At 73.1% G+C, this 57671-nt stretch carries 41 protein-coding genes and 4 pseudogenes; 25 read left to right on the plus strand and 20 right to left on the minus strand.

Features of this window, described 5'->3' with window-relative positions; genetic code table 11:
• Positions 1 to 100 precede the first annotated feature (100 nt).
• Positions 101 to 1150 (minus strand): NAD(P)-dependent alcohol dehydrogenase, encoded by a 1050-nt coding sequence (locus FF36_RS01220; protein ID WP_044883081.1) that lies wholly within the window; start codon positions 1148 to 1150, stop codon positions 101 to 103.
• Between the two features lie 196 nt (positions 1151 to 1346).
• Here FF36_RS01220 and FF36_RS01225 point away from each other — a divergent pair, with 196 nt between their 5' ends.
• Together FF36_RS01225 and FF36_RS01230 are read left to right on the plus strand one after the other, a co-directional pair.
• Positions 1347 to 1964, plus strand: a complete 618-nt coding sequence (locus FF36_RS01225) for a TetR/AcrR family transcriptional regulator (RefSeq protein ID WP_044883082.1) — start codon at positions 1347 to 1349, stop codon at positions 1962 to 1964.
• Positions 1965 to 2522: 558 nt separating this feature from the next.
• A complete protein-coding gene (locus tag FF36_RS01230; protein WP_044883253.1) occupies positions 2523 to 5042 on the plus strand; it encodes a serine/threonine-protein kinase in 2520 nt (839 codons plus the stop codon).
• A 93-nt stretch (positions 5043 to 5135) separates the two neighbouring features.
• Here FF36_RS01230 and FF36_RS01235 read toward each other — a convergent pair whose 3' ends face one another.
• Positions 5136 to 6086, minus strand: coding sequence for an SDR family NAD(P)-dependent oxidoreductase (locus FF36_RS01235; RefSeq protein WP_173667281.1), 951 nt, complete (start codon positions 6084 to 6086; stop codon positions 5136 to 5138).
• A 258-nt stretch (positions 6087 to 6344) separates the two neighbouring features.
• On the opposite strand from FF36_RS01235, the gene FF36_RS01240 reads away from it, so the two are divergent.
• On the plus strand, positions 6345 to 6944 hold the full coding sequence (locus FF36_RS01240) for a TetR/AcrR family transcriptional regulator (protein WP_044883083.1): 600 nt from the start codon (positions 6345 to 6347) through the stop codon (positions 6942 to 6944).
• Positions 6945 to 6968: 24 nt separating this feature from the next.
• Here the strand turns inward: FF36_RS01240 and FF36_RS01245 are convergent, their stop codons facing one another.
• Both FF36_RS01245 and FF36_RS01250 read right to left on the minus strand, forming a co-directional pair.
• Positions 6969 to 8168, minus strand: a complete 1200-nt coding sequence (locus FF36_RS01245) for a thiolase family protein (protein ID WP_044883084.1) — start codon at positions 8166 to 8168, stop codon at positions 6969 to 6971.
• A 50-nt stretch (positions 8169 to 8218) separates the two neighbouring features.
• Positions 8219 to 8614 (minus strand): Zn-ribbon domain-containing OB-fold protein, encoded by a 396-nt coding sequence (locus FF36_RS01250; protein WP_044883085.1) that lies wholly within the window; start codon positions 8612 to 8614, stop codon positions 8219 to 8221.
• A 507-nt stretch (positions 8615 to 9121) separates the two neighbouring features.
• Here FF36_RS01250 and FF36_RS01255 point away from each other — a divergent pair.
• A complete protein-coding gene (locus FF36_RS01255; protein ID WP_044883086.1) occupies positions 9122 to 9595 on the plus strand; it encodes an Lrp/AsnC family transcriptional regulator in 474 nt (157 codons plus the stop codon).
• 94 nt (positions 9596 to 9689) lie between these two features.
• Positions 9690 to 10712, plus strand: a complete 1023-nt coding sequence (locus FF36_RS01260; RefSeq protein ID WP_052680883.1) for a small ribosomal subunit Rsm22 family protein — start codon at positions 9690 to 9692, stop codon at positions 10710 to 10712.
• Between the two features lie 29 nt (positions 10713 to 10741).
• Here FF36_RS01260 and FF36_RS01265 read toward each other — a convergent pair whose 3' ends face one another.
• Entirely contained in the window at positions 10742 to 11422 is a 681-nt protein-coding gene (locus FF36_RS01265; protein WP_044883087.1) for a HEAT repeat domain-containing protein, read from the minus strand.
• Positions 11423 to 12274: 852 nt separating this feature from the next.
• On the opposite strand from FF36_RS01265, the gene FF36_RS01275 reads away from it, so the two are divergent.
• Positions 12275 to 14362 (plus strand): DUF7846 domain-containing protein, encoded by a 2088-nt coding sequence (locus tag FF36_RS01275; protein ID WP_339325585.1) that lies wholly within the window; start codon positions 12275 to 12277, stop codon positions 14360 to 14362.
• A 159-nt stretch (positions 14363 to 14521) separates the two neighbouring features.
• Here the strand turns inward: FF36_RS01275 and FF36_RS01280 are convergent, their stop codons facing one another.
• Positions 14522 to 15673, minus strand: a complete 1152-nt coding sequence (locus FF36_RS01280; RefSeq protein ID WP_110431403.1) for an NAD(P)/FAD-dependent oxidoreductase — start codon at positions 15671 to 15673, stop codon at positions 14522 to 14524.
• A 5-nt stretch (positions 15674 to 15678) separates the two neighbouring features.
• Positions 15679 to 18657 (minus strand): LodA/GoxA family CTQ-dependent oxidase, encoded by a 2979-nt coding sequence (locus tag FF36_RS01285; RefSeq protein ID WP_044883090.1) that lies wholly within the window; start codon positions 18655 to 18657, stop codon positions 15679 to 15681.
• Between the two features lie 1445 nt (positions 18658 to 20102).
• Here FF36_RS01285 and FF36_RS36735 point away from each other — a divergent pair.
• Positions 20103 to 20388 (plus strand): annotated as a pseudogene (locus FF36_RS36735) (neutral zinc metallopeptidase); the annotation flags it as partial.
• 87 nt (positions 20389 to 20475) lie between these two features.
• On the plus strand, positions 20476 to 21321 hold the full coding sequence (locus tag FF36_RS01295) for an SAM-dependent methyltransferase (RefSeq protein WP_044883092.1): 846 nt from the start codon (positions 20476 to 20478) through the stop codon (positions 21319 to 21321).
• A gap of 223 nt (positions 21322 to 21544) precedes the next feature.
• Here the strand turns inward: FF36_RS01295 and FF36_RS36740 are convergent.
• The 4 genes and pseudogenes from FF36_RS36740 to FF36_RS01305 form a co-directional block, all read right to left on the minus strand.
• Positions 21545 to 21692, minus strand: a pseudogene (locus FF36_RS36740) (molybdate ABC transporter substrate-binding protein); the annotation flags it as partial.
• 1 nt (position 21693) lies between these two features.
• A pseudogene (gene modA, locus FF36_RS36745) lies at positions 21694 to 22360 on the minus strand (molybdate ABC transporter substrate-binding protein); the annotation flags it as partial.
• Between the two features lie 401 nt (positions 22361 to 22761).
• On the minus strand, positions 22762 to 22989 hold the full coding sequence (locus FF36_RS35295) for a hypothetical protein (protein WP_206778438.1): 228 nt from the start codon (positions 22987 to 22989) through the stop codon (positions 22762 to 22764).
• Between the two features lie 186 nt (positions 22990 to 23175).
• A complete protein-coding gene (locus FF36_RS01305; RefSeq protein ID WP_044883094.1) occupies positions 23176 to 23694 on the minus strand; it encodes a flavin reductase family protein in 519 nt (172 codons plus the stop codon).
• Positions 23695 to 25066: 1372 nt separating this feature from the next.
• Here FF36_RS01305 and FF36_RS01310 point away from each other — a divergent pair.
• From FF36_RS01310 to FF36_RS01340, 7 genes are all read left to right on the plus strand, one after another.
• Complete coding sequence (locus FF36_RS01310) at positions 25067 to 26290, plus strand: ABC transporter substrate-binding protein (protein WP_044883095.1); 1224 nt, start codon at positions 25067 to 25069, stop codon at positions 26288 to 26290.
• A 1097-nt stretch (positions 26291 to 27387) separates the two neighbouring features.
• A complete protein-coding gene (locus tag FF36_RS01315; protein WP_052680884.1) occupies positions 27388 to 28491 on the plus strand; it encodes an ABC transporter substrate-binding protein in 1104 nt (367 codons plus the stop codon).
• Between the two features lie 202 nt (positions 28492 to 28693).
• Entirely contained in the window at positions 28694 to 32410 is a 3717-nt protein-coding gene (locus FF36_RS01320) for an ABC transporter permease subunit (RefSeq protein WP_044883096.1), read from the plus strand.
• Positions 32407 to 33084, plus strand: coding sequence for an ABC transporter ATP-binding protein (locus FF36_RS01325; RefSeq protein WP_044883097.1), 678 nt, complete (start codon positions 32407 to 32409; stop codon positions 33082 to 33084). Before FF36_RS01320 ends, FF36_RS01325 begins: the two co-directional genes overlap by 4 nt.
• Before the next feature lie 64 nt (positions 33085 to 33148).
• On the plus strand, positions 33149 to 34396 hold the full coding sequence (locus FF36_RS01330) for a cytochrome P450 (RefSeq protein ID WP_044883098.1): 1248 nt from the start codon (positions 33149 to 33151) through the stop codon (positions 34394 to 34396).
• Positions 34393 to 34587, plus strand: a complete 195-nt coding sequence (locus tag FF36_RS01335; protein WP_011604962.1) for a ferredoxin — start codon at positions 34393 to 34395, stop codon at positions 34585 to 34587. Before FF36_RS01330 ends, FF36_RS01335 begins: the two co-directional genes overlap by 4 nt.
• 142 nt (positions 34588 to 34729) lie before the next feature.
• The gene (locus FF36_RS01340; protein WP_082121612.1) at positions 34730 to 35977 is read left to right on the plus strand and encodes an ABC transporter substrate-binding protein; all 1248 of its coding nucleotides are present in this window, start codon (positions 34730 to 34732) and stop codon (positions 35975 to 35977) included.
• A 631-nt stretch (positions 35978 to 36608) separates the two neighbouring features.
• Here the strand turns inward: FF36_RS01340 and FF36_RS01345 are convergent.
• The gene (locus FF36_RS01345) at positions 36609 to 37262 is read right to left on the minus strand and encodes a TetR/AcrR family transcriptional regulator (protein WP_044883099.1); all 654 of its coding nucleotides are present in this window, start codon (positions 37260 to 37262) and stop codon (positions 36609 to 36611) included.
• Between the two features lie 89 nt (positions 37263 to 37351).
• Here FF36_RS01345 and FF36_RS01350 point away from each other — a divergent pair, with 89 nt between their 5' ends.
• The 4 genes from FF36_RS01350 (at position 37352) to FF36_RS01365 (ending at position 42077) form a co-directional block, all read left to right on the plus strand.
• Positions 37352 to 38788: an MFS transporter gene (locus tag FF36_RS01350; protein WP_236705901.1), complete on the plus strand. Its 1437-nt coding sequence runs from the start codon at positions 37352 to 37354 to the stop codon at positions 38786 to 38788.
• Positions 38789 to 38875: 87 nt separating this feature from the next.
• A complete protein-coding gene (locus tag FF36_RS01355) occupies positions 38876 to 39628 on the plus strand; it encodes a response regulator transcription factor (RefSeq protein ID WP_236705902.1) in 753 nt (250 codons plus the stop codon).
• Positions 39629 to 39634: 6 nt separating this feature from the next.
• On the plus strand, positions 39635 to 41107 hold the full coding sequence (locus FF36_RS01360; protein ID WP_044883101.1) for a sensor histidine kinase: 1473 nt from the start codon (positions 39635 to 39637) through the stop codon (positions 41105 to 41107).
• Positions 41108 to 41315: 208 nt separating this feature from the next.
• A complete protein-coding gene (locus tag FF36_RS01365) occupies positions 41316 to 42077 on the plus strand; it encodes an SDR family oxidoreductase (RefSeq protein WP_044883102.1) in 762 nt (253 codons plus the stop codon).
• An 804-nt stretch (positions 42078 to 42881) separates the two neighbouring features.
• Here the strand turns inward: FF36_RS01365 and FF36_RS01375 are convergent.
• From FF36_RS01375 to FF36_RS01400, 6 genes are all read right to left on the minus strand, one after another.
• A complete protein-coding gene (locus tag FF36_RS01375; protein ID WP_044883103.1) occupies positions 42882 to 43295 on the minus strand; it encodes a VOC family protein in 414 nt (137 codons plus the stop codon).
• 91 nt (positions 43296 to 43386) lie between these two features.
• Positions 43387 to 43776 carry a RidA family protein gene (locus FF36_RS31330; RefSeq protein ID WP_052680886.1) on the minus strand — a complete coding sequence of 130 codons (390 nt, stop codon included), beginning with the start codon at positions 43774 to 43776 and terminating at the stop codon, positions 43387 to 43389.
• Positions 43773 to 45002 carry an alpha-hydroxy acid oxidase gene (locus tag FF36_RS01385; RefSeq protein ID WP_052680887.1) on the minus strand — a complete coding sequence of 410 codons (1230 nt, stop codon included), beginning with the start codon at positions 45000 to 45002 and terminating at the stop codon, positions 43773 to 43775. The genes FF36_RS31330 and FF36_RS01385 overlap by 4 nt, the downstream gene beginning before the upstream one ends.
• Entirely contained in the window at positions 44999 to 45802 is an 804-nt protein-coding gene (locus FF36_RS01390) for an ABC transporter ATP-binding protein (RefSeq protein ID WP_044883104.1), read from the minus strand. The genes FF36_RS01385 and FF36_RS01390 overlap by 4 nt, the downstream gene beginning before the upstream one ends.
• Entirely contained in the window at positions 45802 to 46740 is a 939-nt protein-coding gene (locus FF36_RS01395; protein WP_044883105.1) for an ABC transporter permease, read from the minus strand. Before FF36_RS01395 ends, FF36_RS01390 begins: the two co-directional genes overlap by 1 nt.
• Positions 46740 to 47804: an ABC transporter substrate-binding protein gene (locus tag FF36_RS01400; RefSeq protein ID WP_242417954.1), complete on the minus strand. Its 1065-nt coding sequence runs from the start codon at positions 47802 to 47804 to the stop codon at positions 46740 to 46742. Before FF36_RS01400 ends, FF36_RS01395 begins: the two co-directional genes overlap by 1 nt.
• 210 nt (positions 47805 to 48014) lie before the next feature.
• On the opposite strand from FF36_RS01400, the gene FF36_RS01405 reads away from it, so the two are divergent.
• From FF36_RS01405 to FF36_RS01415, 3 genes are all read left to right on the plus strand, one after another.
• Positions 48015 to 48614 (plus strand): TetR/AcrR family transcriptional regulator, encoded by a 600-nt coding sequence (locus FF36_RS01405; RefSeq protein ID WP_044883264.1) that lies wholly within the window; start codon positions 48015 to 48017, stop codon positions 48612 to 48614.
• 163 nt (positions 48615 to 48777) lie between these two features.
• A complete protein-coding gene (locus FF36_RS01410; protein WP_044883265.1) occupies positions 48778 to 50745 on the plus strand; it encodes an APC family permease in 1968 nt (655 codons plus the stop codon).
• Positions 50746 to 50762: 17 nt separating this feature from the next.
• The gene (locus FF36_RS01415; RefSeq protein ID WP_095211951.1) at positions 50763 to 51578 is read left to right on the plus strand and encodes a TetR/AcrR family transcriptional regulator; all 816 of its coding nucleotides are present in this window, start codon (positions 50763 to 50765) and stop codon (positions 51576 to 51578) included.
• A 16-nt stretch (positions 51579 to 51594) separates the two neighbouring features.
• Here FF36_RS01415 and FF36_RS01420 read toward each other — a convergent pair whose 3' ends face one another.
• Complete coding sequence (locus FF36_RS01420) at positions 51595 to 52446, minus strand: acetoacetate decarboxylase family protein (protein WP_044883106.1); 852 nt, start codon at positions 52444 to 52446, stop codon at positions 51595 to 51597.
• 284 nt (positions 52447 to 52730) lie between these two features.
• On the opposite strand from FF36_RS01420, the gene FF36_RS01425 reads away from it, so the two are divergent.
• Positions 52731 to 55112: a HelD family protein gene (locus FF36_RS01425; RefSeq protein ID WP_242422229.1), complete on the plus strand. Its 2382-nt coding sequence runs from the start codon at positions 52731 to 52733 to the stop codon at positions 55110 to 55112.
• A 241-nt stretch (positions 55113 to 55353) separates the two neighbouring features.
• On the opposite strand, the pseudogene FF36_RS01430 reads toward FF36_RS01425, so the two are convergent.
• A pseudogene (locus FF36_RS01430) lies at positions 55354 to 55467 on the minus strand (transposase); the annotation flags it as partial.
• Positions 55468 to 56152: 685 nt separating this feature from the next.
• Between FF36_RS01430 and FF36_RS31335 the strand changes: the two are divergent.
• Together FF36_RS31335 and FF36_RS01440 are read left to right on the plus strand one after the other, a co-directional pair.
• Entirely contained in the window at positions 56153 to 56989 is an 837-nt protein-coding gene (locus FF36_RS31335) for a hypothetical protein (RefSeq protein WP_052680888.1), read from the plus strand.
• Between the two features lie 189 nt (positions 56990 to 57178).
• Positions 57179 to 57571: a DUF2237 family protein gene (locus FF36_RS01440; RefSeq protein ID WP_044883107.1), complete on the plus strand. Its 393-nt coding sequence runs from the start codon at positions 57179 to 57181 to the stop codon at positions 57569 to 57571.
• Positions 57572 to 57671: the final 100 nt, after the last annotated feature.

A 57671-nucleotide genomic window follows, 5' to 3' on the forward strand; every position in this document is an offset into this window, starting at 1 on the left:
CAGCGCCAAGTCCACTGGCACTTCACCACCGCCGACGCCCGCACCAAACTCCGCCACCTATACCCCAAACATTAGTGGCGACGGTCTACTAGGGCCGGTGCTACTCCTGGGCCAGGGTGGCGATGTCGATGACGAACCGGTAGCGCACGTCGCTGCGCAGCACCCGCTCGTAGGCCTCGTCGACCTCGTCGGCGCCGATGAGCTCGATCTCCGAGGCGATCCCGTGCTCGGCGCAGAAGTCGAGCATCTCCTGGGTCTCGCGGATGCCTCCGACGCTGGAACCGGCGAGACTGCGCCGCCCGCCCAGCAGCGAGAACACGCTGAAGGAGCTCGCCTGGGGCGGCGCCCCCAGGTTGACCATCGTGCCGTTGAGGCGCAGCAGGCCGAGGTAGGCGTCCAGCGGCAGGTTCGCCGACACGGTGTTGATGATCAGGTCGAACGAGCGGCGCAGCGTCTTGAACGTCGCCTTGTCGCCGGTGGCGTAGTAGTGGTCGGCGCCGAGGCGCAGGCCGTCGGACTCCTTGCTCAGCGTCTGGCTGAGCACGGTCACCTCGGCGCCGAGCGCATGGGCGATCTTGACGGCCATGTGGCCGAGCCCGCCCAGGCCGACGACGGCGACCTTCGTGCCAGGACCGGCGTTCCAGTGCCGCAGCGGCGAGTAGACGGTGATCCCGGCGCACAGCAGCGGGGCCGCCGCGTCGAAGGGCAGCGACTCGGGGATGCGCACGACGAAGTGCTCGGTGACGACGACGCTCTGGCTGTAGCCGCCGTAGGTGGTCTCGCCGTCGTAGCCCTTGCCGTTGTACGTCGGCACCGCGCCCTTGAGGCAGTACTGCTCCTCGTCGGCCTCGCAGGCCTCGCACTCACCGCACGAGTCGACGAAGCAGCCCACGCCGACCCGGTCGCCGACGGCGTACTTCGTCACCGCCGGGCCGACCGCGGCGACCACACCGGCGATCTCGTGGCCGGGGACGAGCGGGTAGGTGCCCCGGCCCCACTCCTCCTTGGCCTGGTGGATGTCGCTGTGACAGATGCCGGCGTACTTGATGTCGATGAGGACATCACGCTCGCGCAGCTCGCGGCGCTCGACCGTCGAGCGCTCGAACTTGGCGCCCGCGGCGGGGACGACCAGCGCTGCGGTGGTGGCCATGGAACTCCCTCGCGCCCTCGCCGCCCCCGGGCGGGTGCGCCGCGGGAACGCGGCGAGGGCCGTAGTGATCATGGTGTGACGCGGACGAAAGCGTGCGAACGCCCCCGGGACCGGCACCCCGGTCCCACAATGTAAGAGCGCACTCACTTCGATTGTATGGTGCACAGACGTCCAGGCGTCGGGACCGGAGGCGGCAATGATGGAGCCGGGCCGGACCTCGTACCACCACGGTGATCTGGCGGCCGCGCTGGTGGACGCCGCCCTCGACCTGATCGCCGAAGGCGGCCTGGTGGCGTTCTCGGTCGCCGCGGTCGCCCGCCGCGTCGGGGTGAGCTCGGCGGCGCCGTACCGGCACTTCCCCGACCGCGACAGCCTGCTCGCGGCCGCCGCCGCGGCGGCGGCACGCCAGCTCACCGGCCAGGTGCGCGCGGCCGCGGACTCCGCCGGCGCCGATCCGGTGGAACGCCTGGCCGCCACCGCCGGCGCTTACACCAGGTTCGTCGTCGAGCGCCGCGCCGGGATGGACGTCCTGTTCGCCCCGGGGCTGGCGGGCAGCCGCCACCCGCAGCTCGGCGCGCAGACCCGTGCCCTGCTCGACACGCTGCTCCCGCTGGTGCTGGCCCTGCCCGGGGTGCCGAGCTACCGCGACGCGCTCATCCTCGTCGAGCAGCACCTCGCCCAGGCCCACGGGCACGCCGTGTTCCACCTCGACGGAGTCTTCGCCCAGCACCGCCGCAGCGTCGACCAGGCCGCCGCCGCGTCCGTCGCCACGACCCGGATGCTGGTCGCCGGCCACGCCGCCGAGCGCCGCTGAACGCCGCTGAACGCGGCTGACCGGGCGGCGGGGGTACCCGAGGGCGGGTTGCCCGGCCACCCCTTCGGGGGACGTGCGGGCCATTGCCGGTCCGGGCTCGCCGGTTCGGTGACGGCGGACGGTCTCCCCGTGATTCCCATCAAAATGTCCGCCGATTGACCGAGTCCTGAGGTATCAGGCCGGTAATGCGCCGTGTCGGCGTCGGTATGGGCTCGGGCAATGACAACCGGTGTGCCATCGGCGGGAGGAGAGCGCCCGGCGCCGCGGCCGGTGGCCCGTTGCGCCACCCCCGGTGCCGCAGGCGTCATCATGACCGCCGCGCCAGCCTCCGTGGGCGCGCCGCACCGACAGCTCGGCTGGCCGTTTCGGGCCAGGTCGGGGCCCCTGCGGGGGAGTTGCGTCGGTGACATCGGCCCCGCCTCGGCGGCCTGCCGAAGCGGGGGGACCGCGCCGCCGGCGGTGTCGAGTAGGCGATAGGTACGGCCGGGAGGACGCGCGGTCACCGACAATTCAGCAGGCGCCCTGTGCCCGATTTTCGCTCGGCCGTAGGGAGAAATGGTGGATACGCGCGAGAACGTCGACGAGGTGACCGAGCCGCGGGAAAAGACGAACGGGCTCTCCACCCGCCCGGACCCGCTGCGCCCCGGCGATCCGCGCGAACTCGGCGATTACCGGATTCTCGGCCGGCTCGGCGAGGGTGGCATGGGCACCGTCTTTCTCGGCCGGGGCCGCGACACCGGCCTGGTCGCGGTGAAGGTCATCCGCGCGGACGTCGCCCGCATCCCCCGCTACCGTGACCGGTTCCGGCGGGAGGCCGCGGTGGCCCGCCGCGTCGCCCGCTTCTGCACCGCGGAGGTCCTCGACGTCGTCGACCCTCCGGACGGGCAGCCCTACCTCGTCACGGAGTTCGTCGACGGCCCGACCCTGGCCCGCGCCATCGCCACCCACGGCCCGCTGGGCTCGGCCGACCTGGAACGTGTCGCGGTCAGCGTCGCCGCGGCGCTGACCGCCATCCACGGCGCGGGCCTGGTGCACCGCGACCTCACCCCGACGAACGTGCTGCTGTCCCCGCTGGGCGCGCGGGTGATCGACTTCGGGCTGGCCCGGGTCACCGACGAGGCGCCCAGCGGGCCGTCGGGCCGGGTCGCGGGAACGCCGGCGTTCATGTCGCCCGAGCAGGCCCGCGGCGAGACCGTGACGAGCGCCGCCGACATCTTCTCGTGGGGCGGCCTGGTGATCTTCGCGGGCAGCGGGCGCAAGCCGTTCGGTGACGGCCCGACGTCGGCCCAGCTACGCCGGGTCCAGCACGCCGATCCCACGCTCGGCGACCTCGATCCGGCGCTGGCCGCCGTGGTGCGCGCGGCGATGCGCCGGGAGCCGGGCCGCCGGCCCACCGCCGAGGAGCTGCTGCGCCGCCTCGTGCGCCCCGGCGACGCCGCGGAGACCATCGTCACCAGCCCGCTGGACATCCTGCCGCCCCGGCTGGGCCCGAGCACCGCACCGCCCACCTCGCCCGCCGCCTCGCGAACGTCGCCCAGGCCGGAGTCGGGATCCGGCTCCGGCCCGGCGGGGACGGGATCGGCCCGCGGACCCGCGGTGGCAGGGCCCGGCCTTGCCCCGGCGGTGGCGGGGCCTGGCTCCGCGCCGGCGGGGGTGGGGTCCGGGTCCGCGCCGGCGGGGGTGGGGTCCGGGTCGGTGCCGGCGGGTTCGAAGTCCGAGTCGGCGGTGAGGTCGGGTCCCGGCTCCGCGGCGGCGGGGGTGGGGGCGGGAAGAAGGCCGGGCTTTGCGACGGGACTGGCGTTGGCACGGTCCGAGCCAGGGCCCGACGGGGGAGTCCGTGTCGCGTCCGATCGAGCACCGGCCACCCCGGGCGGATCCGTGCCTCCGGGCGGAGCCGTGTCCTCGGATGGATCTGTGCCCTCGGGCAGACCGATGCTCGCGGGCGGACCCAGGTCCGGAATCGGTGCGACGGCGCCGGATCTGACGCCGGTCGCCGTGCCCGGCCCGGCGACCGGTCCGCTGGACCTGGTGCTGGTGGGCGCGGCCGGTCCCGCCGGCGATCCGGGGTCGGCCGGCCGGCGGCGGGTGCGGCTGATGACCGCCGCGGCCGGTGCCGTGATCGCGGCCGCGCTGATGGTCATCGGACTGCTCGTGCACGCCCACGGCGGATCCGCCCGTGCCACCGCGACGGCGGCCGGGCAGGTCGCCGTGCCCGGCGGGCATGGCGGCGTGACCGTCGCATCGGCCGCGGGCGGCAACACCGCCCCCGCCACCCGACCGGCCACCCGACCGGCCGGCGGCCACGGCGACGCCGGCACCGGCGCGCCGACGAGCGCGGCCGATCCCGCCGCCCACACCGATCCCGCCGACGCCTCGCCGGGCACGGACGGGGTCACCATCCCGGACGTGGTCGGCCAGGACGCCGCCGCGGCCGAGACCGCCCTGCGTGCGGCCGGCTTCGACACGGTCGAGCGCGCCTACCGGGCCGGCAGCGGCGCCCGCGGCACCGTCGTCGCGACCGACCCGTCGGCCGGGACGACGCCCACCCGCGACGCCACCGTCACCCTGACCGTGTCGACGGGGCCAAGCACCGTCACGGTGCCCGAGGTCGTCGGGCAGGACGCCGCGGACGCCCGCGCAGCGTTGCGCGCCGCCGGCCTCACCGTCGTGCAGCGGCTCAACTCCGGCCCGTCCACCGCCGACGCCGGGCAGGTGGACGCCGTCACGCCGAGCGCGGGCACCCGGGTGGCGGCCCGCAGCACCGTCACCATCACCGTGGCCAGCGACACGGTGACGGTGCCCGATCTGCACGGCCGTCCGGCGGGAGAGGCGCAGCGCACCCTGACCGACCTCGGTCTCACCGTCGTCCAGCACCCCCGGCCCGAGGACGATCCGCCCGGCACGGTCATCGGGCAGACCCCGGCGTCGGGTGGCGTGCCGCGGGGGTCGACCGTCACCCTCGACGTCGCCCGCCCCACCGCGACCGGCTCGCCGAGCCCCCCCGCCGCGACCGGGGGACCGGGCCCGTCGACCACCTCCCCGCCGCCGTCCCGGCCGGCCCCGCCGCTCGCGCCCTGACCGCCGGCCGCCGGCCGCTGACCGCTGGCGGTCGGCCGCCGGCCAGGCTGACCCCTGGCGGTCGGCCGGTGGCGCGGTGGCGCGGCGGCGCGGTCAGCCGGCCAGGGTGGCGAGGCTGACGTCCCACAGCCGCGCGGCCGAACGCGGGTCGAGGGCGTAGTCCGCCACCCCGGTGCGGGTGCCCGGCTGGTTCGGGCCGGCCTCGTTGCAGTCCTCGAAGTACCGGCCGCTGACCCCGTCGACCAGCGGCGACGCGGCGAGCAGCACCGAGGTCGACGCCCCCTGCTCGGGCGTCTTCCAGGAGATGCCCCCGCCACCGGCGCCGGCGGCGCTCTGGGCCCGCAGCCGGTCGAGCTCGGCGTCGGTGACGTGGCGCTGCAGCTTCGTGCGGATGCCGCCGGGCATGAGCGCGTTGACGGCGATGCCGTCGTCCGCCCACCGCCGGGTCGCCTCGACGGCGAACAGCACGTTGGCCGTCTTCGACTGCCCGTAGGCCGACCACGGCTCGTACGGCCGCGCGAGGAAGTGGATGTCGTCGAAGACGACGTCGGAGCGCAGGTGCGCACTCGAGCTCACCGACACCACCCGGGCGCCGCCGGCCGCGGCCAGCGCCGGGCGCAGGCCCGTCGTCAGCGCGAAGTGCCCGAGGTGGTTGGTGGCGAACTGCAGCTCCCAGCCCTGCGACGTGCGGGTCTCCGGCGCGGCCATCACCCCGGCGTTGTTGACCAGGATGTGCAGCGGGCCCTGCCAGCCGTTGACGAACGCGGCGACGGAGGCGGGCTGCGCGAGGTCCAGCGGGGCGACGGTGACGTGGTCGTTCCCGGTCGACGCGGTGATGTCGGCGGCCACGCGGGCACCGGCGTCAAGGTCACGGACCGTGATCGTCACCTGGGCGCCCGCGTCGGCGAGTGCCCGTGCCGTCTCGACGCCGATGCCCGAGGACGCGCCGGTCACGACGGCGTGCCGGCCGGACAGGTCGACCTCCGCCAGCACCTCGGCCGCGGTCGAGGTCGCGGAGAACGGTGTGGTGATTAGAGTGCTCACAGTAATGATCTTCCTGTGTGCTCGGCGGATCCGGGCGGAAGCCCGGCCGATATGATGGCGGCGGCGGGACGGCCGCGGCGGCGGCCCGTCCGGGCCGGGGCGCGCGGGCCTGCGGAACACTCGGTCGGTTCCGGTGGGGGCGAAGCTCCCGGCCGCGAAGCCCAGCCTAAGTGGAGTCGCCTCCACTTAGCAACGTGGTCACCGAGCGTTCGCTGGCCGCGCAACGGTCCGCCCCACCTGGCCGCGGGGAGGAGAGCGATGCCGGCGCACGGCAGGACCAGGCCGTTGCGGGCCGACGCCCGCCGCAACCGCGACCAGGTCCTCGACGCGGCCCTGCGGGCCTTCTCCGCGGGCGGTCCGGGCGTGCCGCTGGAGGCCGTCGCGCGGGACGCCGGGGTCGGCATCGCCACCCTCTACCGGCACTTCCCGACCCGCGAGGCGCTCGTCGAGGCGGTCTACCGCGCCGAGCTCGGCCGGCTGTGCGACGCGGCGCCGGCGCTGCTGGGCCGCCTGCCGCCGGCCGCGGCCGTCCGCGCCTGGATGGACGCCTTCCTCGACTACACCACCGCCAAGCGGGGGATGGCCGACGCGCTGCGGGCCGTCATCGCCTCCGGCAGCGATCCGTTCGCCCACACCCGCGAGCGGATGGTCGCCGCCGTCACCTCCCTGCTCGCCGCCGGGGCCGCCGCCGGGACCGTCCGCGCCGACGTCGACCCGGTCGACGTGCTCACCGGGCTCGCCGGCGTCACCCTCGCCGCCGGCGAACCCGCCCAGCGCGCGCAGGCGGGGCGCCTGCTCGACCTGTTCATGGACGGCCTGCGCCCCCGGACCGCCCCGCCGCCCGCCGCGGCGCGGTAGGCGGGGCGGCCCGGACGCGGCGGCTCAGGCGGCGCGTTCGAGGATGTGCACCCCGCAGGCCGAACCCAGCCCGATCACGTGGGCCAGGCCGACGCGGGCCCCGGGGATCTGCCGGTCGCCGGCCTCGCCGCGCAGGTGGGTCGCCACCTCCCAGATGTTCGCGATGCCGGTCGCCGAGATCGGATGCCCCTTGGACTCCAGCCCGCCGGAGACGTTCACCGGCGTCGACCCGTCCCGCCAGGTCGCACCCGAGTTGAAGAAGTCCACCGCGCCGCCCTCCGGGCACAGCATCAGGTTGTCGTAGTGGACCAGCTCGGCGGTGGCGAAGCAGTCGTGCAGCTCGACGAGGTCGAGGTCCTCCGGGTCGACGCCGGCGGTGTCGTAGGCGCGTCGCGCGGCGTTGCGGGTCAGCGTGTTGACGTTCGGCAGCACCTGGCAGGCCTCCTCCCACGGGTCGGTGGTCAGCACCGAGGCGGAGATCTTCACCGCCCGACGGCGCTGCTCGGGCGCCAGGGTCTTCAGCGCGGCGCCGGTGACGAGCACCGCCGCGGCCGCCCCGTCGCAGTTCGCCGAGCACATCGGCCGGGTGTTCGGGTAGGAGATCATGACGTCGTTCATGATCTCATCCAGGGTGAACCGGCGTTGGTAGGAGGCCAGCGGATTCAGCGTCGAGTGGGCGTGGTTCTTCTCGGAGATCCGGGCGAACAGCTCGAAGCTCGTGCCGCCGTAGCGGTGGCCGTACTCCATGCCGATCTGGGCGAAGACCCCGGGCATCGTCTCGGTGCCGATGCGCCCGTCGAGCGGGCCGACCGCGCCGAAGCGGCCCTGCGGCGCCCAGGCGGCGGAGTCGCCCGCCCGCTCGCCGCCGGCGAGCAGCCCGGCGCCGGCGAGCTTCTCCACGCCGACGGCGAGCCCGAAGTCCGCCTCCCCGGCGCGCAGCGCCATGTGGACGACGCGGATCGCGGTCGCCCCCGTCGCACAGGCGTTGGCCACGTTGTAGACGGGGATGCCGGTCTGGCCCACCTGCTTCTGTAACGCCTGGCCGATCCCGCCGCCGCCGCGCAGGTTGCCGGCGGCGAGGACGCCGATCTCCCGCATGGTGATCCCGGCGTCCGCGATCGCGTTCATGGTCGCCTCGGCGGCCAGGTCGATCAGGTCTGCGTCGGGGTGCTTGCCGAACCGCGTCATGCTGATGCCGAGGATCCACACGTCGTCGCTTGCCATGTCGTCTCTCCTGCCGAAGGTGTGGGGCGGGTTCCGGGACGCCGAGGGCCTCAGGGACGGGGCTCGAACCCGAAGCTGATCGCCTCGGTGCCGGCCTGGTCGACGCCGACCGGGGTGAGCGCGAGGCGCACCTTCATCCCCAGGCGCACCGCCTCGGGCGTGGGCGCGACGTTGATGAGGTTGGCGCGCACGCTCGTGCCGGCGCAGTCCACCGTCGCCGACACGAACGGCACGGGTACCCCGGGGGCGGCGTGGGCGACGATCGTGAACGCGCGCACCTCGCCCTCGGTGGAGACGTCCACCTGCGTGAAGGAGGTACCGAAACAGCTCGCGCACGCGTTGCGCCGGTCGAAGAAACGCGCGCCGCACGCGGTGCATTCGCGGGCGACCAGGTGCGGTCGTTCACCCAGGACCAGATAGTCGACGAACGGGACGGTCTGCGGCACGGGGGGTGCTCCTCACGGGTCGGATTCCGTCCCCGGCCGGCCGACCGGCGGACGCGTGGGTGGTCCGCCGCGGGACGGGCCGTGGTGGTGGCGGTGGCGGATCCCACCCCGGCCGCGGCCCCGGGGGCGCGGCCCACCGATCACCCTCCACCCCTTGTGGGCTTACCACCCGGTCCAGGCAGCGGCAACCGGTCGGCGGCCCTGGGGGCGCGACCGCTCCGCGGCGCGCTCGCGCACCAGACCCGGCCGTCTGACGGTGCTCCACCGCTCGCCCGGGCCCGGCTCAGCCGTTCGCAGCGCCGTGCGGCGGCACCGCGTCCGGCCCGAAAGTGCCGGACGCGCACATCACGCAATCCCTCCGTCTGCGTTTTCCCTGGTCGGGGGTTCCCTGGACGAGACCCACTCGGCACAACCCGCCCGATACCGGGACATGTTGCTACTATGTCGCGACCGCAATAAATACTCCGAGGGCGGGTCATCAATGCCCTGACGGCGAGGGGAATCGGCTTGGACGAGCTCGACCGGGCCTTGTTGCGCCTGTTGCAGCAGAATGGCCGGCGGACCAACCGGGATCTCGCCCTGGCCACCCATGTGGTGCCCTCGACCTCCCTGCAGCGGGTGCGCGCGCTGGTGGAACGGGGCATCATCAGCGGGTTTCGCGCCGAGGTCGATCTCGCCGCGATCGGCCGGCCGGTGCAGGCCCTGATATCCGTGCGGGTCAGGCCGCCCTCCCGGCCGGTGATCGAGGCTTTCCGTGCCTGGGCGGCCGACCTCACCGAAACGGTGAGCCTGTTCTCCACGACCGGAACCTTCGATTTCCTCCTGCACGTCGCGGTGCCGGACGTCGACGGGCTCTACCGCCTCGTCATCGACCGGCTCACCGCCCGGCCCGAGGTCTTCGACGTGCAAACAAGCCTGGTGTTCGACCACCGCCGCTCGGCCACCGTCGAGCCGATCGAACCGGCCGGCCCGCCCGAATAGCGCCGCGGCGGCCACCGTCGCGGTAGCGGTGCGGCGGGATGGTGAACAGCGCTGCCGGGGCGGTGGCTACGCTGCGGGCGTGGCCGATCGGGATATGAGCCGCGGGTACGACGCCGACCCCGCAAAGGGCGGCGGCACCGGGACCGGACAGATGGGCGAGGGCCGTTCCTCCGTGCGGCACCTGTCGCACGCCTATCGCGAACTGTCCGCCCGTTACCGGTCCGGCGCGGACACCCCGCCCGACGGGACGCTGACCGCCGACCACGTGCGGGCCTACGTTGCCGCCCGGTTGCCGGCCACCCTCGCGGTCAGCCGCGCGGTGCTGGCCGAGGTCGCGGCCCGCCGGCCGGACTGGCAGCCGGCCAGCCTGCTCGACCTGGGCGCCGGGCCCGGCACGGCGGCCCACGCCGCGGCGGAGCGGTACCCCGGGCTGGCCCGCGTCGACCTGGTCGAACGGTCCGCGCTGATGATCGACGCCGGGCGCCGACTGGCCCGCGCCGACGGCCCGCCGGCGCTGCGCGCGGCCCGCTGGCACCGCGGCGACGTGCAGATCCCGCCGCCGGTGACCGCGGACCTGACCGTCGCCGCCTACCTGCTTGGCGAGCTGCCCGCCGCGAGGCGCTCCGCGGCGGTGGCGGCGTGGTGGCGGGCCACCGCGGGGGAGCTCGTCCTCATCGACACCGGCACCCCGGCCGGCTTCGCCCGGATCCTCGCCGCCCGAACGGCGCTGCTCGCCGCCGGCGCGACGATCACCGCCCCGTGCCCCGCCGACGGCGCCTGCCCGCTGCCGCGCGGCGACTGGTGCCACTTCGCCCGCCGCGTCGAGCGCAGCGCGCTGCACCGGACGACGAAGGACGCCGCCCTCGGCCACGAGGACGAGAAGTACACCTACCTGGTGGCCTCCCGGCAGGACCCCGCGCACGCCGGCGGGCGGGTGCTGCGTGCCCCGGCGGCCCGCTCCGGCCACGTCCGGCTCCTGGTCTGCGCCCCGGACGGCCGGCGGGACGTCGTGGTCGCCCGCAGCGCCGGCGCGGACTACCGGTGGGCCCGCCGGGCCCGCTGGGGCGACGCCGCCCCGCTCCTGCCCGCCGCCCGTCGCGGGACCGCAGGAAGGTGACCACGTACGCATTCCATCTATCGGTGTCGTCAGCAGCCCATCGAGCCGAGCGCGATGATCCGGTTCGCCTCGTCGAGGGCGGAGTCGAAATCGGCCCCCGGGTCGTGGCGGAGCAGCTCCGTGGCGCGAGCATGCGCACAGACCGTCGGGTCGGCACTTGCCCTTGCCGTCTGCAGGGCCGGCTCGATCACGTCTCCGAGTGCGACGAGGGCCCGGCTGAGACTCAGGTGCATATTCCGGTCGCCGCGACCGAGTTGCGCGGCCAGGTCCGCGGCCAGCCCTTTCTTTTCCCCGGCGGGCACGAGGATGACGGCGGCACGCCATGCGCTTCGCGCGACCTCGTCGTTGGCGTCGTGCAGCAACGATCGCGTGATGGAGGGCCACGCACTCCCGTCCCCGATTTTGGACAGCGTGTGCAACGCCTGGCTTCGGGCCGCAGCGCGCTTGGAATGCAGCTCCGTGCGGAGTCTGGGCACCGTGATCTCCGCCGGGAGACGGGTCAACGCCCAGGTGAGCATGTCGCGCACGAAGAAGTCCGGCTCCACCGCGCACCGTTCCATGAGCGCCTCGAGGAGATCGGGGTCGGGGTTCGTGCCAACCGCCAGGGTCGCCTGGAGCCGCGTCGACGAGTCTGCGGCGCTCAACGCGTCGAGTAGGCGGCTGTCCGGTGCGGTCCTGCGCGTCGCGCTGATGGGGACCACCTCCTGCATCGAGTGCGGACCTTATCACCGTGTTGATGTCAAGTGCGTGATGTCCGGGGCGAGCAGAGGCTTGGCCAGGAAAGCCCGGTGGACATCCGTTCCCCCAGCCGCACAGGTCATAGTGCCTCGGGCCGATCAGGACGGCGCAGGAACCTCCATTCAGCCGGGGCGGGCGACAAAGGTCGCGTCGACCTTGCTGCTGTATCGGCCGTATCCGTGGGGAACAGGAACATCCGGTCTGCTGATCCGCCACATGACGGACACAGCAATAAGCCGTCGACTGCGCCACCCGTGGTGGCGGCCTGCGCCCTGGCCTCGGCGCCCACCGCCGCCGTCGCACCCTCGGCACCGCAGGACCGACAGGAGCCGGACCTGCGCGGTCCGCGTGGCACCCCGGCCGGGTCACCCAGCGGCTGCCTGATCGTCGTCGACCTCACCCCGGCCGGCGGCAGATCTCGATCACCCACAGTCACGGCCGCCTTCGTCTCGTCCGGTGGGTGAGCCGTCTGTGCTACCCCGCGGACCCGTCGCCGCAGGTCGGGACGCCGCCGACAAACATGGCGTGGTGCCGTGGACACCCCACGCGAAGACCCAGAAAAGGTGCGCTCTACTCTGATGGCGCGATTCCGCGCGGGCGGCACGGGACGGTCCACACCACGGAAGGCGACCGCGGCGGGAAGGATCCGCCGAACTCGACGGCACGCGGCGGCCGCAGCGATGTGATCCGGAACGAGATGGGCGGGGGAGATGGGCGCGGGCTCACCACCGTGGGCGCGGGCGCGCAGGGCGGCGGTCGGGTCGTCGGCGGATGCCCCGTCCCCGTCAACGCCGACGCCGAATCCCGGTCCGGCGACGCTCCCCGTGCCGCGACAGCCCACCAGCCCGGCGGCGCGGCCCGCGGCGGACCGGCGGGTGCGGCTGCGGCGGCGGTCGGGCCCGGGCGGGCGGGTCGGCGGGTGGGGCCGCGGGCCGGGCCGGGCGGCCTGGTCGCGCCCGGCGGTCACCGTCGCCGTGATCTGCGCCTGTTCGTTCACGGTGAGTCTCGTCCTGCAGGCGACGCTGTACCGGGACGGCTCCGGCGACGCCGACGAGGCCGCCTACGTCCTGCAGGCCCGGATGCTGCTCGACGGGCACCTCACCCTGGACGCCGCGACGATGGAGCCGTTCTTCCGGCCCTGGCTGACGGGCGAGCACGACGGCCGGCTGTTCACCAAGTACCTGCCCGGCTGGCCGGCGCTGCTCGCCGCCTCGCAGGCGGTGTTCGGCACCATGGCGGTCGCCCCGGCCCTCGTCGCCGCCGGCTGGGTCGCCGGGACCTACCGGCTGGCCCGCGAGCTGCTCGACGACGCGGCGAGTGCCGTGCTGGCCGCGGCCCTGCTGGCCGGGTCGCCGCTCGTCGTCGTGCACACGGCGCTGCCGCTGGCCTACGCCTGCGGCGCGGCCACGCTCACCCTGGCCAGCGCGGCGCTGCTACGGGGGGCCCGCACGGGCGCCCGGCGCTCGCTGCTCGGCGGCGGGGCCGGCGCGGGCTTCGCGCTGCTGCTGCGCCCCTTCGACGCGGTGCTGGTGCTGACCGGGGTGGTCGTGTTCGCGCTCGCGCGGTTACGCCGCCAGCCGCGGGCGATCCCTGCGCGGGTCGGCTGGGCGGTCCTCGGCGCGGCGCCGTTCGTCGCCGTGCTGCTGGTGTTCTGCTGGCTGGTCACGGGCTCCGCCCTGCGGATGCCGCTGTCCGCCTCCGATCCGCTGGACCGCTTCGGCTTCGGTCCCCGGCGGATCCTGCCGTCCGAGCCGACGTTCGCCTTCACCCGCCACCTCGCGCTGCGGGCCCTGCAGCAGACCTGCACCGCCGCGCCGGGCTGGCTGTTCGGCGGCGTGGTGGTGGTCGCGCTCGCCGCTGTCGGCGCGGTGGCCGCGCGGCGGCGGGCGCAGCGGCTGCTGCTCGTGGCGACGGTGGCCGCGGTCGTCGGCGGATATCTGTTCTGGTGGGGCTCGGCGTTCGCGATGCCGGGGCTGCGCGACGGGCTCGGCCCGCACTACCACCTCGCCGCGCTGACACCGATCCTGATCCTCGCCGCGGACGGCGCCCGCCGCCTGTGGTCGGCCGCCGCCGCCCTCCCGCGGGCCACCGTGCTGCGGCCCACCGCGGCCGGCGTGGTCGTGGTGACGATGGTCCTGCTCACCGCGTCGGCGGTGCCCGGCAAGGTCGACGGGCAGCGCTGGGTCAACGACCACAACGCCTTCCTCGCCGCCCTGCTCCCGGACCGCTACCCCGCCCCGGCGGTGGTCGTCGTGACGCCGCAGGTGCCCAGCCGGTACACCCAGGTGCCGTACCAGACGCTGCGCAACCGGCCGGACCTGCACGGTCGCGTGCTGTACGCGGCCGACCTCGGCCCCGCGACGGCGACCCTGCCCGACCGCGTGCCGGGCCGGGCGCTGTACCGGCTGCGCCCGGATGAGATCGCCGACCCGGCGGCGCCCGCCAGCTTCTACGGCTCGTTCACCGCGCTGCGTCAGGTCGGCGGCGAGCGGATCCGGGTTCACCTGGTCGCTCGCCTGCCCGCCGGCCCCGCGGCCGCCGCCGGCGCGGCCGGCGCGGCCGCCTACGTGCGCCTGGGCGCCCAGACCCGGATCTTCCCGGCGACACCGGCCGCCGCGTCGGTGATCGACGCGACGGTGGTGGTCACGTCGGGGGAGCCGGCGGGCGCGGGGGAGATCGGCGTCGGCGCGGCGACGCTGCCGGAGGAACTCGTCGTCGGACTCGTCCAGCCGACCGCCGCGGGCCCCGCCCGCTGGGAGGAACGCATCCCGCTGGCGCGCCGGCCTACCACGGGTGCGCTGACCCTGCTCACCCCCGGACTGGGCTGGCGCCAGGTACCCGGCCGCGCCGCGGCGGGATGGCTGCCCGCCCCGGTCCGCCCCACGCTGGCCGTCGCCGTCGGCCTCGACTGATCCGGCCCGCCGCCCGCCGCCCGCGGCCGACACCACAGTCGACTCCACTGCCCGGCGCGATGCTGGCGCGGAGCCGGGTTCCTCGGTCAGCGATCCGTGGCCCAGGGCGGGTAACGAAACCCTCCTGACGCGATACCGGGAGGGTGACTACAGCGGAAATCAGGCCACGTCGTGGCGGCGCCGCCAGAAGGTGCTTTCGGTCCACCGGCGTTCCTGGCGGTAGACCTCGGTCGAGTTGCGCAGGTAGGTGGCAGTCACTCGATCGATGAAACTCCGGTAGGCCTGCAGTGCGCGAGAGTTTCCGGCCAGGTCCTCGGCGATGGTGAGGCCCGCGCGGAACCCGGAGTGCAGGGCGTTGAGGATGCCCTGCGAGGACAACGGATCGACGGCGAGCGCAGCGTCGCCCACCGCGAGCCAGGCGGCTCCGATCGGTGGGTCAAGGTACCGGCCGGCCGCGGGTGACAGGCGTGGGGACGTGGCTGCCCGGTCCGGGTCCGCCCGGTGCCGCAGGTGGTGGGTGTGCTGGGCCGCCGCCAGGAATCCGCCTGCGGTCTGTAGCGCGGGCGGGACGAGGTCCACGTCGGTGAAGAAGGCGACTGCCCGCTGGCCGGTCGTTACCAACGAGGTGTACCACCAGCCGCCGGGCCTGGCTTCCACCAGGGTTCTGGCGTCGGTGTCACCGGGAACGGGCTCGAGGAGGATGGATGTCGCGATCAGCCGGTCGTACCGGTGGCGAACGGCGCGGCTGCGGGCGAGCAGCGCGCGGCGCCCGGTGGCGTCGACCAGCCAGCTGGCCGCGACCTCGGCGGAAGGCTCTGGGGCGGCAGCGCCTTGGGTGACGCCGTCGTCGTCGGCGGCCGGACGATCTGGCCGTATCCGCCAGCCTCCCGCGGTACGGGCGAGGTGGCGTACGACCGCGGTGCGCACGTCGGCGCCCGCCCGCGCGGCGTGATCGCGCATCATGCTGTCAAAGCTGGCCCGGTCAAGGTGCCAGCCGTGGCCGTGTGGATCGAAGACGTGGTCCACGCCCTGGAGACCGGCTGACCCCCACGCGGCGTTGGTGCCAGGGCAGGGCAGGTGGCCCTCGGCCTGGAACGTGGTCCACAGGCCGAGGTCGCGCAGGATTGTCCGACCGACGGGCGGCAGGGTCTCCCCGGACCCGTGCCGTCCGGCGGGCTGCGGTCCGTGCCGCCCGGCGGGAGCCGCGAGCAGGAGCACCCGTCGGCCGGCACGGGCGAGGGTGAGCGCGGTCGCCGCCCCCGCGGGACCGCCACCGACCACCGCGACGTCGTACCTTCCGACCTCAGGCACTGGACTCAACGCAGGCCGTGGGGGAAGCGGGCGACCTTGTCGATGTAGCCGGCGGCGACCTCGTCGTCGGGCCGGTCGTCGGCCGCGACGGCGGCCGCGGCCGCCCTGGCCGCGACCGCGTGATCAGCGGACTCGGGCACATGGATCGTGATCAGGCCGCGGAGCGCCGGTCCGGTGTCCGGTCCGAAGCCGGTCTCGGACTCGACCATCATCACCGGCGGAAACTCCGCCGTGTCGGTTGGACCGGGGCGGACCTCGATGACGCCGAGCTTGCCGAACTCGGCGACCATACAGTTGATGCGCCGCAGGTAATCGGCGGGAAAGAAGCGGTCCCACACCCGGCGCCGCGCGAACGCCGCCAGGCGGGTGGAGATGTCCTGGGACGGGTCCACGACCGTCTGGTAGTCCTCTTCGCTGAGTACCTGGTTGGGTACCCGGGCCGGCCAGAAGGTCGGTAGATACGGGTCGTAACGCCGCCCGAAACCGAGATCGTACCCGGACCGGCAGCTCGCGGTGTCGGTCTGCCACGGCACGGCCATCCAGCGGGTCAGATCGCCCGCGCCCTGCCCGTACAGCGGACCGGTCCGGCTCAGCGCGGCCAGCGGTGTGAGGACGTTGCCGTAGTCCGTCTCCGGCTGGTCCGGATCGCGGTGGCGTATCCGGAATGGTGCGCTGTACATGGTGGTGTGCCGGACCGGCCAGGTGACCTCGCATCCCGGATGGAACGCATCCGCCAGGCAGAACGACAGCGCAGCCCGGTCCAGTGTCGACGGCTGCTCGGCGATGTCCACATCGCCGAGGTTCCGTGCCGGCGCGTTGCCGGGGTCGTCGTCGGTTCCGTAGTCGGCGTCGAAGTTCCCCTTGGCCCACTGCTCCAGTTGCCAGTACTGGGTCGGCGTGACGGTCATGTGCTGGTGTGCGGAGACCGGGGGCAACGACATCGCGTCTCCGTACACCGGAGGCCAGGGAACCGGGGAGACACCGTCACGGTCCAGGTTCCGGAAGGTGGCGAACACCGTCCGCCGCACGTCGTCGTCGACGGCCGCCGGGCTCGCCAGGCGCGCGAGGTATCCCGGAGCAAGGAAGAAGTCACGGCCGCCCCAGCCGAACCGAGCGGCGAAGCCCTGGTTGACCCACTGCAACGCGCACATGCGGTGGAGAACCGGCAGGATGTCGCGTCGGAAGGACACGCTCCGGGGGCGCGGCAGGATCCCGGCGGAGACGTAGGCGTCATACAGCAGATCGTGCAGTGTGCGAACCGACCTGAGCTGGGGGGCGTAGTTCGGCGGCGCGGTCACGACCCACGCGGGATCCGTCGGCACCAGTTCGCCATCGATGCGCACCTCGGCGGTGACCGGTCCGTCGCTGGTGTCGTCGTGCCAGCCGTCGTTGTTGGCGAAGGTGGTCGCGGGAGAACCGTCGCGGGAGGCGGACACGCCACGGCCACCGAGGAAGATCAGACGGCCGTCCTCGTCGGTGGCGAGCTCGCCCAGGTAGACCTTCTTGCCGCAGAACTGCCCGGTGTCGAACCGGTGGTCCAGACCGGACTGGTTACGGCCCCGGATTGTCCGTTTCCCGGGGTCGATGGTCAGGTCGCCCCGGTCCTCAACCGGCACCTGGGCGTTTCGGCGCCGGGAATCCGGCGCACTGGTGGCCTCGGGAATGTCCAGCGCGATCTGGAACTCGTACCAGGCGGCCTTCTTGTTCGCCACGTGCACGGTCCAGCATAGATCCGCGTTGTCCGCCGTCAGTTCGGCCACCGCCTCACCGGCCGCGTTGTACCCGTACACCCGGAACCGTACCGCCTGGCGCCGTAGCGCACCGGTGGCATCCTTGTAGGAGTCGAATGGCAGCGGCACCGGATCATCAACCTCCGGCGCCAGGTGATATTCTTCGCTGTTTCCGACTCTGGCTACCCCGATCGCCGGATGAATCGCGGCTCGCACGATCCGGGTGTCTCTCGCCGGATGGACGGTCATCGTGGGACGGGGCGCGTCGGGCTCACCGACGGGGACACCGTTGACGTTTCGGCGCAGTTCGGCGGAAGCCTGGTAAACGACCCGGCGGGCGTCGGATATGGAGCCGAGCGGGGCATGGTCGGGCAACGCGTGCCACGGCTGGAAGGCCAGGCTCTCGCCGTAGGCATCCTGCCCCCGCGCGGCAACGTCCTGGCCGTGCAGGGTGAGGGTGGCCACGTGCACCGGCGCACTCTGGCCCTCCTCCCAACGCACCGTGGCCCGATCGAGCGGCATGGCGTCCGGCTCGGTACGGAACTGGACCATCAGGTGAAACACGGCCTGCCCCGCCAGCAGCCGAAACCGCAGGTCGGAACGCAGATAGCTGGGATCCTGGCCCGGCGGGCCGGCACGGTCGTCGGCCGGGGCGGCCGACACGGGCAGCAGCTTGTACTTGACCTGCCGGTCGGGGCCGAAGGCGTACGGCAGACCGCTCCAGTACGTGGCGGTCAGTACACTGGCCTCCGATTTCGCCATATCGGCGAGGATCTGCCGTGTCGTGGGATGTTCCGCCAGGTACCCGGCATAGTCATGGTCTACCACCCCGGCCCTGGTGAACTCGCACATGTCCGTGGCGGTGTCGACAAAGAACACGTCGTGATTCTGGAGAACGAGATCGTGGGTGGTTGCGTCCACCTCGGTCGCCAGTAGTTTTCTTCCGGGTACCCCAAACAGCTTGATCCCGATTCCCAGGGTGCTTTTCAGGTCGGTCCGGGACGGCAGCGTGTCGCTGGAGAAACGGACCCAGGCCGGCAACGCATCCTGCCGGAGCAGGCCGATCCGCAACTCCTCCGGCAGATCCGGGCGTACCGAGAGGAGGCCCTGGGCCACTCCGTGGGCCTTACTGAAGACCGGACGGCGCACCGGATCCTGGCCCGAATCGACGCGCTGCCGCAGCACGGTGTCCACGAACATCGCCTTGAGATCGGCTATCGGGTCGGCGCAGGTCGGGGACGTTGTCGGGTTCATTCTCTTCTCCCGGGATCGGGCAACGTGGCGGTCCTGCACAACCGAGGATTCCGGGCGTGACGATACGCGGCCGTGGTCCCCTGGCGGCTGCGGCACACCGGGTGTCATATCGAGGCCGCAGAACCCGCCGTCGGCGGACACGAGGTCCTGTCCGGAGTCGGCTGATAAAGGCGCCGGAGGCGGATCGGAGGGGAGGACTCTAAGTTCTTACGCAATCTGCGCGAGCAGGAGGAGTGCGCAGGGTGCACCCGGCCGAGGAGGACGGTCCGTGGCGGTGCACGGCCCTCGGGGTCTTCTCCGCGGCCGCTGACCCGGACGGCTGCCGGTCCAGGCCGCTGACGCGCCCCGTAGCGGTGAACAGGACCCCGCCCGCGGGTGACACCACCCCGCGGCTGGCGCGTCTGCCGGATGTGCGTGCCTCCGACGCGGCATAATGCACGTGCATATGCGTTTGATGATGCTCGTGCATTCGATGGAGGTCGACCATGGCCGAACGTCCCCCGATCGGGCCGGTGTCACCACCCCCCTTACCGGCCCATCGCCTGGTGATAGTGGTCACCGCGGCGACCACTCTGCTCGGCCTGGCGACACTTGCTGCGGTCACCGTCATCACCCTGGGCTCCGGCGAACCCGTCGCCGCCGCCGTCGTCGCCGGGCTCCCACCGGCGGTCATGAGCCCGTTCGCAGTTGCTCTACCTGCGGTTATCCGAGTCGCCCAGGCAGAGCGGCCACCACGCCGGCGCGGGTACGGGCGGCGGGCGGCCCGAGAGTCCCAGACCCGCCGCGCGCCGCGGGGGCAATGACGCCGCTCCCTCGATTGCCATCGCGGTGACGACGGCGGATCACCGGCAGGGAAGATCGCCTCTACGGTTGAGCGTCGTGCGGGTCATCTGGGCGGCCTTGGCCGCGATCGTCATGTCTGTCGGCCTCCTGGCCGGCTGCAACGCCTCCGCGACCGGTGTACCCCTCAACGCTGCCAGTGGCATCGATACGAGCGCCGCCCTCGGCGGTTCGTCCGTGGGCGCCACCGGCGACTCGTCGGCCGTCACCGGCGGGGCGCTGCCCGTCGCCGCGACGGCGTCGCCCGCATCCTGCGGCGGCAAGGTCACCAATGTGCAGGATGTCCAACGGCTCATCAACGAGCCGGTCGGCTGCCCCGGCGCGCTGAACACGTTCTGGCACGGCGAGTTCGGCGACGCCTGGACGGCGCCGCGCTTCGTCGCCTACCGCGACGGCGAGGTGCCCGACGACGCCTGCGGCCGCGAGGTCAACGACCCCCGCCAGTTCGCCGACAACGCGCTGTACTGCACGCTCGACGACACGGTCGCCTACAGCGTCGACTTTCTCGACGAGCTGGCGCAGGTCGGCGGCCCCACCTACCCGCTGTTCGTCCTCATGCACGAGCTGTCCCACCGCGGCGACCGCATCGGCGGGAACCTGGGGGNCGTCACCCGCGCCGAGGAGAACCAGGCCGACTGCTTCGCCGGGCGGCAGGCCTCCGCCGCGCACGACGCCGGGCGCATCGCCGTCAGCGACGCCCTGCAGGGCGCCCTGCTGTTCTACAGCCTCGGCGACACCCGCGGCGGCTGGTTCGCCCAGGAGCCCGCCAGCGCCCCCGACGCCCATGGCTCCCCCCGCCAGCGCGCCCAGGCGTTCGCCTTCGGCTACCTGCGCGACAGCTCCACCTGCCACACGATCGGCAAGTCCCAGACGGGCGACGTGTCGTTCTGACCACCGGCCTCCACGTCCGCCGTCAATCTGGTGACGCTCGGTAACCATAGGTGCGGCCGGGTTGCGGCGACAGGGTTACGGTCGGTTATGACCTTCAGGGCTGCGTCCGATCAGATCGAGGTTCCCGCCGGGGTGGGTCTGACCGCTGTCGGCATGGCGTGGGTCCGCGCCCGGGAGAGCGCGCGCCGCGACCGGCTCTTCGACGACCCCTACGCGGAGGCGTTCGTCGAGGCGGCCGGGGGCCCCGCCGCGGCCGGCCCCGCCGGCGCCTTCGCCCGCTTCATCGACGTGGTGGACTCCCACGGCGTGCAACGCACCCGCTTCTTCGACGACTACCTGACCCGTGCCGCCGACGACGGCCAACGCCAGCTCGTCCTGCTCGCCGCGGGCCTGGACACCCGTGCCTACCGGCTGTCCTGGCCCGCCGGTACCCGGCTGTTCGAGGTCGACCTGCCGGAGATGCTGACGTTCAAGCAGGCGGTCCTCGACACCCGGCACGCGACCGCGCGCGCCGAGCGGGTCACCGTCCCCGCCGACCTCGCCGGCGACTGGGCGACCGCGCTGACCCGCGCGGGCCTGCGGCCGCGGGAACGCACCACCTGGCTCGTCGAGGGCCTGCTGCCCTACCTCGACGCCGACCAGGCCGGCCGTCTGCTCACCACCGTCGGGGAGCTGTCCGCCCCGGGCAGCCTGCTGGGATTCGAGTACCAGTCCGCCGACACGCGGCTGCTCGACGAGCTGCGCGCCACCCCGGAGCTGGCCGAGTTCGCGACCCTGCTCAAGGGCGGCCTCGACGAGCCCGCCCTCACCTGGCTGCCCCGCCACGGCTGGCAGGTGCTGCGCGCCCGGCTGCGCGCCGAGCTCGCCACCGAGTCCGGCCGCCTCGCGCCCGGCCCGCTCGTCGACGGCTTCCTCGTCGCCATCCGCCGCTGACCGCCATCCGCCATCGGCCGCTGACCGCCATCCGCCGCTGACCGCCATCCGCCGCTGACCGTCATCCGCCATCGGCCGCTGACCGTCACCCGCCGCCGGCCCGCGCCGGCCGGGGCCAGGGCCCGGACAAGACGACGGCCATGGTTCCCCGGGATGACTCTCCCGGGGAACCATGGCCGAGATGCCGCCCGCTACCGGCGGCCGGCGTGGGCCGAGCCGCGGATCAGGGGGCCTGGAAACCGGCCGCGATCAGGACTGCCTCGCCCTTGTCGGAGGTGACGTAGTCCTCCCACGCCTTGCCGCCGGCGGCGTTCTTGCCGGCCTTGAGGGTGGCGATCGGGTAGTCGTTGATGGCCTTCGCCGACTCGGGGNACTCGATACCCGTCACCTTGTCGCCCGCGGCCTTCGCGTCCGTGCGGTAGACCAGCGCCGCGTCGACCTCACCGAGGGTGACCTTCGACAGGGCGGACTTGACGTCCTGCTCGAGGGTGACGGGGGTCAACTGCGTCCCGGCCGCGGCCAGCGCCTTCTTCGCCGCCGCGCCGCAGGGCACCTGCTCGGCGCACAGCGCGACCTTCACGCCCGGCTTCACCAGGTCGGGCAGGTCCTTGATGCCCTTCGGGTTGGCCTTCGGCACGGCGATGACGAGCTGGTTGCGGACGAAGACCTTCGGCGCCGAGGAGTTCTCCCCGGCGTCGGTGACGGTCTTCATCGTGGCCGGGCTCGCCGCGGCGAACACGTCCGCGGGCGCGCCGGAGGTGATCTGCTGGGCCAGCGCGGAACTGCCCGCGAAGGAGAACTTCACGGTGGACCCCGGGTTGGCGGCCTCGAACTGCTTGCCGAGCGTCGTGAACGTCCCGGTCAGCGACGCCGCGGCGAACACCGTGACCGTGCCCGTCACACCGCTGGAGGCACTGGTGGTGGCGGGCGCCGGCGTGGCGGCCGTGCCTCCGTCGCTCCCGCTGCTGCCACACCCGGCGGCGAGCAGACCGGCGCTGGCCACGACCGCCAGCGCCGTCTTCACCCTGCGAAATCTCACGAATCCCCGTTCCTACGCACCACGGTCGGTCGCCGGCGCCATCGCGCGCACGGTCGACCGCCCCCTACGAACATCCACTGTTGGCTGTGCGGTCGGGCGCCTCGATGTCACTCATCGTCACCGAACCGACCTATGGCGACGTCGTCGTCGCCGCGAGCGTCGAGCCGCGCGGAGTACTCCGACGGCGACGGCACCCGCTCGCACCTGCGGATGCCGCTGGTAGGCGATGCCGCAGATGCGAAACTGGATGCATGATAGTGCCGCTTGTACGTTACGACCAGGTGGGGGTGCCTCAAATCCTTCCGCAACTGCGGTCCGGCTCCGGCCGGATCCAGCGCGCGCCGGCGCCTGCGCCCCGGGCGGGCCGGCAGTGAGCTGAGCCCGTCACAGCGGGCTGTGTCCTACGGGAGGCAGGGGCTGTCGTGGCCCGTGACCACGCGCAGCGCGACGAGCGGAACGTCCAGCGTGAGCACGATGCCGATGGCGGTCACGTCGTAGTCGAGGACCCAGGTGGCCGAGGCCTCGGCGACGCCGGCGGGCACGCAGTGCCCGTCCTGCCAGCGCACGCCATCAGCATGATCGGGATGATCGTGCGCGCGAATAGTCACAGAAGCGAGCAAAATGGTCACGCTATGACGGCCGGCCGGGCGCTCATCTGCCGGGCGGTGGTCAGCCGGGCGGTGGTCAGCCGGGCCCCGACGCGCGCACGGCCCGCCCCCTGGTGGGGTGCGGGCCGTGGACGCTGCAGCGAGCGGGCGAGCGGGCGAGCGGGCGAGCGGCCGAGCCGCGTGCGCGGACCCGGGGCGCGGGCGAGCTCAGGGCAGGGCGTGGAAGGTGCGGTCGTGGTAGATCAGCGGCGCCGCGGCGGGGTCGGTCGCGGCCTCCAGGACCTGGCCGACGATGAGGAAGTGGTCGCCGGCCTCGATCGGCGGGCGGGTGGCGCAGCGCAGCCAGGCCCGGCCGCCGTCGAGCAGCGGCTCCCCGGTGGGCAGCGCGGTCCAGCGGGTCGGCTCGGCGAACCGGTCGATGCCACTGCGGGCGAAGCGGCGGGCGACCTCCTCCTGCTCCGAGGAGAGCAGGTTGACGACGAACGTCTCGGCGGTGCGCAGGTGCGGCCAGGCCGACGCGCTCGACGAGATCGCGAAGACGACCATCGGGGGCTCGGCGGACAGCGACGCCAGCGAGGTCGCGGTGAAGCCGACCGGTCCCACGCCGGCGTCCGTCGTGATGACGGCGACGCCCGCCGGGTGACCCCGGAAGACGGTCCGGAACAGGTCGCCGTCGACGGCGCGCGCCCTGGGGGCTCCCTGGGTCTGGCGAAGCGAGGCGGTCATACGGATGCTCCCGAGGTTCGAGGGGCGGACATGGTTCTGAGCGGCGGACATGGTTCTCAGTGGCGGTCGTGGGTGTTGAGCGGCGGATCGGGCTCGGCCGGTGCCATGGACCGCGTCGGTCACGCCGACGGTCGGGCCATCCGACCGATCGTCGCCGCTGCGCCGCGCCCGGTCGGCACGCTCGCCACGACTCGGACCGCGGACCGGCAGGGTCCGGCTCGTGGACGGGCCGGGCTGTCCGCCGCCGCGGGGCTGGGGAGTGGGTCGGACACGTGCTGGTCAGGGCCACCGGCGACGCGTGGCAGGCGCACGGCCGGAGGCGGACGTGTCAACGGGGGGCGAGCCACCCTGCGGGGCCGGGCGGGACGGCGACGGGGCGGGCGGAGCCGTTCGGGACGGCGCAGGTGCCGGAGGCGTTCACGACGGCGGCATCCGCGCGGGACCGGGCCGGGCCTTCCCGGCGGGTCGGTGCGGACGCTCGCGGGATGGGGTGGCCGGGGTGGGGTGACTCAGCGGCAGGGGCGACAGAGATCGCTGTTGCTGTGGCCGAAGTCGACGTGACGCCGGCGCCGCAGACGTGGCTGGTCGTCGCGACCCTCCACAGAGGCGCACGGCGATGCGCCGGCCGTAGGCCACGGAGTGAGCTGCACGCTTCCACACTAAATCCGCGCCAATGGCAGGTCAACGGGCCGATCAGGGCATCCGGACCCCGGTGTGTGGCGGGTGACCTCAACACCGGGATACGCACGGAACGCGGATGGGGACGACTATGACTTCGCTCACTGCCGGCGTGGATCTGTGCACGGTACGGCCCCGCCGATCGCCGTCCGGTCCGCGGGCGGGATGACCGGTGGCGCCCAGCTCGGCCGCTCCCGTCCCGAGGGGCGGTGGTTCACGGCACGCCCGTCATTGTGTTGCTGGTGATATTTGAGATACGGATCGGCTACCGGTCCTGCGCGCACCGCTAACACGGAGCCCGGTCGGAACGAGTGGCGGTAGCACTCCGTGTGGCAGCACGCGAGCAGGGCCGCGTGAATGCGTTCGCGGCCGACCGGAGGGGCTCGCAGCCGAAGTGGAGGGAACCCCCCGGTTGGCTCCGCGACAGCTCGGCCCTGGTAGGTTTCCGCCAGCGGAGAGGTGCTCTTCGGTGAAGGCGCGGGGGGATCGGCCCCGTCCTGACCGCAGCGTTGTCAATGCGGATCGTCCGCACTGATCCTTTGTGTTTATGCGCCACCGGGTAACGGCGGTCTGCGGGGTGCAGGCAGCCGGCCGCACATAATCCCGGATCTGCCGGTGAGAGCGGAGGAGGCGTTGGCGCGCAGCGGTCCAGATGCCGGCACGGGTAGACCTCGGCGCGGTCGAGAGGTGGCTTATGCAGGTGTGGCGGACGAGATTCACCGGGGCGGCGATCGCCGCACTCATGCTGGCTGCCTGTAGTTCCGGTGACTCGTCGGGCGGCACGAATAGCGCGACCGGCACCTGCGCCCCCGGCGTCACCGACGACTCGGTCAAGGTGGGTCTGCTCTATCCGGACACCGGTGTGATGGCGGCGCAGTTCACCGGCTTCCGGGCCGGCGTGACCGCGCGATTCGGTGCGGAGAACGCCGCCGGCGGCGTCGGCAGCCGGAAGATCGACTATGCCTGGCAGGACGACCAGTCCGACCCCCGCGGCAACCTGCAGGGCGCCTGCGAGCTGGTCGCGCAGAACGCCTTCGCCGTCGTCCAGTACTCCGCCGCCTCCCAGCAGTCCATCGACTACCTCGACACCGCGGGCGTGCCCGTGGTCGGGGTGGCCGACCAGCCCGGCTGGGGCCAGCACCAGAACACCTTCAGCGTCACCTTCGCCAGCCAGAACGGCCAGAGCACCACGACCCTCGGCGACTTCGTCCGGCAGCAGGGCGGCACCAGGGCGGCGCTGGCCATCAGCTTCCTCAGCCAGACGGCCAAGCTCTACGCCGACGGCGTCAGCGCCAGCCTGCGTCACGCCGGCATCGGCGTCGTCACCCAGGATGTCGACTCCACCAACACCGCGGACGTCGCACAGAAGATCATCGCCTCGGGTGCCGACACCATCATCGCCGCGGCCCCGCTCGACCTCTACACCGGCGTCCTGGCCGCCGCGGTCAGCGCCGGACACCCGTTCAAGGTCGCCGTCTCCGTCGTCAGCTACGACCCGCGCCTGCTCGCCCCCTACGGCCACCAGCTCGCCGGCAGCTACGCCCAACTCTCCTTCGCGGCTCTCGAACGCGACCGGCCGGTCCAGCGCCAGTTCCTCCAGGCGATGGCCACCTACTCGCCGGAGGTCTCCCCGCCGGGCCAGCAGAGTGCCATCGACGGCTGGTTGAGCGCGGACCTGTTCATCCGTGGCCTGAAAACCCAGCAGGGCTGCCCCACCCGCGACTCCTACATCAAGGGCCTGCGGGCGGTGAGCGACTACGACGCTGACGGAATGATGGTCAACAAGATCAATTTTGGAACAGACCGGGGTAAGCTCGACCTCTGCTATGACTTCGTCCGGGTTGCGAACAGCGGCGACCATTTCGAGGTCGTCAGCCCGCAGCCCCTCTGTGGGGAGCGCATCGAGACGGATCGATGAGGCCGCCGGTGCGCCGCGCCCTGCCGATGCCGATGCCGAGAGCACTCCTCCATCCCAACTCCGGGACAATCTGAGATGGATTTCTCGGTGTTGCGGATTGGTGGCTGCAACGCCCCCGCCGGCGGGATCGAGGAGACTTTTCGGCCCGGTGCCCGTGAGGATCGAACCCGCCGGAGATTCGGCTGGGTTGAGGTCACGGACAGCTTTCTCGGATACGCTGGCGCGGGTTTCGGGACCGGTCCGTCGAAGGTGTTCGCGGCGGCGGGGTCCGCGGCTCTTTCGGCGCGATGTTCCGGGGCGACGCGGTCGCGGTCCAGTGCGGTGGAGGGCCGGTACTCCGGTACTCCTGCGATCTGGATCACTTTGCCGGCGGATCGCCCCAGGTTGCGGGCCTGAGTGCCGCCGTCCAGCCGGCATCCGAGGCCTGGTGGAGTGCCGGCGAACCCCGGGCCGGATCGGCCGGTGCGGATCGTCGTCCCTGATGCGCCGGAAGTTGTCCGTCCCAAGGGTTCGTATACAGCACAATATTCATCGTCTACAGACCGTGAGCGTAGTCGGGTGGCGGGTGGCCCCGTGCCGACGCTCGGGTGAGCGTCGCTGACCCCCGACGGAGAAGGCTGGGTGGAGCCCGTTGCAAATTTCCTGAGGCGATGCCTAAGGGCGCGGATGGGAAGCGGAGAGCACCCCCCGGCTGGCTCCGGCGTGGCTCCCCCCTGATAGGTTTTCGCCGACGAAGTTCGGTGATCTTCAGTGAAGATGTCGGAGGATGGGACCTGTACTGACTGCTGTGCTGCGGTGAACAAGTCGTCCGCACTGATCTGGTAGACGTTGATGCGCTACGCGGCGGTGGCGGTTCTCGCGGCGAGTTCGCTCGCCGACCCCGATCGCGCACGTGCGGCCGGGATCGGAAATTCATCAGCGCAGAGGGGTCGGCCACGGGCTCGGGAAACCTCGGCGCGATCGAGAGGCGGATTCGACGGGTGTGGCGCACGAGGCTGGGCGTGGCGGCGATCGCTGCGGTGACAATGCTGGCGGCCTGTAGTTCCGGGGACTCGTCGGACAGCGGAAGGTCCGCGTCCGGCTCGTGCGCTCCGGGCGTGACCGACAGTGCGATCAAGGTGGGTCTGCTCTATCCGGACACCGGCGTGATGGCGGCGCAGTTCACCGGCTTCCGGGCCGGCGTGAACGCCCGCTTCAGCGCCGAGAACGCGGCCGGCGGCGTCGACGGCCGGAAGATCGACTATGCCTGGCAGGACGACCAGTCCGACCCCCGCGGCAACCTGCAGGGCGCCCGCGAGCTGGTCGCCCAGAACGCTTTCGCCGTCGTCCAGTACACCGCGGTGTCCCAGCAGTCCGTCGCCTACCTCGACAAGGCGGGCGTGCCGGTGATCGGCGCCGCCGACCAGCCCGGCTGGGCGGCGCACCGCAACACCTTCACCGTCACCCTGACGAGCCAGACGGGCCAGAGCACGACGACGATCGGCGACTTCGTCCGCCAGCAGGGCGGCACCAAGGCCGCGGTGGTCGTCAGCTTCCTCAGCGAGACCGCCAAGCTCTACGCGGACGGAGTGACGAAGAGCCTGCAGCACGCGGGCATCGACGCGGTCACCCAGGACGTCGACGGCACCAACGCCGCCGACGTCGCCCGCAAGATCATCTCCTCCGGGGTCGACACGATCATCGCCGCGGCGCCGCTCGACCTCTACACCGGTGTCCTGGACGCCGCCGTCGGCGCCGGGCACCCGTTCAAGGTCGCCGTGTCCGCCGTCAGTTATGACCCGCGCCTGCTCGCCCCCTACGGGCGGCAGCTCGCCGGCACCTACGCGTCGCTCTCCTACGCCGCGTTGGAGCGCAACCGGCCGGTCCAGCGCCGGTTCCTGCAGGCGATGGCGGACTACTCCCCGGAGGTCTCCCCGCCCGGCCAGCAGAGCACCATCATCGGCTGGCTGAGCGCGGACCTGTTTATCCGTGGACTGAAGACTCAGCACGGCTGTCCTACCCGCGAGTCCTACATGAAGGGCCTGCGTGGGGTGACCGACTACGATGCCGACGGGATGCTGGTCAATAAGATCAATTACGCCACCGATCAGGGCCAGCTCGATCCGTGCTTCGACTTCGTCCGGGTCGCCGGAAGCGGTGACCATTTCGAGGTCGTGACCCCACAGCCACTCTGTGGCCAACGCTTCGACACCGGCCAGTGATGCGGGAAGTCGGGCCCGCGCGTTGATGTGATAGAAGGACATTACGGCGGGGCGTAGGCGAAGATATGGGCCGGCCATCCGATCCGGATGGTGTGGTCTGGCGGGAGCGCAGGCGTCACAGTGACGACCGGCGGTGTCGAGAACTATCCGACCGGTTCTCGGTGAGGATCGAACTCGCTAGAGTTCGGACTGGGGTGATGCTGTGGGCAGCTTTCTCGGATACGCCGTCATCAGTCTTGGGGCCGGCGCACTGTATGCCTTTGTGGCGGCGGGTCTGCTGCTGATCCACCGGGGTTCGGGAGTGCTGAACCTCGGGCAGGGCGCGCTGGTGATGTTCGCGGCCTATCTGTTCCACGAGGCCGGTGACGGGTGGGGGCTGCCGACCGCGCTTGCCGCTGCCGTCGTCGTCGTGCTCACCGGGGCGGTCGCGCTGCTGTTTCACGTGGCCGTGCTGCGGCCGATGCGCCATGCCGCGCCGCTCAACCGGGTCGTTGCCACCCTGGGCCTGCTCATCGTCCTGCAGGCCGCGGTGGTGCTGGCCTTCGGCGGGCAGAGCCGCTCGGTGCCGTCGTTCCTGCCGCAGTCCGTCGTCGAGGTGTTCGGCAAGCCCGTCGGGGTGCACGTCTTCGTCCGCCTCGGTGTCGTCATCGCCCTGGTCGCGGCGCTGTGGGCGTTCTTCCGGTACACCACCGCCGGGGCGGTCACCACCGCCGTCGCCGAGGGGCCGGCCGCGGCGGCGACGCTCGGCTGGTCGGCCGACGCGGTCGCCGGGGCCTGCTGGTTCGGTGGCGGGGTGCTCGCCGGCCTCGCCGGTGTCCTGCTCGCCCCGCTGCAGAACCCGCTGTCGTCGACGAGCCTGGTCCTGCTGGTCGTTCCCGCGCTGGCGGTGGCGCTCGCCGCCGGGTTCCGCTCGTTCCCGCTCGCGCTCGTCGGCGGGCTGCTGCTGGCGCTGGTCGAACTCCAGCTCCAGGTGCACCTGACCGGCCCGCACGACTGGGCGCAGGGCCTCGACAGCGCCCTGCCGGTCGTCGTCATCATCGTGCTGCTCGTCGTGCGGGGCAGCAACATTCCCGACCGCGCCCACCAGGCCGAGGACCGCCCGCCGCTCGGCTCCGGAGCGATCAACCTCCCGGTGCTGGTCGGCGGGTTCGCCCTGCTGGTGGCGCTCGTCTGGCTGGTGCTGCCCGATCCGTGGGTCAACGCGGTCGCCCTCCAGGCCGGGTACGCGCTGATCCTGCTGTCGCTGGTGGTCCTCGTCGGCTACGCCGGCCAGCTCTCGCTGGCCCAGAGCGCGCTGGCCGGGATCGCCGCGCTGGTCGCGGGGCGCCTGGTGGCGGCCGAGGGCTGGCCGTTCGCCGCCGCCCTGGTGATCGGCGTGCTGGCCACCACCGCCGTCGGCGTGCTGTTCGCCCTGCCGGCGCTGCGCACCCGCGGCCTGCAGCTCGCCGTGGTCACTCTGGGCCTCGGTGTCACCGTCAGCGCGATCCTGTTCCAGCGCGGCTACTCCTCACCTCCCGCGGACGGCCAGAGCTCCTCGATCTTCGGGGACGTGCTCGACCAGCAGGGCACCGTCGTCGCCACCGCCGACGCCCCGCTGCACTTCCTCGGCATCCCGGTCGACCGCACCGACGATCCGCGCGCCTACGCCACCCTGGCGCTGATCCTGCTGCTGCTCGCGGGGCTCGCGGTGTCCGCGGTGCGCCGCGGCCGGGCCGGGCGGCGGCTCATCGCGGTGCGCACCAACGAACGGGCGGCGGCGTCGCTGGGCATCAGCGTGTTCGCGGCGAAGATCTACGCCTTCGCGCTGTCCGCGGCCATCGCCGGGCTCGGGGGGGTGCTGCTCGCCTTCGCCAACCGCAACATCAGCTATGACGACGGGAACTTCCTGCCGTTCACCGGCATCCTCGTCGTCGCCTACGCCGTCGTCGGCGGCGTCGGCTACATCAGCGGCGCCGGGATCGGCGCCCTGCTCGCGCCGGGCACCCTCGGTCAGCAGCTCGCCGGCTGGCTGTCCGACCGCTTCGGCGGCTCCACCGCGCTGCCGCGCACCGTCGGCGCCGTGCTCGCCGGCCTGTTCGGGTACGGGCTCGGCGGGCTCGCCCGCGGCCAGGTCGACCGGTCCCGGCGCGCCGGCGCGGCCCGGTGGGCGCGCTGGCTGCCGGCCGGCGCCCTGGTCGTCCTCGCGGTGCTGGGCGTACTGTTCGGCGACCGGCTCACCGACTGGCTGCGCGAGATCGACCGCTACCTGCCGCTGATCGGCGGGATCATCCTGCTGCTGGTGCTGATCCGTTCCGGGGGCACGGGGCTCGCCGGCGGCCTGGCCGGCCGGGCCCGTCTGCCGCTGCCCGCCCCCGTCGCCGCTCGGCTGGGCCGCCCCGACACCGCGTTCGCCGGCCCTGCCCCGGCGCCGGTCACCGTCGTCGAGGCGCCGACCGAGGCTGTGACGACCGGAGCTGTGACGACCGGAGCTGTGACGACCGAGGCTGTGACGACCGGGGCCGTCGTCCCGGCCGCCGCGGACGTGGCCCCGCCGCCGGAAGCCGAGGCCACGCGAGAGGTGTTGCGGGTGCGGCCGGCGACGCTGACCGTCGAGGGCATCACGGTGCGCTGGGGCGGCGTCGTCGCCGTGGACAGCGTCGGGTTCGAGGTGGCGCCGGGCACCGTCGTCGGGCTCATCGGGCCCAACGGCGCAGGCAAGACGACGATCGTCGACGCCATCACCGGGTACGCGGCGACGGCGGCGGGCACGGTCCGGGTGGGCGACACCAGCCTGGACGGGCTACGGGCGCATCGCCGGGTGCGGGCAGGGGTGAGCCGGTCGTTCCAGAACCTCGAACTGTTCGAGGACCTCACCGTCGCGGAGAACCTGCGCGCCGCCAGCGACCCGCGCGACCTCGCCGCCTACATCACCGGCCTGGTCTGGCCGGGCAACCGCCCGCTGAGTGCACCCGCCCAGGCCGCGGTCCGCGAGTTCGGCCTGGCCGACGCGCTGGACACCCAGGTGTCGGCGCTGTCCTACGGGCGCCGCCGGCTGGTGGCGATCGCCCGCGCCGTCGCGACCGCGCCGTCCGTGCTGCTGCTCGACGAGCCGGCGGCCGGTCTGGACGAGCACGAGAGCGCCGAGCTCGCCGCCCTCGTACGCCGCCTGGCGGACGAGTGGGGAATCGCCGTCCTGCTCATCGAGCACGACATGCCGTTCGTCATGGGAGTCTGCGACCGCCTGGTGGTCCTCGAGTTCGGCCGCAGGATCGCCGAGGGCGCGCCGGCGGACATCCAGGCCGATCCCGCCGTCATCGCCGCCTACCTCGGCCGCCCCGACGAGCCGACCGCGGACGGCGCCGCCGACGACCAGGCGGGCAGCGCCACCGAGACCGCCCCGGCTGATGATCCGCCGGCGGCGGTGGATCAGGCTGCCGCAGCGGAGTCGTCGGCGCCGGCGGTCGAGCCGGTGGTCGAGGAGTCGTCGGCGCCGGCGGACGAGCCTGTCGTCGAGGAGCCGCCGGCGGTGGCGGCTGAGGCTGTCGCGGCGAACGAGCCTGCGGTCGCGGAGACTCCTGCCGTCGCGGACGAGGCTGTCCTCGCGGATGAGGCGGTCCCCGTGGATGAGGCCGCCGCGCAGGGCGAGGGGGCCGCCGCGGACGGAGTGGGCGCCGGCGGTACCGAGGAGGAGATCGTCGTGGCCCAGGCCAGCGCACCGGAGCAGACGGCCGGCGATGGTGCCGGACCCGACCAGACGGCCGGCGATGGCGCCGGACCCGACCAGACGGCCGGCGATGGTGCCGGACCGGAGCAGACGGCCGGCGACGAGAACGGCTCGGCCGGCGACGCGGCGGTCGGGGACGGGAAGGACGGTGCGGCGCTGGCCGCGCCGGTCGGTGAGGCGGCGGCGGCGCCGCCCGTGGCTGGAGGTGCCAGGTGAGCGTCGTCGGATGCCGCCAGCTTGCCGTCGGGTACGGCGCCGGGCCTGTCGTGGTCGGTCTCGACCTCGAGGTGGCCCGCGGGGAGGTGGTGGCGTTGCTCGGGCCGAACGGCGCCGGCAAGACCACCACGCTGATGGCGCTGGCCGGCGCCCTGACCCCCGACGAGGGGATCGTCACCTGGCAGGGGGAGGCGACCACGGCGCCGCTGCACCGGCGGGCCCGGCAGGGCCTCGGCGTGGTGCTCGAGGAACGGGCCGTCACCCCGTCGCTGACCGTCCGCCAGAACCTGCGCATCGGCGGCGTGGATCCGTTGGCCGCGCTGGCCGACTTCCCCGAGCTCACCGAGCATCTCGACCGCCGTGCCGGTCTGCTCTCCGGCGGCCAGCAGCAGTTGCTCACCCTGGCCCGGGTGCTGGCCCGCCGGCCGGTGGCGCTGCTCGCCGACGAGCTCTCGCTCGGCCTCGCGCCGCAGGTGGTGGCCCGTCTGCTGGGCGCCATCCGCGCCGCCGCCGACGACGGGCTCGCCGTGCTGCTCGTCGAGCAACACGTCCGCGCGGCGCTGCGCGTCGCGGACCGGGCCGTGGTGCTCAGCCGCGGGCGGGTTCGCTGGTCGGGACCGGCCGCCCAGGCCCGCGCGGACCCGGCGCTCGTCGAACAGAGCTATCTCACCTGACCGCCTGACCGCCCCCGTCCGTGCCCCGGACGGAACGTCTCACCGATCCTGGAGGAACACGCATATGCCAGACGACACCGCGGGCGCGGCGGCGCCCGCCGACGGCGGCCACGGCCTGCGAGCCGCGACGCTGGACTGGGTCGAGTTCGAACGCCAGCGCGCCGAGGACCCGCGGGCCTACTTCTCCCGGCTGCGGGAGAAGTGCCCGGTGGACTACGACGAGGGACACGATGGCTGGATCCAGATCCTGCGCCGGTCCGACATCGACGAGGTCCTGCGCAATCCCGAGGTGTTCTCCAACCTCATCCCCGAACTGATGAGCAGCCCGCTGCCCGCCATCCCGATGGGCGTCGACCCGCCCGACCACGCCAAGTACCGGCGCATCCTCGACCCGCTGTTCTCTCCGCGGCGGATGGCCGTGCTGGAGGCCGAGGTCGTGGCGAACACGGTCGCCACGATCGAGAGCTTCCTCGACCGCGGCGCCTGCGACTTCGCCACCGACCTCGCCGTCCCGCTGCCCTGCTCGGTGTTCCTCACCCTGTTCGGGCTGCCGCAGTCCGAGCTGCCGGCCCTGCTGCACATGAAGGACGCGATCATCCGTCCGGAGTCGCTCACCGACGACCCCGACGAGAGGGTGCGGATCCAGACCGAGGCCGGCACGCAGGCGTTCACCCTGTTCGGGACGGTCCTCGCGCAGCGGCGCGCCGAGCCCCGGGACGATCTCATCACCGAGCTGCTCAAGGCTGAGATCGAGGGCCGGCCGCTGACCGAGCCGGAGCTGCTCGGGATCTGCTTCATGCTCATGATGGCCGGGCTGGACACCGTCACCATCAGCCTCACCTGCATTCTTGCCTACCTGCTGGAGCATCCCGAGGCGCGGCGCGCGATCGTCGCCGACCCGGAGAAGATCCCGACCGTCGTCGAGGAGCTGCTGCGCTGGGAGACCCCGGTGATAGCCGTCCCGCGGATCACCACCCGCGACACCGAGATCGCCGGCTGCCCGATCAAGAAGGGCGAGATGGTCCACGTGATGCTGGCCTCGGGCAACCTCGACCCGGACGCGGACCCGCGGGCCGGCGTCGTCGACCTCGACCGCGCCGACAAGCGGCACCTGGCCTTCGGCGGCGGGCCGCACCGCTGCCTGGGCTCCCACCTGGCCCGGATGGAGCTGCGCACCGTGCTGCGCGAGTGGCACCGACTCATCCCCGAGTACTCCCTGGCGCCGGGGGCGAGCATCACCTGGAACGGCCACACGCTGCGCGGCCTGGACTCGCTGGCGCTGACCTGGCCGACGGATGCGGGGCAGGCATGAGGCTCACGATCGACACCGCCCGCTGCCAGGGGCACGGGCGGTGTTACGACCTCGCCCCGGAGCTGTTCACCGACGACGACAGCGGCTACGGCGAGGTGACCGTTGCGGACGTGCCGGCCGACCGGGTGGAACTGGCCCGGCGGGCGGCGGAGGCCTGCCCGGAGCGGGCCGTGCTGCTCGACGGGGTGTAGAGCGTCCCGGCGGGATGTAGAGCGTCCCGGCCGCGGCGGCCGGCCGGCCCCGCGGGGGGCCGGCCGGCGGGACGGTGGCGGTCGGGTGGAGGAACGGCGGCGAGTTGAGAGTGGGTTCGGGCGAGAGATGATGAGGAAGACGATGCGGTCCAGAAGCGCGATGGCGGCGCTGGCGGTGGGGGCCACGCTGGCCCTGGCCGCGTGTGGTTCGTCCGGAACGACGGGGGAGTCGTCGCCGGCCACGGACGGCCCGAAGGCCAGCCCGGTGAAGCTGCTGTCCATCGTGCCGCTGACGACGCCGACGACGAACTTCCCGGAGCAGGCCGGAGCGGCGAAGGCCGCCGTGCGCGCGCTGAACAAGCGCGGCGGCATCAACGGCCATCCCGTGCAGATCGACGTGTGCGACTCGAAGAACGACCAGGCGGCGGGCGAGGCCTGCGCCCAGAAGGCGGTGAGCGGCAAGTACCTCGCCGTCGTCTCCGCCTTCAGCACCGCGGGCGGCATCAACGCCATCCTGGAGAAGGCCGGAATCCCCAGCATCGGCAGCTCGGGCATCGCCGGCGACGGCTCGGACCTCACCTCGAAGATCAGCTTCGTCTACCAGCCGGCGTCGACGTACTACGAGGCCGTCTGCGCGCCGCTGCTCAAGAACACCGCCAAGATCAGCAAGATGGGGGTCGTCAACTACGACATCGCCGCGGCCTCCCGCCTCGGGGCGCTGGCCGGGCTCGGCGGCAAGTCCGCCGGGGTCGGCACCCAGGAGATCAAGGTGCCGGTGACGACGAGCGACTACGCTCCGGTCGCGGCCCGGATCACCGACGCCGGCGCGCAGGGCGTCACGATGGGCCTGGCCGAGGCCAGCGCGATCGGCCTCATCCAGGCCGGCGGGGACAAGCTGAACTACTGCAACGCCGCGGGCACCATCTCGGACGCGAACCTGGTCAAGCTCGGGCCCGCGGCGAAGAACTTCTACGCCGTCGGCGCCTTCCCGCTGTTCAACCAGAGCGCGAAATACCCGGAGCTGACCCGGCTGCAGTCCGAGCTCGACGCGGACTTCGCCGCCGGCGACAAGGACGCGGCGAAGAACCTGCGCCACTCCACCTCCACCATCGGCGGCTGGCTGGCGGTCCAGATCGTCGAACAGGTCGGCAAGAAGGTCACCGGTGACCTCACCGCCAAGTCCCTGCTGGCGCAGCTCAACCAGACCAAGGGCCTGGACCTGCAGCTCGTCCCGCCGTTGGACTTCACCAAGACCAACCCGGTCCCCGGCCTGACCCGGCTGTTCAACAACACCCTGCTGGGCCAGCGCTGGGACTCGACGAAGAAGACCTTCCTCGCCACCGGCACGTCCTACGACGGCCAGAAGATCCTGACCGCCGGCGCGAAGTGACCCCGTCGGGTCCCGTCCGCGGGACCCGACGCTAGCCGGCCCCGGCCGGCAAGCCCTGGGCCGGGCCGGCTCCCGAAATGGGGGTCGGCCCGGCCCAGGGCGTTCCCGGCACCTCCCGGCACCTCCCGGCACCTCCCGGCACCTCCCGGCACCTCCCGGCACCTCCCGGCACCTCCCGGCACCTCCCGGCTGGGACCCCGGCGATCGGGGACCTGTCAGTTGGGCCGGCTACCAGTGCGGCGGCATTGCGGTGCGATGCGCACGATCCCCGGGCTCAGACCGTGCAAAACGCACCGCGACCTGCCCGCCCGGCTTCGGACTCACTCCTCTGGCTTTTCCGGTCAGAACGCGGCCAGATCGTGCCGAGGCTTAGGTACGGTTTTCGGGCTGAAAAGTGGCACAAGCCCTCGGCGCGATTCCGTGCACAGACAGGCACAGGCAGACACGGGCAGGCGCGAAGGCGCTTTCGTCTGCGAGCACCGGTCCCGAGTCGGACGCCTGGTGTTCCGCGGAACCGCGCCGTGCTGCCGGGCACGACCTCGACTTCCACGATCTTGCCCTCACCTGCACACCTCGACGGTGAGGATCAGGGAACGCGACAGGCCCCCACGGTCACAACCACATACGCGGACTAGGGCACCGTCGTGGCGGCCGGCGGCTGCGGGTCGGGCACGCCGTGGGCGAGCAGGAAGGTGCGCACGCCGGCCTCCACGGCGCGGCGCACGACGTCGTCCGCCGCCGGGCGGGTGCCGTTCTCGGTCAGCTCGGGGATCTGCGCGTTGATCAGTGCGAAGAACTGGCGGGCGGCGAGCGCCGGGTCGGCGACCTGCAGCAGCCCGGCGTTGCCGAGCATCGCCAGGCGTCCGGTGAGCGCGTCGAGGATCGGGTCGCCGGCCTTCTCCCGCACCGTGCGGTAGATCTCGGGATCGCGGACCGACTCGGCGGCGATCGTGCGGTACAGGAACATCGAGCAGGTGCTGCGCTGGCACTCCACCAGCGCTACGCCCACCTCGAACAGGCTCGCCTGCCAGCGCTCGGGGGAGACGTCCAGGGCCTGCAGCACCCGCAGCGCGTCACCGTTCTGCTCGACGGCGGAGTCGGCGACCGACTCGCGGAACAGGTTCTCCTTGCCGCCGAAGTAGCTGTAGATGGTCGGCTTGGACACCCCGGCCGCGGTGGCGATCGCGTCCACGCTCGCCCGCTCGTACCCCTGCGTGCCGAAGATCGGTGCTGCGGCGTCGAGGATGGCCCGGCGCTTGTCGATCCCGCGCTGCCGTCCCGCCATCGGGCCCCACCCTCACCTCTGCGCCGCCGCTGCCGTCCTTACTGTAGGCCCTCCTGTCCTTACTAAACCGTGTAGTTTAATCTGGTCTCATGAGCGTAAAGGAAGCCTCCGGGGAGCCCGCCGCCACGGCGCCCGACCCGGCAGCCGTCCCCGCGGCCAGCCCGACGCCGGCATCCGGGTCGGGGGTGCGCACCGGCCCGGCCCTGGTCGCGCTCGCCGGCGCGGCGCTGCTCGCCGTGCTCGACGGCACCGTCGTCGCGGTGGCCCTCGCCCCGCTGGCCGACGCCTTCTCCGCCCCGCTGACCACCGTCGTGTGGGTGACGATCGCCTACCTGCTCGCCGCGGCGACGGCGCTGCCGCTGCTGGGCTGGGCGAGCGCCCGCTTCGGCGGGCGCGCGGTGTTCCTCGCCGGTCTCGGCCTGTTCCTGCTCGGCTCGCTGCTGTGCACGCTGGCCCGCTCGCCGGGGATGCTCATCGGCTTCCGGGTGCTCCAGGGATTCGGCGGCGGGCTGCTCGAACCGAGCGCGATGACCCTGTCCGCGGCGCTGGCCACCCGGGAGTCGATGGGGCGGGCGCTCGGCGTGATGTCCACGGTCGTCAACGTCGCGCCCGCGGCCGGCCCGATCCTCGGTGGTCTGCTGCTGGAGACCGGCCACTGGCAGTGGCTGTTCGCGGTCAACTTCCCGCTCGGGCTGCTGGTCGGCGCCGCCACCCTGGCCTACGTCCCCGCCCGCCGGCCCGACCCCGCCCCGACCCGCCCCGGCGCCGACCTACGCGGCCTGGTCCTGCTCACCGCGGGTTACCTCGGCGTGCTGTTCGCGGTCAACCGGGCCGGCGCGCACCCCGGCGACTGGCCGGTCCTCGCCGCCGCGGCGGGGGGGATCGTCCTGCTCGCCGCCTACGTCCGCCACGCGTTCACCACGACCGCCACCCCCGCCCTCGACCTGCGGCTGCTGCGCCGGCCCGGATTCGCCGCGAGCATCGCCGTGATGAGCCTGGTCGGACTGGTCATGTACGGGCAGACCACGGCACTGCCGGTGGTCGGCCTCGACCAGCACGGCCTGCACGGCCTCGACCAGGGGCTGCTGGTCTGCGCCCTCGGGCTGGGGCTGCTCGTGTCGATGACGACCGGCGGGCGGATCAGCGACCGCCTCGGCGCGCGCTCCCTCGTACGTGCCGGCGCCGGCGCCACCACCGTGCTGCTGGCCACCTTCGCGGCGACCGCCGAGCACATCCCGCTCGCCGCCGCGTGCGCGCTGTTCGTCGCCGTCGGGCTGAGCTTCGGCCTCACCGCCTCACCGACCGTGGCCAGCCTGTACCGCACGCTGCCGCCGGTCGAGCAGCCGCAGGGCACCACCTCGATCTTCATGGCGGTGCAGCTCGCCGCGTCGCTGGGCGTCGCCCTGCTGAGCCTGCTGCAGTCGCGCGCCGGCACCGACTGGGTGACGCCCCTGTTCGCCCTGTTCGCCGCGGCCGCCGCCGGCATCGGCCTGCTCGCCGGCCGGCTGCCCGGCCGGCCCGGCTGACCCGCCCGTCCCGCCGGGCCAGTCCGTCATCGGCGAGCCGGCGGAGTCCACATCGCCGTCACATCCGGCGGGTCCTACCATCGGTCCATGCGGGTCCTGGTCGTGGAGGACGAGGTGCGCACCGCCGCGGTGCTGCGCCGGGGCCTCGTCGAGGAGGGATACGCCGTCGACGTCGTCGGCGACGGGATCGACGCCGTCTGGCGGGCCACCGAGATCGCCTACGACGCGATCGTCCTGGACCTGATGCTGCCCGGCATCGACGGCTTCGAGGTGTGCCGCCGGCTGCGCGCCGACCACCGCTGGGCGCCCGTGCTCATGCTCACCGCGCGCGTCGACGTCGACGACCGCATCCGCGGCCTGGACGCCGGCGCCGACGACTACCTGCCCAAGCCGTTCAGCTTCGGCGAGCTCACCGCACGGCTGCGCGCGCTGGTCCGCCGCGGCGCGGTGCACCGGCCCGTCGTGCTGCGCGCCGGCGCGGTCGAACTCGACCCGGCCGGGCACCGAGTCTGGCGCGGCGGGGCGCCGGTCGACCTGTCCGCCAAGGAGTTCGCCCTGTTGCACCTGCTGCTACGCCATCCCGACCAGGTACTCACCCGCACCTACATCACCGAGCACGTCTGGGACGACGCCTTCGACGCCACCTCCAACATCGTCGACCAGTACGTCCGCTATCTGCGCCGCAAGATCGATCTGCCGCCGGCCCCCTCGCTCATCGAGACGGTCCGCGGGGTCGGCTACCGGCTGTGCGTCCCGCTCGAACCGCACTCGACCGAGCCGCACTCGACCGAGCCGCGCCCGACCGGGTCGACGCTGCCGGCCGTCGGCGGCGGGACGTAGCCCGACGTGCCGCTGCGGGTTCGGCTGACCCTGCTGTTCGCGCTCGGCACCGCGCTGGTGCTCCTGCTCGCCGGCACGCTGTTCTACCTGCTGCTGCGGGCGAACCTGCGCGACGCCGTCGACACGGATCTGCGGACCCGGGCCGACGTGCTCACCGCGCGCCTCGCCGACCGGATCGCCGCCGGCGAGCCGGTGCCCGGCCGCGGGGATCCAGCAGCCCTGCTCACCGGGGCCGGCTCCATCGCCCAGGTCCTCACCCCCGAGGGGCGGCCGCTGGCCTCCTCGGCGGACGCCGGGACGGCCCCCCTGCTCGCCGTCGACGAACGGGCCCGGGCCCGGTCCCACCCGGTCTGGATCGCCAGCGACGCCGACGACCGGGCCCTGCCCGCCGGCCAGGCGCGCCTGTACGCCGTGCCGGTGCGCGCCGCGGCCGGCGGGAGCCCGCTCGTCGCCGTCGTCGGCACCCCGACCCACCTCACCGACCGCGCCGAGGACCGGGTCCGCAACGTGATGGTCACGGCGACCGCGCCGCTGATCGCGCTGTCCGGGCTTGCCGCCTGGCTGCTGTCCGGCGCCGCGCTGCGCCCGGTGGACCGGATGCGCCGCCAGGCCGCCGAGATGGCCGCCTCCGACCTCGGGACGGCCGGCGACGGGTTCCAGTTGGCGGTGCCGGCCACCCGCGACGAGATCGCCGCCCTGGCCCGCACCATGAACGACCTGCTGGCCCGGTTGCACGCCGCCCGCGCCCGCGACCGCGCCTTCGTCGCCGACGCGGGTCACGAGCTGCGCACCCCGCTGACCGTGCTGCGCGCCGAGCTGGAGCTGGCCGACCGCCCGGGACGCTCGGCCGAGCAGCTACGGGAGGCGATCCACACCGCCGCCGAGGAGACCGACCGGCTGATCCGCCTCGCCGAATCGCTGCTCACCCTGGCCCGGATGGACGGCGGCCACGTCCGGCGCGGGCCGCTCGCCCTCGACGAGCTGCTCGACCGCGCCGCGCGCGCCGCCGCCGGCTACGCGGCCTCGCGCGGGCTGCGCCTCGACGTCACGGTGCCCGCCGGCGACCGGCCGCTGACCGTGTTCGGCGACCCGGACCTGCTGCGCCAGGCCGTCGACAACCTGCTCGCCAACGGGGTGCGCCATGCCCCGCCCGGCAGCGCCGTCGAACTGCGGGGGCACCGTGCGCCGGGGCGCGCCGACGGCGTGCCCGGCGTGGTCGTGGTGCAGGTTCGCGATCACGGCGCGGGATTTCCCGCCGCTTTCCTGCCCCACGCGTTCGAGCGGTTCCGCCGGGCGGACGCCGCCCGCGGCCGCGACGACGGCGGCGCCGGGCTCGGCCTGTCGATCGTCGCGGCGATTGCCGCCGCCCACGGCGGCACCGTCGAGGCGGCCAACGACCCGGGCGGCGGCGCCCTCGTCACGATCACGCTGCCCCCCGTCCCCGACCCACCCGACATGTTTCCCCGTCGCGAACCATGATCGCGGCGCCTCGCCGCCCCAAGCCGCCCGTGCCCCAAGCCTCCGTGCCCCAACTCTCCGTGCGTCGAGTCGCGACCGGAACACGCTGCGTGTTGCACACTGGTGAGTAGTGTCGGGGCCGTCGCCGCGTGTCACGGATCGGCGGGCCGCCTCGTCCTCACCCGCGTGGCGGGTCGTCCCTCCCGCCCGAACCCGAAGGGGAGACACCGTGCAGATCGTCGTCATCGGCGGGACAGGCCTCATCGGCGCGAAGCTCGTGCGCCGGCTGATCGGGCACGGGCACACCGCGGTCGTCGCCTCGCCGAGCTCCGGCGTCGACACCCTGACCGGCGACGGGCTCGCCGAGGCGCTCACCGGCGCCGACGTCGTCGTCGACGTGTCCAACTCGCCGTCGTTCGACGATCAGGCCGTGCTGGAGTTCTTCCGGACGTCGACGGCGAACATCCTCGCCGCCGCGACCGCCGCCGGCGTCGGGCACCTGGTCGCGCTGTCGGTGGTGGGCACCCGGCGGCTGGCCGAGAGCGGCTACTTCCGGGCCAAGATCGCCCAGGAGGAGCTGATCGGGCAGGGGAGCCTGCCGTACTCGATCATCCAGGCGACGCAGTTCTTCGAGTTCGTCGGCGGTATCGCCGACGCCGCCACCGTCGGCGGCACGGTCCGCCTGGCGCCGGCGCCGTTCCAGCCGATCGCCGCCGACGACGTCGCCGCGGCGGTCGGCGTCACCGCGGCCGGCGCGCCGGTGGACGGCACCGTCGAGGTCGCCGGCCCGCAGCGGTTCCGCCTCGACGAGCTCGTCCGCCAGCACCTCGCCGGCCGCGGCGACCCCCGTCCGGTGGTGACCGACCCGCAGGCCCGCTACTTCGGCGCCCGCCTGGACGAGCACACCCTGCTCCCCGGGCCGGACGCCCTGCTCGCCCGGACCCGCTTCGAGGACTGGCGGGCCGTCACCGGCGCCGCAGCCGGCCGCTAGCCAGAGCGCCCCGCTCGCCGCCGCGGGACCGCACCCTCTCCGGGGATCTGGCGACTCCGGGGATCTGGCGACGCCGGCCTGACCTTCATCTCAGGATGAGCGGACGCTCCGGCCCCGGCTCGCCGCGAGCTGCCTCCTGGGGTTCGGTGACAGTTCCGACTGGCTCGTTCCGGCTTTGCGCTGTCCGGGGTTACCGTCGATACGGTACGACACCGGGGGTGGACGGAGAGCAGCCGATGGTGTGGAACAAAAGGGGCAACACCGACGGTGGCGCGTCGTCGGGCCGTGGGGGCACGAAGCGTGGTGGTAAGCCGCCCGTGGTCCGGGACGACAGCGATCCGGACAGGCGGAAGGCCGGCGGCAACACCGGGGACCAGCCGGTCGAGTTCGGCACGTGTTCCGCCTGCGACGGGAAGGGCGAGGTGGAGACGGGCCGGCAGGAGGTCGATGAGGACGGCCGGTTCGCTGGAAATGCTGTCACGAAGTGCACGGCGTGCAGTGGCGGTGGGCGGGTGACGAAGTGAGCGAGGACACCGGCGTGGACAGGATCGTGCCGATGATCTCTGTCACTGCCTGCCGGAAGTGCCGCCGGGCCCGCGGCGCGGCACTCGCTGGCGTCCGGGGTGTCCGGGCGTCGTCCAAGGACGGTTCCGGACGCTGTCCTCACGGCCTGGTGGACCGGACGGTCTGGGCGCCAGGTGAAGGGCCCGGTTCCGAGCCACCGGAGAGTGCCACGACGCCTGAGGAGCGCCGCCAGGGTCCGGTCTGACCTGGGGGCGGCGCGCCCGCTCGTCGGGGGCGCGCTCAGAGCTCGGTCCGCGCCCCACGCTGGTCGCGGCGCAGCGGGTGGTCGGGTGGGATCTCGACGACCACGATGGGGATGCCGTCCGGGTCCTCGATCCACATCTCGTCGAGCCCCCACGGTTCCCGCTGCGGGTCGCGGACGATCGGCACCCCCGCGGCGGCGAGCCGGCGGTGCTCGGCGGCGAGGTCGCGCACCTGCAGCCACAGGCGCACCCGCCCCGCGCCGCCGCCGGCCGGCTCCTCGGCGCGGCCGGAGACCTCCAGCAGGCTCTGCCCGAGGAAGAACACCAGGCCGGGATCGTCCGGCGGCCCGAACTCCCGGTAGATCGCCAGCCCCAGGATGTCGCGATAGAAGCGGCGACTGCGCCCCGGGTCGACCGGCCTGATGAGAATCCGACTGCTGAGAACCTCCATCCGGCCAGTCTTCCCCCGCCGGCGCCCGCGTGCCGCCGCAGCCGGACACCGGGGTCCACCGTCGCCCCCCCGCGGCGCCCCGTGGTCGCCGCTACGGCGCCGCCGCGGGTGCGCGCACGGCGATCGCCTGGAGCTCGACGAGCACGACGGGCAGCGCGAAACCGGTCACCAGGGTGGTCCGGGCAGGGGGGTGCACAGGCCAGGCCGCGGCGAAGGCGCTGTCCCACAGCGGGAAGTCCGCCGGACGGGCCAGGAACGCCTCCACCCGCAGCGCGTAGTGCAGGCCGCTGCCGGCCGCGCGCAGGACCTCGCCCAGCGCTCCCAGGGCGCCGTCGATCTGCTGGCGGACGTCGGGGGTGGTGGCCGGCGTCAGGCCGGGGCGCAGCAGGTCGGGGCAGATCACGCCGGAGGTGACGACGAGCTCGCCGTGGCCGGTGGCGCCCGAGATCGACGGAAGCTGACCGGGCACCCTCGTGATCACGGCCGGCTCCGCTGGAGGGCCGCGGGGGTCAGTTCGGTGACCGACCCGTGCCCGAGCAGGGTCAGCACGGTGACCATCTCCTCGTGCAGCAGGGCCAGGACGCGGGCCACCCCGGCCTCGCCGCCCGCGGCCAGACCGGCGGCGGCCAGCCGGCCGATGACCACGGCGCGCGCCCCGAGGGCGAGGGCCTTCACGACGTCCGTGCCGCAGCGCACCCCGCTGTCGAGCAGGACCTCGGCGCGGCCGTCGGCGGCCGCGACGACCTCGGGGAGCTGGTCGAGCGCGGCGGGCGTGCCGTCGAGCTGGCGCCCGCCGTGGTTGGACACGAGCACGGCGGCGGCGCCGGCGTCGATGGCGGCGCGGGTGTCCTGCGCGGTGAGGATGCCCTTCGCGATCCACGGCAGGTCGGTGTGGCGCATCAGCCGGGCCAGCCGGTCCCAGGTCCAGACGGGTTCGTCGCGGGCGAAGAGCTGGCCGAAGACGTCCTGGGCCGCGACGTCGCCGCCCGGCGGGTAGTTACCGGTGATCATCCGCAGGTCGACGGTGAAACGGTTGCGCAGGTTGCGCTCGCGCCACCCGGCGGTCGGGCAGTCGACGGTCACGCACACGGCCGCGTAGCCGGCGCGTTCGATGCGCTCCAGCATGCGCACGAAGTTGCGTTCGGTGCCCATGGGGTGCACCTGCGCCACGCGCGCCGCCGCCGGGGCGGCCTGGGCGACGCTCTCGATCGAGTGGGTGCCTGCCTCGGGAACGATGCTCAACGTCCCGCACCGGGCGTTCGCCCGGGCCACGGCGAGGTGGCCGTCGGTGTCGAAGAACCCGTCGGTGCCGAACGGCGCCGTCAGGACCGGCAGACGCATCGGCAGGCCGAGCACGGTGGTGGCGGTGGAGGGCACCGGGTGGCCGCTCATGACCCGGGGGCGGAACTGCCAGCCCGCGAACGCGTCGCGGTTGGCCCGCAGCGTCGTCTCCTGCCCGGCGCCGCCGGCGAGGAAGTCCCACACGTCGCGGGGCAGCACCGCCTGCGCCGCCGCGCGGATCTCCGTCAGCGTCGGAAACCGCCCCGCGATCGGATCGCCCCTCTCGGCCTGCGCCGACCCGACGCCGTCCGACCGGGCCCCCGCAGACTCGGTTCCGGCCGGCCCGATCCCCGCCGGCCCGATCCCCGCCGGCCCGGTTCCGTCCGGCCCGACCTCCGTCTGGCCGACTCCCGCCGCGGTCGTCATGACGCCACCTTCTCGATCAGCGCGCTGCGGTCGCTCAGCGCGTCGCCGGCGCCGGTGATCCGGTCGATCAGGCCGCCTACCGTCATCTCGGACTTCTCCGTTCCGTCGTAGTCCGCGATCACCCGGCCCCGGCTCATCACCAGCAGCCGGTCGCCCAGGGCGAGCGCGTGATCCATGTTGTGGGTGACCATGACCGTGGTGGCGCCCAGCTCGCGCACCAGCTCGGTGGTCAGCGCGAGCACGGTGGCGGTCGTCCCCGGGTCCAACGCCGCCAGGTGCTCGTCGAGGAGCAGCACCGACGGGGCGCTCAGGGCGGCCATCACCATCGTCAGGCTCTGGCGCTGGCCCGCCGAGAGCAGCCCGACGCGGTCGGCGAGCCGGTTCTCCAACCCGAGACCCAGACCGGCGACGTGCTCGCGCATGACGGCGCGCCGGCGGGCGGTCACGGCGAACCGCAGCCCGCGCCTGCGCCCGCGGGCCATCGCCAGCGCCAGGTTGTCCTCGATGGACAGCTCCGGCGCGGTGCCCGCCCGGGGATCGTCGAAGACCCGGGCGATCCAGCCGGCGCGGCGGTGGTCGGGCAGCCGGGTGACGTCGCGGCCGTCGAGGTGGACCCGGCCGCGGGTCGGGCGGGCCGCACCCGAGATCGTCTGGATCAGGCTCGACTTCCCGGCGCCGTTCGTGCCGACGACGGTCACGAACTGCCCGCGTTCGAAGGTGACGCTGAGACTGCGCAGCGCCACCACCTCGTCGACCCGGCCGGCGTTGTAGATCAGGTCGATGTCGTCCAACCGGAGCATCAGGCGGCCTCCTGCCGGACGGCGGCGCTGGCCGAGCGGGTGGTGTGGGCGAGCGTGCGGGCGAGGCCGCCGAGCGCACCGAGGTAGCGTTCGGCCGCGATCGCCACGAGCAGCGTCAGCGCCGTGACCCCCCGCAGGTCGCCCGCGGGCAGCCCCACCCGCAGCGCACCGACCAGGACCAGCCGGTAGGCCAGCGTGCCGACCAGCACACAGCCGACGATGCGCAGCAGCTTCGACCCCGACGGGCGGACGAACAGCTCGCCGAGCAGCACCGCGCCGACCCCGGCGACGAAGGTGCCCGCGCCCATGTTGACGTCGGCGTAGCCCTGGTACTGCACGCTGAGGCTCGCCCCGAGTCCGGCCAGGCCGTTGGCGAGCACGAGCGCCAGCACGGTCAGCCGGCGGTCGTTGACACCCTGGCTGCGGGCCATCCGCGCGTTGACGCCGGTGGCCCGCAGCGCCAGGCCCAGCTCGGTGCGCAGGAACAGGCCGAACGCGACGAGCACCACGGCGACGACCCCGGCCATCACCCCGGAGGTGGCCAGGTCGGCCTGCCGGCCGGACAGCGAACCGAAGCCGCTGAACAGCGTGCCCTGCGTGCCGAGGCTCAGCGTGGGGGTGTCGAGCACGTGCAGGTTCACGCTGAACAGCCCGATGCTCATCACCAGGCCGGCGAGCAGCACCGGAACCCGCAGCAGCAGGTGGATCAGCGCCGTGACGGCGCCGGCGGCGGCCGCGCCGGCCGTCCCCGCCAGCAGGGCGAGCCAGCTCGGCCAGCCGTGCACCAGCGTGAGGGCGCACACCGCGCCGCCGGTGACGAAGCTGCCCTCGACGGTGAGGTCGAAGTCCGCGCGCAGCCGGAAGACGGTGTAGATGCCGAGGAACACCGGCACCAGCGGCAGGCCGGTGACCAGCATGTCCAGCAGGACCTGGATCATCACTGCACCGTCGCCGCGCTCAGCAGGTCCGCCGGCAGGGTGATCCCGAGTTTGGTCATGGTGGCCTTCTGGACGGTGAACCCGACGCCCGACGGCTGGCCGAAGGCGACCTCGGCGGCGGGCGTGCCCGTCAGCACCTTCGCGGCGGAGTCGGCGGCCAGGCGGCCGAGCGTCGGATAGTCCGGTCCGATGCTGGCCAGGATGCCCGCGACGGTGGCGTCCCCGCCGACGACGTAGACCGGCAGCCGCCCGCCGGCCGCGGCCGAACCGACGACGGGCAGCGCGGCCAGCACGGTGGCGTCGGGGCCGATGAGCTCGGCGTCGACCCGCCCGGTGAGGCTGCGCGCGGCGCTGGGCACGTCCTGGGCGCCGGAGATCGTCGACTCCACCACGCTCACCCCGGGGTACTTCGCCACCGCGGCGCGCAACGCCTTGATCCAGACCTGCATGTTCTGGTTGGACGGGTCGTAGATCGTCCCGAGGCGCTTCGGGGCCGGCGTGATCTTCATGATCGACTGCAGCAGCACGGCCGGATCGACGTAGTCGACGCTGCCGGTGACGTTCTTCCCGGGCCGGTCGAGACTCTGCGCGACCTTCGCGCCGACCGGGTCGCCCATCGCCAGGGCGAAGATGGGCTTTTCCTGCGTCTGCTGCGCCAGGGCGACCACGGCGGGGGTGCCGATGACGGCGACGCCGTCGGAGTCCGACTGGGCGAAGCTCCGGGAGATGCTGGTGATGAGGCTCTGGTCACCCTGGGCGTTCTTCACGTCGAAACTGACCGGACGGGGGGCGAGTTTCGTTTTCAGTTCCTGCTCGAAGGCGGCCACGGTCTGGTCGATGACGGTCGCGCTGGCGAGCTGGAGCACGCCCACGTGCACCGTCTTCGCGGTGGCGGCGGAGGAGGCGCCGGCGCCCGTGCCCGCGGGGGAGCCGTCGCCGCCGGAGGATCCGCAGGCTGCCAGGGAGATCGCCGCGGCCAGGCAGGAGGCGACGGCCGGCGCGAGAACGCGTCCGCCGCGTCGGCCGTGGGCGTGGGGCCCGGGTGTCAATGTGGTAACGGCCATGTGACATCGCTTTCGGGGAGCGGGGAAAGGGATTGATTTGGCGATCTTCTCGCGGACATGGGAAGATTTTCGCGTGTTGCCAGAGTCTTGAGGTCGGCCCGGATGACTGTCAAGGCGCGAAACATGAGATTAACTTCCCAGGTTATGGGTTAACATTGATGCCGGTGCGCATCGACGGCGGTGCGCACCGGTGGCGGCGAGGGGGAGCGGATGGCGGGTCCGAGACCGGGACTGCGGCGGGACACCCAGGAGACCCGCGACCGGCTGCTGGCCGCGGTAGGCGAGCTGCTCGCCGAGTCCGGCCCCACCTTCGGCCTGCCCGAACTCGCCCGCCGCGGCGGTGTGGCCACCGCCACCGCCTACCGGCACTTCGAGTCGATCCACGACGCGCACCGCGAGTTCCTGCTGCAGCTCACCGGCCGGCTCACCGACCGGCTGCAGTCGGTGCCGCCCACCTGGACCCCGCGCCGGCGCTTCGACGCCGCCTGCGAACGGTGGGCCGAGCAGGCCGCGGACTGGGGCCCGGCGGCGGTGCACATCCGCAGCTGGCGGGGGTTCCTCGAGCGCGTCCACCTCGGTGACGAGCCCACCGGCGCGCTCTACGCCGCCCTCGAGCCGATCGTGCGCGACCTCATCGAGCACGGGGAGCTTCCCGACCAGGACGTCGAGTACGCCGTGCTCGTCTGGATCACGATGTTCGACGAGCGGGTGATCGTCGACCTGCGCGAGTCCAAGGGCTGGCCGCTGCAGCGCCTGGCCCGCGTCCTCGGCCGCAGCGTCCTGTCCGCCCTCGGCGGCACCGCCACCTGAGCCCGCCCGGGGCGGGGGCCGCGGTCCGCCCGGAGCGTCGCGCCGCAGGGCGCCCGGGGACGGGGCGCCGCAGCGCGCCCGGGCGAGCCGGGGGCGCGTGCCGGCCGGGCGCGCGGGGGAGGATGCTCGGCATGCCCCCCTTGGCTGGAAGGTGTTCTGCTCCGTGACCTCGACGACCGAAGCCGAACCGGCGCGGTGCCCGGCCGGCCCGCGGCGGCTGCGGCGGTGGCTGCTGGCCGGCGCCGAGCAGGCCCAGCAGCACTCCGGCCCGCACGCCCAGCCCGCCGAGGAGCACCGTCTGCACCCGTGGTGGCGGGTGATGTGCCTGACCGGCGTCGACTACTTCTCCACCCTCGGCTACCAGCCGGGCATCGCCGCGCTCGCCGCCGGGGCGGTCAGCCCGATCGCGACGGCGGTGCTGGTGCTGGTGACCCTCGCCGGGGCGCTGCCGGTCTACCGGCAGGTCGCCCGGGACAGCCCGCACGGCGAGGGCTCCATCGCCATGCTGGAGAAGGAGCTGTCCTGGTGGAAGGGCAAGGTCCTCGTCCTGGTGCTGCTCGGCTTCGCCTGCACCGACTTCCTCATCACGATCACCCTGTCCGGCGCCGACGCCACCGCCCACATCCTGGAGAACCCGTACGCGCCGCACGCGCTGCACGGCCACCAGGTCGCCGTCACCCTCGTGCTGCTCGCCCTGCTCGGCGGGGTGTTCCTACGCGGGTTCACCGAGGCCGTCGGCATCGCCGTCGTGCTCGTCGTGATCTACCTGAGCCTCAACGCGGTCGTCATCGTCGACGCGCTGATCAAGATCGTGAGCCATCCGCACCTGTTCAGCGACTGGCACGCACTGCTCGTCAACGAACATCCCGACCCGCTCGCCCTGGTCGGCTTCGCGCTGATCGTCTTCCCGAAGCTGGCGCTGGGCCTGTCCGGCTTCGAGACCGGGGTCGCGGTGATGCCGCTGGTCCGCGGTGACCCGGGCGACACCGAGGCCAATCCGGTCGGCCGCATCCGCGGCGCCCGCACGCTGCTGACCACCGCCGCGGCGATCATGGCGGTGTTCCTCATCACCAGCAGCCTGAGCACGACGCTGCTCATCCCGGAGAAGGAGTTCGAACCCGGCGGGCCGGCCAACGGGCGCGCCCTGGCCTACCTGGCCCACCAACAGCTCGGCGCCGCCTTCGGCACCGTCTACGACGTCAGCACCATCCTGATCCTCTGGTTCGCCGGCGCCTCGGCCATGGCCGGCCTGCTCAACCTCGTCCCGCGCTACCTGCCCCGCTACGGGATGGCGCCGACCTGGGCGCGCGCCGTGCGACCGCTGGTCATCGTGTTCACGCTCATCGGCTTCGTCGTCACGATCGTCTTCCGGGCCAGCGTCGACAAGCAGGGCGGCGCCTACGCCACCGGCGTGCTCGTCCTGATCACCTCGGCGGCGCTCGCGGTGACGCTGTCCACCCTGCGCCGCGGCCGGCGCCGGCTGGCGATCGCGTTCGGCGCCATCGCGGTCGTGTTCGTCTACACGACCATCGCGAACATCATCGAACGGCCCGACGGGCTCATCATCGGCTCGATCTTCATCATCGCGATCATTGTCGTGTCGTTCTCCTCCCGGGTCGCGCGCTCGTTCGAGCTGCGCGTCACCGGGGTGCGCCTGGATCCCCTCGCCGAGCGGTGGGTGCGCGAGTCCGCCGAGGCCGGCTCGCTGCACCTGGTCGCCAACGAGCTCGACGCCGGCGACGCCGCCGAGTACGCCGACAAGGTCCGCAAGGCCCGTCAGGAGCTGTTCGTGCCCGACGACGTCCCGCTGCTGTTCCTCGAGGTCAGCATCCCGGACTCCTCCGAGTTCGAAGGCGAGCTCGACGTCTGCGGCGAGGACCGCCACGGCTACCGGATCCTGCGCCTGACCAGCACGTCCGTGCCCAACGCGATCGCCGCGCTGCTGCTGCACCTGCGCGACACCACGGGCATGCGACCGAACGTGTACTTCGAGTGGAGCGAGGGCAACCCGATCGTGAACTTCCTGCGTTTCCTGTTCTTCGGCGCCGGCGAGGTCGCCACCGTCACCCGCGAGGTCCTGCGCGAAGCCGAACCCGACCCCGACCGCCGTCCCTTTGTCCACGTGGCCTGACCCCGCGGCCGATGCCGATGTCGGGCCCGGACGAACCCACCGGGCCGTACACGGGTGGGCCTGCCGGGCCGGGCGCGGGCGGGTCGGGCGCGGGCGGGTCGGCCGGGCTGGGCGACGCTGGGCCGGCCGGGCTGGGCGCGGGCGAGCAGACGGGGCTGCGAGCGCGGCGCCGGCGGCGCATCCATGACGCGCTGTCCGCGGCGGCGATCACCCTGTTCCTCGAACGGGGCTTCGACGCCGTCTCCGTCGCCGAGATCGCGGCGGCGGCCGGGGTGTCCAAACCGACCCTGTTCGCCTACTTCCCTGCCAAGGAAGACCTCATCCTGCACCGCATCCTCGACCACCGCGGCGAGGCTGCCCGGGTGGTACGCGCCAGGGCGGCCGGCGTGACGCCGCTGGCCGCCCTGGAGTCCCACCTGCTCGCCGGCCTCGACCGCCGCGAACCCGTCACCGGCCTCAACGACGACCCCGAGGTGCTCGCCTTCCACGGGCTCGTCTTCGCCACCCCGAGCCTGCTCGGCCGCGTCGCCCAGTACACCGCCGGCGACGAGCAAGCCCTCGCCGCCGCCCTCGCCGAGGTCGCGCTGCCGGCCGATGATCTACCCGGTGCCGCGTCGGCGTTCGGTGACGTCGTCGGGGCAGTGCCGGCGCCCGGGGACCTCGCTGCGGCGCTCGCCGCCGCCCAGATCATCGCGGTGCAGCGCGTCCTTGCCCGGGAGAACTGGGCGCGGCTGCGCGCCGGTGAGAACGCGGCCGCGCGTCATCCGGCGGCGGTCACGGCCACCCGGAGAGCCTTCGACGCCCTGAGCCGCGCCCTGCCTGACTACGCCTGATCCGCGGGCGAGGCCGTCATCGACCCCGGCGTGGACTGCGATGGACGATGTCGGCGGCGGTGAAGTCCCCGAGCTTGCCGCGCAGTCGGGGTGCTGTCCCGGTCAGCAGGGGGCGGTCGGTCATCCCGAGGGCGGCCATCCGCTCGGACATCGGATGATTGCCCACCTCCACCTGAGCCCGGCCACGGCCGAACCGAATCCCGCCCAGCCGCAGCGGCATCACCCCGCGCAGCAGGACCCCCGGCCGCGGGCCGTCCGGCAGCACGCACCACAGCGGAATGCGGACGCGCACCGGGAACGGCACTCGCACACCATCCACCCCCAGCCGGGCCCGCAAGACGAACCGGCCGCCGTCTCCGTCGAGCTTGACCGCGTATCCCGAGCCCGAGGCCTTCGTGTCCGTTTCGTCCCTCCGCATAGTCGGGAGGGGGCGCGGCGGGGTGGATGGTTCGGGCGCGGTCTCGATCAGGATCGACGCCGCGCGGTCGGTGAGATCCACCTTGGCGGACATGAGCCACTTCGGCAGCGACCAGATCGCCCGGCCGGCGTCGCGGGTGAACGACTCGGTCACCGGCAGGTCAACGAGGTGCACGCCGCGCCGCCGACGCGGGCCCCGCACGACGACCCCGATCCCCACCTCGTCGTAGCTTCCGAGCACCCAGGGCCCGTAGTGGACGACGAACAGCACGCTGATGGCTCGGCCCCCGACGGTCCACGGCGTCAGGCCGGCGCCCGCCAGCACCCCGCGCGCTGCATCGGGATCGGCCCGGTAGACGGCGATGGCGGCCCGCGCATCCGCGATCGTGACCGGCAGGCCGATCAGCTGGTCGTGGATGCGCCATGTGCCGGCCCGCACCGTTCGCGCCATCCGCGTGCCTCCCCGCCCCGCCGTCCCCTCCACCGCAGTCTTGCCTGTCGGCCGCACTGAGGCACCGGCACGGCACCGGCCCGGCGCGCGGACAGGAGTCACGGTCGGCGTCCGCTCGGCCGCCGAGGGTACTTCGACCGTCACGTATCCTTTACCGGGTTAAGAAAGGGGTCGTGGTGGGGACTGGAAGTCGGGGCGTCGGACTAGATGACGAGACAGAGCCTGATGTCGTGACGAGACCCGACCCGGCAGGCGAAACCGGCCCGGTGGGCGAAACCGGCCCGGTGGGCGAGGCTGAGCTGGCGGGGGAGCGGGCTTACCTGCGGCGGGGCCACGCGGCGCTCGCGGGCATGCGGGCCGAGGCCGAGAACACCCAGGTCGCAGGGGGCGACCCGGTTGACGACAAGGTGACGATCGCCTATCTGCGGATCGCCAGGCAGCGTCGCATCGCCGGCCTCGCCGACGGTGACGGGACCGCACCGCTGTTCTTCGCCCGCTTGGACTATGCACCCGACTCAGACGGTGGACCCGCAGCAACCGGTGGACCCGCAGCAACCGGTGGATCCGGCGGACCCGCCGCATCCGGCGGACCCGCCGCATCCGGCGGACCCGCCGCATCCGGTGAACCAGACGCCTCCGGCCGATGGGGAGCGACCGAGGTGCCCGGTGTCGCGGGCCGGCGGTTCTACCTCGGGCGTCGGCATGTGCGGGAGGCGGCCGGCGACGATCCGCTGGTCGTCGACTGGAGAACGGACGTCGCCAGACCCTTCTACCGGGCTCATCGCGGCGACCCGATGGGCGTGCTGCGCCGGCGGCGCTTCGGCCACGACGGCGCCGAGCTCACCGCCTTCGAAGACGAGTTCCTCTCCCGCCCCGTCCGCTCCACCGGCGACGCCGCCCCCGACGGCTACGGCGACGGCACCCCCGACGCCGATGGCGGCGACCATGGCGACAAGGGCGGGGCGCGGACGGCGGTGGTGGCGGCTGGGGGGCTGCTCGAGCGGGAGATCGAGCGGCCGCGGTCCGGGCCGATGCGTGACATCGTCGCCACGATCCAGCCCGAGCAGGACGAGATCGTCCGGGCCGAGCTGTCGGTGAGCCTGTGCGTCCAAGGGGCGCCCGGGACGGGCAAGACCGCCGTCGGTCTGCACCGGGCCGCCTACCTGCTGTTCGCCCATCGGGAGCGGCTCGCGCGGGCCGGGGTGCTCGTCGTCGGGCCGAACCGGGCGTTCCTCGGCTACATCGCCGCCGTCCTGCCGGCGCTCGGCGAGTTCACCGTCCGCCACAGCACGCTGGCGGACCTCGTCGACGACGTCACCGTCGCCGGCGCGGACACGCTCGACGCGGCCACCCTCAAGGGCGACGCCCGGATGGCGACGGTGCTGCGCCGCGCCCTGCACGACGGGCTGCACCCCCCGACCGGGCCAGTCGCCGTCGTGACCAGGACCGGCCGGTGGACCGTCGGGGAGGAGGAGGTCGCCGGCCTGTTCGCCGACGCCGCCGCCGGCCTGGCCGCCGGCACCTTCCGCTACGCCACCGGACGCGAACGGCTCGCCGGCCGACTGGTGAACGCCGTCCGCGTGCGCGCCGAGGCGAGCGGGCACTACCTCACCGACGGCGCGGTCCGCACCCTCGCCCGCAGCCGGACGGTCCAGGGCGCCGTCGAGGCCGCCTGGCCGAAGGTGGACGCGGCCACCCTGGTCCGCCGCCTGCTCACCGACCCGCCCCTGCTCGCCCGCGCCGCAGACGGCGTCCTCGACGCCGACGAGCAGGCGACGCTGCTCGCCGCCGCACCACCCGGCGGCGCCCGCACGGCCCGCTGGTCACCCGCCGACGTGTTCTGCATCGACGAGGCCCGCGACCTCATCGAGGGCACTCCCGGCTTCGGCCATGTGATCGTCGACGAGGCGCAGGACCTCTCCCCGCTACAGTGCCGGGCCCTGGCGCGACGCTGTGCCGACGGCTCCCTGACCGTCCTCGGGGACCTCGCCCAGGGCACCACCCCGTGGGCGGCCACCTCCTGGGCGGCCCAGCTGACCCACCTCGGCCGGCCCGACGCCCACCTGGAGGTCCTCACCCGCGGTTACCGGGTCCCCGCGGAGATCCTCGGCTTCGCCGGCCGCCTGCTACCCCACATCGCCGCCGAACTGACCACGCCCACCTCGGCCCGCACCACCCCCGGCGCCCTGACGCTGCTGCCCACCGCGGACGTGGCCGCCACCGTCACCGCCCAGGTCGCCCGCGTCCGGACCGCCAGCGGCTCGTTCGCGGTCATCGCCGCCGACGCCGACCTCCCCGCCCTCGCCGAAGCCCTGCGCGCCGCCGACCTGCCCGTCGACGTGCTCGGCGTCGACGGGACGCCGTCGCGGGCCTGCCTCGTGCCCGCCTCCCTGGCGAAGGGCCTGGAGTTCGACCAGGTGATCGCCGTGGAACCGGCGGCGATCGTCGCCGGCGAACCCCATCCCCGCCTGGGCCTTCGCCGCCTGTACGTCGTGCTCACCCGAGCCGTCAGCGACCTCACCGTCGTCCACGCCGACCCGCTACCCGCGGCCCTGCGCACCCACGTTCCCATCAGGCTGCCAGTGGCAGATCGCGACCCCATTGCGCCGGTCATCCGCGAGGCGTGCCTACCCCGGAGTGACCAGACGCTGGTGGCCGACGAATGAGCAGGTGAGGCCGGCTGACCCCGCGACCTCTTTGCAGCGACGCAAAGTGGTTGCCGTGCGGCGCTCCGCGTCACGCGATGATCGAGATTTCGGCCAGCTGCCGCTCGGCCAGCTGCCGCTCGGCCAGCTGCCGCTCGGGCAGGTGTCGCCAGACCCCGCCAGCCCATGTCGCAGCCGCTGTCAGCAAGTCACCCCGGATACAGGCCAGTGGGCAACTGCCGTCACGGCACGTCATTGCACACTCGTTGATGTCGAGATCTTTCGCGATCGCCGATACCGGTCGACCCGAATCGATGACGAGTTTCACGGCCTCGTCCTTGTTCTCGGGCGTGAACCGCCTCCGCGACCGGGTCATTGATCTCCTCCGTCAAGGGATCAATGAGCCCACACCGGGATCACTGTCCGAAGAACGGGAACCGCCTCAAGCAGCTGATCGCGCATGACACAGGTCGACCTCTCTCCGCAGGTCGGCCGGGGATGGCGGAGGCCGGCACTTGGCCGATGGGCCTCGCCACCAACCCGGCAGGCGAAGCCACCGGCGCGGTGACACCCGGCAGCGCACCGAAATCGAACGGCTCGGCGGCCATGGCGCTCCCAGACCCCTGGGCGCCGATCGCGTCATCGTAGGAACTCGCCTCGTCTCCAGCCATCGGTGGTCGAGCCGGCGGGACGGCATCGCGGCCATGGCCACGCGCTGTTGCCGAAGGCCGGTTCGGCGCTCATCGAGGGAAAAACCGTGGCCGGACGTTTGCGGCAAATCGTGCTACCTGCTAACCACTGCGGCCCAATCTCTTGTATCGGGACTAGGTCCGCACATATTTTCGGCCGGCGATGCGCATCCCTGGGGAGCGCGAATCGAATACGGGGGACAGATGAAGAGATACTCCTCGGTCGCGTTTCTGGCCGTCCTGTTCGCAACGTTAATGGTTTTTCCTGGAGTCGCGATGGCGGCCGGAAAGTGCGGAAACTGGCACCCGGGTGGAGGGAAGGTTCGACAGACCTATCTGAAATCAGGTTCGAGCGGATCACATGAGTACCTGGTGACCGTCGACTTCCGATTCTCCGACAGTGATATCTCCGCCCTCGCATGCACCGGATCCAGTGCGTTGGAGGTTGACGTCGAGGCGTATGGCGGCCTCAACAAGGCCGGGGGGTATCGTGGCTGGGATTCAAATCTACCGCACGCCTATCTCGACACCGAGGCGTTCGACGGAAACCCTCGTGTACTGACGGTCGGCACCTCGAATGCCGCTGATCTCAAGTCCAACGTGGACTACTTCACGAAGATCCATCTGATCGAGGTGGGACCGACCAAGGACTACTCCGAGATCTACCTGAACTTCCAGCGGGGGCATTGGGCAAAGAAGACGAGCCCGAAAGAGCAGGCATCATGCGTCTCGCATGGTGGCAGTGATCCGGCGTGGTGCGTCTTCGGCGACGAGTCCCATGCCATGAAGAGCGAGCTCGGCACTGCGCCGCGCATCGCCCTCAACGTGGACTACGAAACAGACGACGCCGGCTACTGGGGAAACTACCGGACGACCGATCTCGTCCACGGAAATCGGCTGGCACCGGGGGACAAGATCTTTTCCCCCAATGGCCTCAACTATCTCTCCATGCAGGCCGACGGCAATCTGGTCGAGTACATTCCAGGTGGTCGTGCGGTGTGGGCGAGCGGGACAGGTACGCCCGAGGCCATCCTGCTGGCGCAGGACGACGGGAACTTCGTGGTCGTCGCTCCCGGTAACCGCGCCGTCTGGTCGACGGGAACAGGTCGACGGGACACTGTTCTGAGTCTTCAGGACGACCGCAATCTGGTCGCCTACGCGCCGGGACACATAGCGGTCTGGTCAAACAACATCGCCGGCCGTCCGTAGCTCTGCCTGCCAGGACGAGGTGGGACAGGGGCCGCCGGCCGCCGGCCTGCGGCTGTCGGCCGTCGGCCGTCGGCCTGCGGCCAGCGCGGCCCCCCGTTCGGGCGGACCTGCCGGTCGTCACCGGGGCCCGGCTGGCCCGATCTGGCGGGACACCGTGTGGCCGCGGCGCGGGTAGGAGAAAATGGGCGGGTGGCAGAGGAGCGCAACGTTCTCGGTGGCGAGCTCGAACCGTGCGGCACCGATCCGGTGACCGGGTTCTACCGCGACGGGTGCTGCAGCACCGGTCCGGAGGATCTTGGGAGCCACACCGTGTGCGCGGTGGTGACGGCCGACTTCCTGCGTCATCAACGGCAGGTCGGCAACGACCTGTCGACGCCCCGGCCGGAGTACTCCTTCCCCGGCCTGCGCCCCGGGGACCGGTGGTGCGTCGTCGCCGTCCGCTGGCTGCAGGCCTACGACGCCGGGGCCGCCGCTCCGGTCGTGCTCGCCTCCACCCACGAGCGGGCGCTGGAGGTCATCCCCCTGGAGGCACTGCGCGCCCACGCCGTCGACGTCCCCGCGGACCCGCGTTCGCTGAGCTGATCCCGGCTTCGCCGGGCCGATCCCCGATCCCCGTTCGCCGGGCCGATCCCGGGTGCGCGGGGCCGACTCCGCGTTCGCGGGGCTGGCCCCTGCGCGGTCC

Origin of the sequence: Frankia torreyi (assembly GCF_000948395.1) — a bacterium.
GTDB classification, from domain to species: domain Bacteria; phylum Actinomycetota; class Actinomycetes; order Frankiales; family Frankiaceae; genus Frankia; species Frankia torreyi.

Excerpts from the sequence above, each read along its gene's own strand:
- FF36_RS01220 (WP_044883081.1), bottom strand. The coding sequence starts at position 1,150 with ATGGCCACCACCGCAGCGCTGGTCGTCCCCGCCGCGGGCGCCAAGTTC.
- FF36_RS01225 (WP_044883082.1), top strand. The coding sequence starts at position 1,347 with ATGATGGAGCCGGGCCGGACCTCGTACCACCACGGTGATCTGGCGGCC.
- FF36_RS01240 (WP_044883083.1), top strand. The coding sequence starts at position 6,345 with ATGCCGGCGCACGGCAGGACCAGGCCGTTGCGGGCCGACGCCCGCCGC.
- FF36_RS01245 (WP_044883084.1), bottom strand. The coding sequence starts at position 8,168 with ATGGCAAGCGACGACGTGTGGATCCTCGGCATCAGCATGACGCGGTTC.
- FF36_RS01260 (WP_052680883.1), top strand. The coding sequence starts at position 9,690 with ATGAGCCGCGGGTACGACGCCGACCCCGCAAAGGGCGGCGGCACCGGG.
- FF36_RS01265 (WP_044883087.1), bottom strand. The coding sequence starts at position 11,422 with ATGCAGGAGGTGGTCCCCATCAGCGCGACGCGCAGGACCGCACCGGAC.
- FF36_RS01285 (WP_044883090.1), bottom strand. The coding sequence starts at position 18,657 with ATGAACCCGACAACGTCCCCGACCTGCGCCGACCCGATAGCCGATCTC.
- FF36_RS01295 (WP_044883092.1), top strand. The coding sequence starts at position 20,476 with ATGACCTTCAGGGCTGCGTCCGATCAGATCGAGGTTCCCGCCGGGGTG.
- FF36_RS01305 (WP_044883094.1), bottom strand. The coding sequence starts at position 23,694 with ATGACCGCCTCGCTTCGCCAGACCCAGGGAGCCCCCAGGGCGCGCGCC.
- FF36_RS01310 (WP_044883095.1), top strand. The coding sequence starts at position 25,067 with ATGCAGGTGTGGCGGACGAGATTCACCGGGGCGGCGATCGCCGCACTC.
- FF36_RS01330 (WP_044883098.1), top strand. The coding sequence starts at position 33,149 with ATGCCAGACGACACCGCGGGCGCGGCGGCGCCCGCCGACGGCGGCCAC.
- FF36_RS01335 (WP_011604962.1), top strand. The coding sequence starts at position 34,393 with ATGAGGCTCACGATCGACACCGCCCGCTGCCAGGGGCACGGGCGGTGT.
- FF36_RS01340 (WP_082121612.1), top strand. The coding sequence starts at position 34,730 with ATGCGGTCCAGAAGCGCGATGGCGGCGCTGGCGGTGGGGGCCACGCTG.
- FF36_RS01345 (WP_044883099.1), bottom strand. The coding sequence starts at position 37,262 with ATGGCGGGACGGCAGCGCGGGATCGACAAGCGCCGGGCCATCCTCGAC.
- FF36_RS01350 (WP_236705901.1), top strand. The coding sequence starts at position 37,352 with ATGAGCGTAAAGGAAGCCTCCGGGGAGCCCGCCGCCACGGCGCCCGAC.
- FF36_RS01355 (WP_236705902.1), top strand. The coding sequence starts at position 38,876 with ATGCGGGTCCTGGTCGTGGAGGACGAGGTGCGCACCGCCGCGGTGCTG.
- FF36_RS01375 (WP_044883103.1), bottom strand. The coding sequence starts at position 43,295 with ATGGAGGTTCTCAGCAGTCGGATTCTCATCAGGCCGGTCGACCCGGGG.
- FF36_RS01385 (WP_052680887.1), bottom strand. The coding sequence starts at position 45,002 with ATGACGACCGCGGCGGGAGTCGGCCAGACGGAGGTCGGGCCGGACGGA.
- FF36_RS01390 (WP_044883104.1), bottom strand. The coding sequence starts at position 45,802 with ATGCTCCGGTTGGACGACATCGACCTGATCTACAACGCCGGCCGGGTC.
- FF36_RS01395 (WP_044883105.1), bottom strand. The coding sequence starts at position 46,740 with ATGATCCAGGTCCTGCTGGACATGCTGGTCACCGGCCTGCCGCTGGTG.
- FF36_RS01400 (WP_242417954.1), bottom strand. The coding sequence starts at position 47,804 with ATGGCCGTTACCACATTGACACCCGGGCCCCACGCCCACGGCCGACGC.
- FF36_RS01405 (WP_044883264.1), top strand. The coding sequence starts at position 48,015 with ATGGCGGGTCCGAGACCGGGACTGCGGCGGGACACCCAGGAGACCCGC.
- FF36_RS01415 (WP_095211951.1), top strand. The coding sequence starts at position 50,763 with ATGTCGGGCCCGGACGAACCCACCGGGCCGTACACGGGTGGGCCTGCC.
- FF36_RS01420 (WP_044883106.1), bottom strand. The coding sequence starts at position 52,446 with ATGGCGCGAACGGTGCGGGCCGGCACATGGCGCATCCACGACCAGCTG.